The organism is Levilactobacillus hammesii DSM 16381 (assembly GCF_001434395.1).
In the GTDB taxonomy this organism is placed as follows: domain Bacteria; phylum Bacillota; class Bacilli; order Lactobacillales; family Lactobacillaceae; genus Levilactobacillus; species Levilactobacillus hammesii.
The window spans coordinates 1-57,671 of the sequence record NZ_AZFS01000006.1 but is presented as its reverse complement, the minus strand read 5'-3'; the positions used below and the strand labels follow the sequence as shown (position 1 = coordinate 57,671).

The window sequence follows — 57,671 nt, the reverse complement described above, 5'->3', positions numbered from 1 at the left end:
CGAGCTTCCTAGAGGCACGTTCCCAGAGTCTAGGATCTACTGGGAAATCGAACCACACTCGCGATTCACTGCATTGATAACGGTTGCTACCGGTATAGACTTACTTTAATTTCAGCAAACAGCTCCGAAGGGATGTTCGCGCTGGCGACCTTGACCCGCTTGCACTAAACCGGGTTCGCTAACAAGGGATAGCCTGCGCTACTGGACTTCATCATCACTTTTTAATTTTCTAATCAATTGTTAATAATTGCTAGTTTAGCACGGAAAATAGGAAAGTCAACGCGAAATTTTAAAAAGTGGCGAACGGGTGGCCGACTGGGGGATGCGGGAATCGCAGGATTCTCGTGCGTTCCGTGGCCATTGGTGTCCCGGAAAATAAAAAAATTACCACCCGCAAAAAAGCGAGTGGTGACGAGGTGTTTCGTTTAAGAATTGGCGATGACGAGTTTCTTATTGGCGGTAATGTAGTGGCCGTTGGCGTCACGGGGGAGGTGCCGGCGACCTTGGTATTCACCTTTGACAGGTCGACGCTGACACTGTAGGTCATTGGTGCACCATCTGCACGAGCAGTTGTTGAATTTGTTGAAATCATTCTCTTATACATCATCTAAGGACCTTCTCGGGTCGCTAAAACAGCGGTCACGGATGTTTCACATGAAACATTTAGTCTGCTGGGAAACACTTCGAAGCGTTTCTTCAATACGGGACGCTTCACGGATAAATGCGGCAGGTCGTGGATACTGTCCGTGAGGTTATGATGCCAAAATAAAAATGGTCGCCATTGAAAAACGGCAACCATTTTAAGTCTTACCACACGAACAGGCCGACGATACCGGCTGATAGCAGGGATACCAGAATCCCCGACAGCAGCATGTAGCCCACGTTTTTGGCAATTAGATCATTCTTTTCTTTATCGACGAGGCCCTTGAAGGCCCCAATAATCATCCCCGTCGTCCCGAAATTGGCAAACGACGTCAGGAAGACCGTCAGTACGGCCCGCAAGTGGGGGGTGTAGCCGTTAATCACGCTACCGGCCACCTTACCCATAACCACGAATTCATTGGTGACCAGCTTGAGTCCCATGTCTTGGGACAGGAGCCAGGCTTGGTGAACCGGGAATCCCAGCAACCAGGCAAACGGAAACATGATAACGCCTAGGATACTTTCGAGTGAGAGGGGCTTCCAGATCAGGGCCAGCAGCTTGTCGGCCAGTGCGGCGAGGGCCACGAAGGCGATGACGTTGGCAACGATAATTAACGTCAACCGTCCGGCCGTGAGAATCGAGTCTCCCAGAAATGAGAAGAACGGTTCGCGTTTGCCGTCGCTGTCCTGGCCCTCGGCGCCAACCTTGGCGATCGTGTCCTCTGCGGGGGCGACCTGAACGGGGTTCAACAGGTTGGTCACAATGATGGCGTTAATCACGTTGATGGGCACGGCGGTCAGGACAAACTGGCCGGGGACCATCTGCGTGTAAGCGCCCAGGATGGAGGCGGTGACGCAGCTCATGGACATCATGGCTAACGTCAGGTTGCGCTCGGCCCGCATTTGTCGTAGCTGGATTCCAGAAATTGCCAGAACTTCGGTATTCCCCAGAAACATCATTTCAACGGCAAAGAAGGACTCGAACCGGGGTTGGCCCGTGATGAAAGACAGGCCGCGGCCGATCCATTTGATAATCCAGGGCAAGACGCCAATGTAGGTCAGAATATCAAAGAGGGGCACGATCATCAAAACGGGGAGCAGCGCACTGGTAATGAAGTTCATGGAGCCGGCAGTCCCGCCAAATGCCGGGGTGACCCAGTTCGGCAGGGCGAAGACAATCCCTTGGTAGGAGACCTCCACCAGCCAGTTAAACCCATCAGCTGCGGCCTTCACGGCGTCTTGGCCGACACTAAAGCTCGTGAAGAACCAGGCGAGGACCAGGTTCAAGACCAGCATGATCCCGATGGAGCGCCAGTGAATATGGTGCTTATTTTTAGAGAACAGGAAGCCAATGGCCAGAAAGACCACCACCCCCACGGCATTAATCGCTAAGTACATGGGACATAACCTCTTTATCTTTCGTAATATTGGCACGCGTTAATGGTGGTCGTTACAGCTTGCGTCCGGCCATGATTAAAGTAGTGGCGCGCAGTTGGGGACAAAAGGGCAGTCTACCTCGAGTGGCACACTGTCCTGGCGTCTATATGATTAGTAGGTGCGGATACACTGTTCAACGAGGTCGAAGAATCCAGCTACGTCGATGCCCTTACCAACCTTGGCGTTGGCGGGTTTGCCCAAGACGGCGTTCTCGTCGCAGACCGTCCGGCCGTACGAAGGGCCGCGGTTGATGTCGACTTCCACAAACATGTCCTGCATGTCGAAGAGGTCGGGGTTAATCAGGTAACCAATCGTGGTGGCATCGTGGATGGGACCAGCGGCCAGGCCAAACTCTTCAAATTGGGTCTTCAGCGTGAAGCGTAAGAGGTCGCCGAAGAGTTTACCCGCCTTGTTGCCCACGGCCTCCATCCGTTCGATGATGTCGGGCGTGCAAATGGTTTGGTTGGTCAGATCCAACCCCATCATGACGATTGGGGCGCCGGATTTGAAGACCACGTGAGCGGCTTCGGGATCGGCAAAGATGTTAAATTCGGCGGAAGGCGTGAAGTTCCCGGTACCGTATGCCCCACCCATTAAGACAATTTCCTTAATCTTCGGAATAATCAGGGGTTCCATACGCATGGCCGTAGCAATGTTGGTCAGCGGACCAGTGGGCACCAGGGTGATGTCGCCGTCACTGGCCATGAGCGTGTCGATAATGAAACGCACGCCATTTTCCTTTTCGGCCGTCCGGTGCAGTTCTGGAAAGACGGGGCCGTCCAAGCCGGTCTTGCCGTGGACGTTACCCGCAACGACTTGTTCGCGAACCAGGGGTTGAGGCATTCCCGGGTAGATCTTGGCGTCGATGTCTAGCAGTTGGGCCACGTTGAGGCCGTTATGGACCGTCTTCTTCAAGGTCTGATTTCCGGCGACAATGGTGATGCCGAGTAGGTCGATGTCGGGATGGGCGTTCGCCATCAGCATGGCAATCGCGTCATCATGTCCTGGGTCACAGTCGAGAATAATTTTACGTTTCGTCATTTTTGTGAAACCTCCTAAGTTAGATGTAAGCCCTTACTTACTGATTGCATTATAGCGAGCCCACTGCTAAGGTAAGTATGAGATTTCTCATACTGGGAGTGACTTAATGTGCGATTGATTCAAAATGATGACTTAAAACGGCAGTTCATCGCCGAGTGGGGCTATGACCATCAGTTTTCCTTTGATGTGGTGCAGGCCGCCCAACTCTACTTGTTTCCGGCGAAAAGCATCATCGTGCGGGCACCGGATCGGCCGCGTGACCTGCTTTACCTGGTGAAGGGCAAGACCAAACTTTACGACACGCTGGCCAATGGCAAGGTGGCGTTGATCGACTTCTTTACGCCGCCCTGTTTTATTGGGGAGATGGAGCTACTTGACCCGGAGAGCCCCTCGTTCACGGTGCAGGCGATTGAGGATTGCTGGTGCCTGGCCTTGCCGATGGCGACCTATCGTGAGCAGTTGTTGCGAGACACCACCTTCTTGCGGCGGGTGTGCCAGTACCTGGGACGGAAGAACACCCGAAATATCAAGACGTTCTCGCAGAATCAAGCGTTTACCTTGTCACAGCGACTAGCTGGTTTTATCTTATTAACGGCCAATAACGATGTGTATGAAGAAAAACACACCCAGGTCGCGCAGTACCTGGGTGTGTCATATCGACATCTGTTGTATGTGTTGGCGGATTTTGTTAAACAGGGCGTTCTGGAAAAGGTCGGCCACCACTATCTGGTGCAACGCCCGGATGTGCTGGCACGATTGGCCCGTGAAGTGGATTGGGCGCCGACGACGGCTGAGCGTGAATAGGAAAAGCCCTGGGCGGTGTGCTCGGGGCTTTTAGGCGTAATGTCATATAGTTTTTAAGGATGAATATAAATGATAATTGATGGCGCTTATGCTATCATGGCTGAAAACCTCTAAGTAGGAAGGATGATCGGTAATGACCCTGAAGCGTGTAGATGATTATATCCAAGGAAGACAAGCAGCGAGTCCAGAGTTTGCCCAGGCCTATGATCAGGCGGAGATTGATTTAGAAATTGCCGTGGCTGTCAGACAATTGCGCACGAACTTAGGCCTGTCTCAACGCGCATTTGCGGAATTGGTGGGGAAGCCACAGTCGACCATTGCCCGAATTGAGGCAGGTGCAGTGACGGCTAGCAACAAGACTTTGGCAGATATTGCGCAGAAGACGCACAAGCAATTACGGATACAATTTGTGTGAGCCGAGAACGAAGTGAGATAGAAAAAGCCCTGGGCGTGTGCTCAGGGATTTTAGGCGTTCAGTTTGTCGTGGAGTGCCTCGGTTAGAACTTCGGAAAAATTGAGGCCCTGCTTTTTCCCTAGCACGTTCAGGTACTCGGGGATCGAGACATTTTTTCTAACGATGTGGGTATGATTCTGACGAAAGACGCGCATATCCACCTCGACTAAACTTTTGATAGCGGGCGCGGTGACCGTCAAGTCTTCGAAGGGCGTGGCCACTGGAAAAGTCGTTTCATCAACCAATAGGGTGCCAATTAAATCGCGGGCCATGTCCAAGGCCTCAATGGGGTTATCACCTTGTGTCCAGGAATCGGCAAGGTCTGGGATTTCAACGCTGTAGCCACCAGTGTCTTCGGGATGAAGAATAATGGGATAAATAACCTGTGAATTTTGCGTCATGAGAAAGTCCTCCTTAGGGCGGGTGTCTATTTTAAACCAGCTTGTTTGAGAATCCCTTGTTCGGTTCCCTTTTTAAGCTCATGTGGGTGAATGGGAACCGGGATGGTGACATTAGTTTTGGGGTTCCACATTTTAAGATGACTCGTGCCATTGTGCTGGTTGGGTTTAACAATGAATCCGTTTTGCTTGAGGAGTTTCAATAATTCCTTAGGCGTCATTGGCATTCGTAGGGAACCTCTTTTTGAAAACTATTATACACAATCATTGTGTATATAGCGATAAAAAGGCTCGGGCTTTTGCGCGCTTGTTTTTGAAACCGCTAAGTCTTTGACAGGAAGCCTGTGAACCGGTTTGTTCCCCCAATAGCTAGAGTTAGCTTTCTTTCCTGGGTTAACGGTGAACCTAGCCAAAATGAGTGTTTCATTTTGTGGGGGAGAGGCATAAACTAGCGACAGGAGGGGATTACATGAAAACTGTACATAAGTTAGGCCTTGCTTTGGCCGTGGTACTCATGGCGCTGGGCGGCGTAACCACGGCCCAGGCGGCAACGAAGTCCAAGGATCTACCGCTCTACACGACCTACGTCCGCACCAAGCGGGCCATGACGATTGGGGCCAAGGAGAAGACCAAGACGGGCTACCAGACGATTCACATTAAGAAGAATAAACTGCTGGCGGTCAGTTCAATTGATACGCGGGGGAAGGCGCCGAACTTTAAAGAGTACGCCACGTTTACCCTCGGGGATGTTCATTACGCGCAGACTCAAAAGGTAAAATACAGTCAAAAATACATTCGGTTTAATACCACTAACTTTAAATACATCAAGACGTTGCGGGCGCCGATTCGGACACAAGTTCTGCGTCAGGGGAAGGGCTTTGTCATGTCACCGGGGTGGACCAATCAGCCGACTTACTCCGGGGCTCTGGTGGTGACTTTGGACAATTACATTCAGACCTACAGTAAGGCCCGGATGACCCAGATTGACGATCACTGGATGAACGCGACCGCCGATGACGCCTTTGCCAAATTAAAGCCCACGGATACGGTCAAGATTTCTAAGCTGACCAAGAGTGGGTCAACCTATAAGATTGACTACAAGACACCGTTGAAGGGCTTTGCGGACTGGAAGTTGGGGAAACACCACTACCGCTTGACGATTAAAACGTTGGGGCAGCAGAACCAAAACTATACGCCCGTCGATGATACTTACGATACCGCGGCCTCGTGGACGAACTTCACGCTCAACGCCAAGCCGTACTTTGCGGGTTCAGCTGAGTGGGGATTGGATTAAGCAGACTGTTAAGAAGGGACCTGTCAGAAATGGCAGGTCCCTTTTGTGGGTGAGCGGCCCCTGTTTCGCCACCATAATGGTAAAAATAAAACCCGGCTCTTTCAGAACGTTTGAGATTCTGAAAGAGTCGGGCTTTGAGTGATGCCTAATCTCTAAACGGCGCTAGTGGGCATAGTGCTGAATCACCGCGGCCAGGGTCGTTGCCGCATTTGCCACGCCAACCCGATCGTTGTAGTAGTTGGCGAAGCGGGCGTCATCGCGGTAAAGTTGGGCCAGCCCCCGGTGGGCCTCGGTCGAGTAATTGTTCCACGTGAAACACAACCACTGGCGGTGCAACGCGTAGACGGCTTGGGCTGCCTTACTCGTGAGATCCTGGGTTGTCGCGACCGTTTTGAGCTGGGTGAAAAGGTCTTGTTCCGTCGCCTGCATGGCCTGATAATCGGCTGCACTCAGGTTGGCGAATTGTTGCTGACTCGCGTCGACGGTTTCCTGACCATAACGGTGGCGGGCCTCCGTGCCAAATTGGCGGTCGTTATCGGTGAGTTGTTGTTGCTTGAAAGCGGCAAATTTTTCGGTATCTGTCATGTGGGGACCTCCATTGCGGGCCGCAAGCGTGCGGTCCAGGGTATTCAACAAGGCCGTGAGGTGGTCACGACGTTCCTGCAGGTGGGCGCGCTGCTGTGCCAGGGCGGCGGTTTGGGCCGTGCTGGACTGCGTCAGTAAGTCCTGAATCTGTGTCAGGCTGAAGTCAAATTCCTGGAAGTAGCGAATCAGTTGCAGGCGATCGACGGCTGCGGGTGAATATTCACGGTAGCCGTTGTGGCCGCGCTCGGCGGGAAGCAGGCCAATCTGATCGTAATAACGGAGCGTACGGGAACTCACACCAGCGAGTTGGGCCAGCTCTTGAACGCTGTAGGTCATGGTGACCACCTCATTTCTTGTCTAGAACTTACTATAAGGGTTACCGCAACGTCAAGGTCAAGACCTTTTATGAAAATGATAGCGTTTTATATTTGGGCGACTAAATCCAATGAGGTCAGTCTAAAAATAGGGAACAACCCCGCCATGCCGGCGTTTTATGCAGGACCCCCATTTTGTGATTGGCCGGTAGTGTGATAAAATATAGGTATTATTTGTAACTTTTTGATTCCCCCGCGGCAAGCCCGTGAAGTGGGGGTCAAAACGAATTTTTCCAGATGAATCAGATGAGGAGCAAAATGAAAAAAATATTTTCGCGAGCCAACATACCCGAGTTCTTACAGAACCGGCGTCTGCGCGGCATCGCTATCATGACGGCTGCTCTGGCCATTCTCGGGATTGTTCTGTCGTTTCTGTTGAACTGGGTCTTTGGTATTATCGCCCTTGTCCTAGTAGGGATCGCCACGCTCATGATTTTCAATACCATGGCGGAGATCGGTGACGACACCACGCAGTACATTTCCGATCTGTCCTTTCGAATCCAGCAGGGGGAGCAAGAAGCCCTGTTGCGGATGCCACCCGGTGTCATGATTCTGGGGGACAGCGACCAGGTGGAATGGGTGAATCCCTACCTGCAGCACTACTTTGGCGACACCGATGTTTTAAGTCGGTCGATCAACGATGTGGATGCTGAGCTGGCCAAGTTGATCAACGATGCTGAGCCTAAGACGATGACGACTGTGAAATGGCGCGACAACCGTTTTACGTTGTTTGTGGAGCCGGATTTTCATGCCGTTTACCTCTACGACATCACGCATTACCAGTTGATTCAAGAACAGTACGATAACGAGAAGATTGCCATTGGACAGGTCTTCTTGGATAACTATGATGAGGTTACCCAGTCGATGACCGATCAGGATATTTCTAACCTGAGAAATTACGTGACCAACGAGTTATCCGCGTGGGTACAGCAGTTTGATATGTACTTAAAACAGTTGGATGACGATCACTACTTCGTGTTGGCCTACGCCCAGTCGCTGGCCGAGATTGAAGCCGATAAATTTAAAATTTTGGATACCATTCGGGAGACCACGTCGAAGCAAAACTTCCCGCTGACCCTGAGTATTGGGATTGCTTATGGCGATCCTAATTTGAACAAACTGGCCGACCAAGCACAGAGTAATCTGGACTTGGCGCTCGGCCGGGGTGGGGACCAGGTCGTGGTGAAAGCCGCCGACCAGGAAGCCCGCTATTACGGTGGTAAGACCAACCCAATGGAGAAACGGACGCGGGTACGAGCGCGGATGATTTCACAGGCGCTACAAGAGCTGATGAACGAGTCCGACCAGATCTTCGTTCAGGGTCATACGCAACCGGATATGGATTCGCTGGGCGCTTGCCTGGGGATTCGCCGAATTGCCAAAATGAACCACAAGACCTGTTGGATTGTGTTGGATAAGGAAACGGTTCACTCCGATGTTCAGCGGTTGCTGGATAATCTGAAGGCCTATCCCGATCTGGATGCCGCCATTATTTCGCCCCAAGAAGCGTTGGAAAAGGCCACGGCGCAGAGTATGTTGCTGATGGTGGACCATTCGAAGCCGTCCATTTCGATTTCCGCGGACCTGTACCACCGCTTGGAGAACCGGGTCATGATTATTGATCATCACCGGCGGGGCGAAGAATTCCCCGAAAATCCATTGTTGGTCTACATCGAACCCTATGCCAGCTCGACGTGTGAGTTGATTACCGAAATGTTTGAGTACCAGTCCCAAGAGGGTGAACCCATCAACAAGCTGGAAGCAACGGCGATGTTGACCGGGATCTTCGTGGATACCAAGCACTTCTCGTTGCGGACCGGGACGCGGACGTTTGATGCCGCCAGTTACTTACGGTCTGCCGGGGCGGATTCGATCGAAATGCAACAGTATATGAAGGAAAACGTCGACAGTTACCTGCAACGTAACCACCTGATTGAGATGGTTGAGTTCGTTAATGAAGACATGGCCTTAATTGCCGGCGAAGAGGATCAGACCTATGATCCCGTCACGGCAGCCCAGGCCGCCGATGACCTGCTGAATATGTCCGGCGTGGATGCGTCGTTTGTCATTACGCGGCGGGCCGATGGTCGGGTGGGAATTTCCGCTCGGTCGTTGGGTGAGATCAACGTTCAGCTGACCATGGAAGCCATGGGCGGTGGGGGCCATCTCTCCAACGCTGCCACGCAGATTAGCGATAAATCCGTGGCCGAGGTCAAGCAGCAGTTGCTGGATATCTTGAACCCCAGTGAGGAACCCGCCAACGCGGCCAAATAGTTAATTGCTTCTGGTTGCGTTTCGGCGTAGGATTAAAAGTAGAATTGAATTATAAGTGAGGAGTGACCGACGTGAAAGTCATTTTTATGAAGGATGTCCGCGGCAAGGGTAAGCGCGGTGAAATCAAGAATGTTCCTGATGGCTACGCCCAAAACTTCCTGATCAAGCGGGGATTGGCCAAAGAAGCCAACCAATCCGCGATGAGCCAGTTGAAGGGTGAACGCAAAGCAGAAGAACGGCGTGAGGCTGAGAACTTAGCCGAAGCCAAGGAACTGCAAAAGCACTTGGAAAACGACAAAACGGTCGTTGAAATTGTGGCTAAGGCTGGTGAAGATGGTCGGCTGTTCGGGTCCATTCCTAGCAAGCAGATCGTTCAGGCTTTGCAAAAGCAATTCGATTTGAAGATCGACAAGCGTAAGGTTGAACTCCCAGAACCTATCCGGTCATTGGGTTACACCAACGTTCCGGTTAAGCTCCACACTGAAGTGACCGCGAAGATTCGCGTGCACGTGGCAGCTAAGCAAAAATAATCTGATAAATGGAGACCGTCACGATGGGGTGGCGGTCTTTTCTTATGGCGTTCGGCGAGGCGTTTAGATACCGCTTGTCGCGCAAAGTAGTGTATGATTCAGGTTAGAGAAATTTGGGGTCAACGGGCGGTTGGACCGGTTGGTACCGCCGTCCATTGGCAGAGTTGGGGGAAGTCGTCATCGAGTTTACCTCCCCCTGGTTACATGGTAAAATAGGTGTCTTAATACTTGCCGGATGCGGATAAGATCCGTGTATCCGGCAAGTCACAGCATTGTCGTTTGTTCAAAAGCCAGTGAAGAGGTAATCAGTTAAGCATGGATAATAACGTACTAACAGACCACACACCACCACAGAACCTCGATGCCGAAAAGGCCGTCCTCGGGGCGATCTTTTTGAGTACCGATGCGTTGGTGGATGCGTTGGAATACCTGGCACCGGAGGACTTCTACCGCCGGGAACATCAAATCATTTTTCAAGCCATGATCGACCTCAACGATCGTGATGAGGCCATTGATGTCGTGACCATCACGGATCGATTGACGGCTAAAAATGAACTGGACGATGTCGGTGGCATTACCTACATCGCCGATCTGGCGGGAGCGGTCCCGACGGCTGCCAACGCGACCTACTATGCCAAAATCGTGCAGGAAAAGGCGATTTTACGGCGGTTAATCCAAACGGCCACTAACATTGCCACGCAGGGGTATCAGCAGGATGAGGACGTCTCAGACCTGTTAGACAATGCCGAACGCGACATCATGAGCGTGGCGGAGACGCGGAGCCAATCCGGGTTTAAGCCGATCCGCGACGTGCTGAACACGTCCTTTGAGGAGATCAACAAGCTCTCCGAACAGGGTGACGTGATTACGGGGCTGTCGACGGGGTATGCGGAACTGGATAAGATGACTACCGGCCTCCATGATGACGAGCTGATGATTCTGGCGGCGCGGCCTGCCGTGGGGAAGACCGCGTTTGCGCTGAACATTGCCCAAAACGTGGGAACCAAGACGGATAAGACCGTGGCGATCTTTAGTCTGGAAATGAGTGCCGAGTCGCTGGTTAACCGGATGCTGTGTGCGGAAGGTTCCATCGATGCCAACCACTTGCGGACGGGGCAATTGTCCGAGGATGAGTGGCAGAACCTGATCGTGGCGATGGGTAGCCTGGCCAAGGCCAGTATCTACATCGATGATACGGCCGGTAACAAGATTACCGAAATTCGGGCGAAGTGTCGGCGGTTGGCGAAGGAAAAGGGTAACTTGGGGTTAATCGTGATCGATTACCTGCAGCTGATTGAAGGGTCCAACCACGAAAGTCGGCAACAAGAAGTTTCCGATATTTCCCGGCAGTTAAAGAAGCTCGCTAAGGAATTGCACGTGCCCGTAATTGCGCTGTCCCAGCTCTCACGGGGCGTGGAACAGCGGCAGGATAAGCGGCCCGTGCTGTCCGATATTCGGGAATCCGGTTCAATCGAACAAGATGCCGATATCGTTTCCTTCCTGTACCGTGACGATTATTACGAGCGTGACGGTGATGAGGATGGCGGTGGTGACAACGACAGTGATCCCCGTGATGACGGTGATCAAGACGTCGGTGAAGTTGAAGTCATCATTGAAAAGAACCGTTCGGGTCCACGGGGAACCGTGAAGCTGTTGTTCGTCAAATCATTCAATAAATTCTCGTCGGTCGCGTATACGCCCGACTAAATAGGCACGCCAAGCGGTTGATCGGGGAGACTCGGTTAACCGCTTTATGGTTTGGTGTACGGGGGGCGCGCTGGTTTGGCAAAAAGCGATAGAAATTCGTCCGAATAAATTGATATCAATCAAGTTGTGTCCCCAAATAATTGTTTAAATGGGAAAAATAAGTGGATAAATGGTGTTTAGGTGTAAAATTCATACGGTTGTGCGAGAAAGTTCACATTTTCGTCATATTTTCCGATTACTATATGTAGCATAGAAGTTAACCAATAGGTTGCTTCTACCAAAGATTAACAATCTTTTTTCATGTACTCCTCCTCCCCTGGAATAATGAAAAAATAGTTAACGTCATTGTTATAATGACGTTACCCCTACTCCGATGACCATCGCTTTCCCCGAGCGGTGGTTTTTTCATTGTCTAAAATTAGTGATCAACAGGCGGACCTGCGGCTTTTGGCTCAGGTCCGCCTGTTTGGCATCTAAATGTTTCACATGAAACATTATTTAGAAGCGGCGAGAAGTTTTTGCCGAAGATCGCGACAACTGGCGGGGAGCGTGACTAGGGACGCCACGTCCGTGGGACCATCGGCGGTGACGATTCCGGTCCCCTGGAAGGCCATGTGCAGCCAGTCGCAGGAATACTGAACGGCCGAAGCGATGCCGGTAGCCTTGATGTCCGGCTGATCCGCGCCCACAAGCAGCAGGTAGAGGCGTTTACCGGCAAAGGGGAAGTCGTGACTAAAACTATCAAACCAGCGGTCCATGAAGACCTTCATCTGGCCGGTCATGCCGTACCAGTAGACGGGGGTGCCCAGCACAATATCGGTGGCCGTGGCAAAGTCGGCTTGCATCAGGGCTTCATAATCATCGCTGAGATCGAGTTGCGGGTGAGTGGTGTCCCGGAAGTCTTGAACAAAGTTTAGCTGATAGTCGGCTAGGTGCCGGGTGGCCACGGGCAGATCGGCAAGTAGGCGTGCGCCCAGGGTTGCGGTATTGCCGTGGTGCCGGGGACTGCCATTGATAAACAGGATGGTCATGGGGCATCGCTCCTTTAAGGTAGGGAATAAATTTCATAACGGTTGAGAACTTTGAATTGGTAACGGTTTCGCGAAATTCGCGGGTGGTTATTTTCCGAAGGCTAGTGCTAGAATGTAGCTTAACGACTTTTGGGAAAGGAGGAGCACTATGCAACAAGAAATTCGACTTCGTTGGTTGCTGCTGGGCGCACTGTTTAGCAGTATCGGCATGAGTTTCATCTGGCCGTTAACCACCATTTACATGCACAATCGCCTGGGAACGTCATTGACGGAGGTGGGGATTGTGTTACTGTTTTACTCGCTGGCCAACGTGGTTGGGAGCGTGCTAGGCGGTCGGTTATTTGATCGTCTGAATCCGTATTATCTGACGATTGGGGGCGTCAGCGTGTCGCTCCTGACGCTGGGTAGCCTGATCTTCAACCACGGGTGGCCCGCATTTCCAATCTCGCTCCTCTTCTTGGGGCTGGCTTCCGGTTGGACGCTGACCATGGTCAACTCGCTGGGAACCACGATTCATAGCCGAGATGGCCGGTACATATTTAACATGTTGTATTTTGCGCAGAACTTGGGAGTCGTCTTAGGGACGGCGATGGTGGGTTATGTGTATAATACCAGCGTGACGTTGCTGTTTGGCATTGCGGCGAGCCTGTTTGTTCTGTTTCTGATCGTGGCGGTGTTCTGCTACCACGCCCCGGCGGTGATGCACCGGCAGATTGTAAAACGGGAAAATCAGCAGGTACACATCGCCTTGCCCAATCGCCGAATCATGGCGGGGTTCTTCATCTCGTTAGTGATCGTCTGGATCATGTATGAACAGTGGGTCTCGAACCTGTCCGTTTACATGACGGGCATGGGGATTCCCATGAAGGATTACAGCCTGTTGTGGACGCTGAATGCCGGGTTGATTGTGGTCTTCCAGGCGTTAATTAACTGGTTCTCACACTACTTCAGTAATCTCTACTTGCAGGTCTACGCGGGGATCTTCTTCGTCGCTATTTCCTTTGTGACGCTGATCTTTGCCAAGGACTATCTGCATTTCGTGATTGCGATGGTGATCTTAACCATGGGGGAAGCCACGGCTTTTCCCGCCATTCCGGCGATCGTCAACAATCTGACTCCCACGGCCGTGAAGGGCAAGTATCAAGGCATGGCCAATGCTTGGGCCTCGGTTGGAAAAGCGGTAGGGCCGCTGTTCGGGGGGATCGTCATCGACCATTCTTCCTATACGCTGCTCTTTATTATTGCGGCGGTCGCGAACCTGGCGATTCTGGCGCTGAATGGTGTAATTATTACGGGGAACCAACACCGTGTGGAAACTTTTAAATGAGTTCTGTGGCGTTTGGTGTATAATGACACTAGGTAACTATCTGGATGATTAGGGAAATCAGGGGAAAGCACATGAAAAAAAGGATAAGGGGAATCTGCGGTCTGCTGATCGGTGTCGTGGTTGGGCTATTGCTATTTGTCCAACCCCCACAAAATCAGTCGACCATTACGGACTCCGTCGTGAAACCCACATCGGGCCAAACGGCGGTGCAGGTGACGAATACGACGGGGAGCGGTCACGTTGAGATCAAGACGCAGACCACGACCAGTCAAGAGGGGAAGATGGTGAGTCGCCAAACGACCACCACCTCGCCAGTTCGGCAACAACAAAATCAGACTCATCACTAAAATGAATATCTAAACGAATTTTCGGGTATTTTTGAGTGTTTAAACGTCAATATGCATTAGAGCTAGCCTATAGGGATAAGGGTTAGCTCTTTTTTTACCCAATTATTCATAAAATATGCACTAAAATGAATCTTTATAAAAGTATTGACAGCAATAATGAATGATGATAAATTAAATATCAATATATGAGACCAAGCGAAGAAGAGTAACCTTAAACAAGTTGGCAAGCGAGTTCGGGACGATGGGAGCCGAATCAATCAGTTAAGGTGAAGCGCATCGGAGCGTCGCGGTAATGAAACTAGTAGTTACCCCTGGGTCGTGCCCATTACCGCACGGGGAGCTGGCAATTGTCAGCGCCATGAGAGAAAAAACAAGGTGGTACCGCGAGTCATTCGCCCTTGTTGGTTTGAGAAAACCAACGGGGACGGATGACTTTTTCTATTTAAACGAAATGAGGGATTGGATTATGAAAAAATTAGTGGGATTGAGTTTTGGATTATTAGCGATTGCGGCTTTGGCCGGCTGTGGTACCACGCAAGCCAAGAGTAGTGCGGATAAGGCATTGGATGTGACGATGATTGGCAATCCGGCAACGGCTGATCCTGCCATTTCGGGGGACTCCAATAGTTCTAGCATGATTGCCCAGACGCAAGAGGGACTCTATACGCTGGACCAGAATGGTAAAGTCGTGGCCGGCGTTGCCGAAAAGATGGTTAAACCCACCCATAACGGTACGGTTTACACCTTTAAGATTAAGAAAGCGGCCAAATGGGCCAACGGTGATCCCGTGACGGCGCAGGACTTTGTGACGTCCTTCCAGTGGCAGATCAATCCGCAATCCAAGTCACAGGTTGCCAACAAGCTGAAATTTCTGAAGAACTATGACGCCGTGCAGGCCGGAAAGAAGTCCGTTTCCGCTTTGGGGGTCAAGGCACTCGATAAGTCGACCTTACAGTTGACCTTGTCCAAGCCGCAACCTTGGTTGCCCGATATTCTCGCCACGTCCGAATATCCCATGAAGACGGACTTGTTTAAGAAATACGGCAGCAAGTACGGGACTTCCTCAACGAAGACCATGTCCGAAGGTGCCTACAAGTTAGTGGGCTGGAGCGGGACAACGGATAGCTGGTCTTACGTGAAGAATACGCACTACTGGAACGCCAAGAACGTTAAGATCGGCAAGGTAAACGTCCAAGTCGTCAAGGATCCAGGGACTTCAGCCAGCCTCTTCAAGTCCGGCAAGGTCCAAGAGACCAGTTTGACGGGCCAATACATTAAGCAAAATGCCAATAATCAGGAAATGAAGACGACCTTAAATAGCTCGATGCGGTTCTTGGAATTCAACGATAAGAAGACGGTTACGCACAATACCAAGGTTCGGCAAGCTTTCTCTTACGTGGTGGACCGGACGGCGCTGACGAAGAACGTGCTCCAAGACGGTTCGGCCGCTGCGAAGAGCTTGATTCCCTATGGTGATGGGAACGATCCAACTACCGGCAAGGACTTCTCCGAGGATGTTGGCAACTTACTGAGCTACAACCCAAAGAAGGCGACCCAACTTTGGAATGAAGCGAAGAAGGAACTGGGTATCAAGAAGGCCAGCCTGGAATTATTGACGGCCGATACTGATGAACAGAAACATGCCGCCCAATACCTGCAACAACAGGCACAAAAGTACATGCCAGGTTTAACTCTGACGATTAAATCAATGCCATTGGCGCAACAAATTGCGAAGGGATCCGCGGGTAACTACGATATCGACCTGGATGGCTGGAATACCGGTTGGCGGGATCCTTCCGACTTCTTGCAAATGGCCGATGAAACCAGTTCCGTGAACTTTACGAAATGGAACAACGCCCACTTTACCAATTTGATGAAGCAGATTGATGACACGGCGACCCATACCACGCAGCAACGGTGGGATCTGATGAAAGAAGCTGACAAGTATGTGACCCAACAGGCCGGATTAGTTCCGCTCTATCAACAAGCCAAGGCTCACCTGGTCTCTAGTCAAGTTGGTGGTTTGAAGTACACGATGATGACCGACGCGCAATACAAGTATGCTTATTGGAAGTAACGTTTAGCGATGTCATCGTTGCTAGAAAGCCATTCCCCTTTTTCCGAAAATACCGTGAGTGTCCGCCCCGAGAGACCCCACTCACCGCATCAACCAACCCCAATTCTTAAGTCGTTCTGCAGAGATGCAGAGCGGCTTTTTTTAGGCCTTCTATAGGGGGATAATAGTTGTATCAGAAAACTAATCAGTAGGCGATTAGTTTATGTTACTATAAGGCTAAGGTGGATCTCGGGGAACCGTTTCAGCTGATTATTTGGGGGAACGTCGGCAATTGTTGATGGCAAATAGCAGGTGAATGGGGCAGGTCTGTCCTGGAGGAGGCTGCGCAGTGAGTTTTCAAAAAATATTGCGAGATCAAGTTGTGCAAACGGTTGACTTATTGGAGATATTTTTGTGTTTGATGGTCCCCGTCATTTTGGCGAAGGGGACGATCGATTATCTGTTGCAAGGGCAATTATTCTGGTTAAGTTACGTGATCCTATTATTGAAGAGCGTCGGTGGGTTTGTTGGTTTATTCGCACTGATCGATCTATTTGAAGCGGTGCGCCGTTACCGGTCGCGCTGAACAGACGGCAGCGGTCCCCGCGTGGGATGGCTGTTTTTGGTTTAGGCCGGAAAATCCAAGCCAATCTTACGTTGGACGGGCTTACTGGTCTTCTTGTGTGGCTGTTTGGCCGTCATGGTGATGGTTTCTTGGCGAAAGGCTTGGTCCGAGATTCGTGTTCTAACGGGGATCTTGAGAGTAACTTTGGTCTGCTGGTCCTTGCTGACAGCGTGGTAGAGTTTACCGCGGAATTTTAGCGTGACCGTGCTGTGTACGGGGACCTTAAGCGTTGGCTCCCAGAGCCGCTGGTTGGCAGGGGTCTTGGCCGCCTGGAGAACCGGCTTATTGGTGGCATAGCGCTTGGCCGCGACCTTTTTAGTCAGATGGCCGTTGGTGACTTTAAACGTCCCGTAGCCACGAAATTTGACGTTAAAGCGGTGGTGTTTGAGGGCACGGGTAGATTCGGTCAAGGTCTTTCCTTTATAGATAACCTTGAGAGCCTGTGGCTTGGCGGATTTTGTCTTGAGTAGTAGCTTGTGCGTGCGACCGTTGTACTGTACTTTGGTCACGGTGAAGGGAATCCGTGCGGTGAAGTGGCGAATAGCGAGGCCGGTTCCGGTACCACCGAGGGCCAACGCAACGATGGTGCCGACAATTAATTTATTCATGATTGCCCTCCTTTGTTAGCCTCCAGACTACGGAAATTTACCCGCCAAGTCAACGTTTAACGGCTTTATACATTGAACTGAATAGAAAAAGGCTTATAAAAAGCGGCTTGAACGCTGGTGCGTCAGTGGTTTAGCTGCTAGGCGGCAGCGCAGGAGTTGGTCGAATGGGTGACTGATGGTGAATAACCCCAACCGGATCTGAGACCTAACTAAAAATCAACCGTTCAGAAGTAGGTAGTCTTCTGAACGGTTGATTATTTTTGCCATCGGGTGCCGAAACGGGGACCACCAGGCAGCTTGCGCCCCAATTCGGTTAGGCAAGGGTTAAGGTTCGCGTGAAGCGGTCTTCCTGAATGAGCGCGGTCGCCAGTTCGCCCGCCATCTGCTGAGCGGCAGCATCGGTAAGGGGTTTAATGACTTGAAGGTGCTGCGCTAAATCGGTGACGTGGGTGCGCCGTTGCTGGTGGGTGTTATCGATGAGCTGTTTTTCAAGAGCCACCACCTCGTCACTTGAGAAATCGTGATCCAAAAAGATCAGGGCGCTGGGCCGGATTTGCAGGCGGTCACAGATGGCATCCAGAACTTCCAGGGTTAGCATATTGGTTGAAAAGGGTTGATCATTCATGATAAGCTCCTCCTACTAAACGGATAATGGTTTGCCTCATAAGTATAACAGAGGGGGGATGCCTAAATTGAATAAACATAAACAAAACGGATATTTATAACTTGAAGACACAAAAAAATCAGCAACCACGAAGACGTCTTCGTGAAAGCTGATTAGTAGTTATGGGCAGTCAGGGGATCGAACCCTGGACCCACGGATTAAGAGTCCGTTGCTCTGCCAGCTGAGCTAACTGCCCATGTGATTAAGTTGTTGCTGTTGTATGTCTTCCATATCAACGAGAACTATCATATCATGAGGATTAGGGGTGCGCAACCCCTTTTTGAAAAAAAGTTGATTTTTATTCAAAAAATTGGTTATTATGCGGCTGTGATTCCTAATTTAACGGGAATTTCGCGTCGTGACGAAAAATAAATTTTTTTTTGGATTTTAGCGATTTTTCGAGTAAATGGCGTCAATTCGGCATACGGGAAAAGTAAAATAATTTAAAATCGGACAAAATTCGCTAATTTGTTCATTACAATTTGCTATTTCCCGGGAAATGTTTGTTTAACTCCAGCTTAACCCTTACAGCGGTCTGAACTGAAAGAAACTTCACGATGTGTTATAATTCAGATAGCGTTGTTTTCCCGTCACTGGAACCTTATCAGGACGGTCAACGCACCTGAAGACACATCATGGTCGGCGATTAGTGCCGACCCTTTATACCTTGACTTTAAACGATCAATAAAACCGTACAATAAATCGTAGTGGCCCCGTTGACGATGGTATCTTGACATCCGATGGCTGGCCTGCCGGTAATCCTGCAATTACCGGATCGGACTGTATTTCCCTTTAAGGAGGAAATTTTTAATTATGCCTAAAAAAATTCTAGTTGTCGATGACGAAAAGCCTATTACTGATATTATGAAGTTTAATTTGGAAAAAGAGGGTTACGAAGTGGACGTCGCCTATGACGGTGAAGCCGCCATTCAACAGGTTGAAGACGGTGATCCCGACCTCGTGATCCTTGATTTAATGTTGCCTAAGGTCGATGGCCTTGAAGTGGCCCGTGAGATCCGTAAGAAGCACGATATGCCCATCATTATGGTGACGGCGAAGGACTCTGAACTCGACAAGGTGTTGGGTCTGGAGCTTGGTGCGGATGATTACGTGACGAAACCCTTCTCCAACCGAGAATTGGTGGCCCGGGTCAAAGCTAACTTACGGCGTCAGAACACGGCAGCGCACGCGCAGCCCGAAGAACCCGAGAATCAAGACATTGAAATTGGTGATTTAACGATTCATCCGGAGGCTTATTCCGTTTCCAAGCGGGGATCTAACATTGAATTGACCCACCGTGAGTTTGAACTGCTCCATTATTTGGCGCAACACATTGGGCAAGTCATGACCCGGGAACACTTGTTACAGACGGTGTGGGGGTATGACTACTTTGGTGACGTGCGTACCGTGGATGTCACGGTACGGCGTCTCAGAGAAAAGATTGAAGACAGTCCTAGCCACCCAACTTGGTTGGTGACACGACGGGGTGTGGGTTACTACCTGCGCAATCCCGATTCTGATCAGGCTTAGCTAGCGGTCGACCGCTAAATCTCGCATTGGAGGAGCATGTGACTTCGTGAATAGCAAAATTAAATTTTTCCAGTCGATTCACTTCAAAATCGCGCTGGTCTTCGCGCTACTCCTATTGCTAACGCTGGAGATCGTGGGTGCCGTCTTTGTCCGGCAACTGGAACGGCAAAACTTAAACACGTTTAAATCGCAACAAGTGGTGCAAACGTACATCGTGAATCGCTTGTCGGATGAGTTGTCGACGACGAGTACCATTAAAGCGGATAAACAGATTAAATCGACCTTATCGGAGATCAATAACACCAACAATGCCCAGATTCGGGTGATTGACAACAAGGGAACCATTCGGGGGACCAATGAAGTCGATAACCAGGGGATTGTTGGCCAAAAAACGACCGATAATAATATTAAGAATTCTATCTATAATAACCGAGATGTGGTCCGAACGACCTATAACTCGCAGAATAATAGTCGGTACTACACGACGATTACGCGATTGATTCGCACTCAGGGAAATAACAGCGAATTAGTCGGGGTTATTTACATGCGGTCGAGCCTGGACTCGGTCTATCAAAATATTAATCAAATCACGCTGATCTACGTCTCCGCAACGTTTGTGGCGATTATTTTGGGTCTCGTGATGGCGATCATTATTTCCCGGGCAATTACCCGGCCGATCGATGAAATGAAGAAACAAACGCTACGAATCGCCCGTGGGGATTACTCTGGCCATGTGCGGGTCTACGGAACCGACGAACTGGGCCAATTGGCCAGTGCCGTCAATAACCTCTCTGTGCGCGTTGAGGAGGCTCAGGAATCCACTGAGTCCGAACGGCGGCGGCTAGATTCCGTGATGTCCCACATGACCGACGGGGTGATTGCTACCGATCGTCGCGGAAATGTCACCATTATTAACGAAACGGCGGCGAGTTTCCTAGATACGGAAACGGACAGTGCCGTGGGTAAATCGATTCTGGACCTCTTGGCTATTCGTGACGACTATACGTTACGCGAGTTGCTGGAGGACCCGGATGATTTAGTCTTGGACTTTTCTACAAAGGAACACGACCTGATCTTACAAGCCTACTTCTCCCTGATTCAGCGGGAGTCTGGCTTCATTTCTGGATTGGTCTGTGTGCTCCATGACGTTACCGAACAACAGAAGATCGATCAGGACCGGAAGCAATTCGTGTCAAACGTGTCTCACGAGTTGCGGACGCCGTTAACCAGTGTGCGGGCCTACATCGAATCCCTGTCTGAAGGGGCTTGGAAGGACCCCGAGGTGGCGCCTCAATTTCTGAAGGTAACGCAAGAGGAAACGGACCGGATGATTCGGATGATCAATGACCTCTTGACCTTGTCACGGATGGATTCCGGGACGCAGAAGGTCGATATGGAAATGGTTAACCTGAATGAGCTCTTTAACTATGTTTTGGATCGCTTTGACATGATGCTCAAGCAGGATGATCGGCCTGAAAAGACCTACACCATCAAGCGCGACTTTACGAAGCGCGACCTTTGGGTTGAAATTGATACCGATCGGTTTACACAAGTGTTAGATAACTTAATGAATAACGCGATCAAATACTCGCCAGATGGTGGGGTAGTGACGTGTCGGCTCCTTGAGACACACAACAACGTCATTCTCAGCGTGTCTGACCAAGGTTTAGGGATTCCGCGGGCAGATATTCCACGGATCTTTGATCGTTTCTACCGGGTTGATAAGGCCCGTTCACGGGCACAAGGTGGGACTGGTCTGGGATTAGCTATTTCCAGAGAAGTCGTACAGTTGCTCGGTGGCCGAATCTGGGTCGACAGTCGCGAGGGCAGGGGGTCAACGTTCTACATTTCCCTGCCTTACAAGCCGTACGAAGAGGAGGATCTTTGGGATGAAGATAACTAAAGCCTTCTTACCACTCGGATTGGCCGCAGCCGTGGCCGTCAGTGTAGTGCTGTCCGCCATGATTTGGACCAACCCGGCCCAGTATGAGCGGAATCGTCAGCGTAGTTCAAATACCCCGACCACTGAGTTGAGTACGCGCCCTCAAAAGGACGTGTACCTGCCAACGCAGGTGGTTTATAGTGATGCCAACGGGAATCAGGAACTCCTGAACAACCGGAAGGTCAACCTGACCACGGAGTTGCGTGAGGCGTTGAGTAAGTGGCAATTCAGTCGGGTCAACCGGGTGCGGGTGGCCTCAAAGAATGCTTACATGAAGTACCTGACGCGTAAGAGTAGCTTGCTGTTGTCGTATGCGAGCCCGATCAACGTGAAGATGTTTAATACGGTCTTCGGGGGAAAGCTGAACAGTCAAGCCACGCAATTTTCACGGATCTTGGTGCCCCTGGACGATCAGGACCACATCTACTTGCTAGACGATAAGAAACAAGATGTCTATCAGGTGACGGTCAAGTCAGCGGACGCAACTGCCATTCGCAAGATTATGAAGGAAAACCTTTTCCGGATTAACGTGACCATGAAGTGGCTGAGTGAATCGGCCACGGCCTACGTGAAGAATGGGGTGACCGTGCCCTCGTATAGTTACCTGGTCAACCAACAGTCGACCGATTACTTTACGACACGCTTGCTGAACAAAGGGGAATCAACCAACGTTTCCGCTAAGAAGAACAAGGACAATACCATCTATAGTGATGGCGCGTCCCGGCAGTTGACGGTCTACAACAAGCAAGGAACGGCATTATACGAGGACTACAGTGCCTTGCAGTCGTCACTGAGCTTTAGTCAGGCGTTGAAGGCCAGCTATACGGTGGTGAAAACCATTGGGATTCCGATGGAAAACTTGCGGTATTACGGCTACAGTTCCAGCAACTCGACCGTGACCTACCGGAGCTTTGTTGAAGGGTTCCCGATCTTCAATCAGAGTAACTACGGTGCCGCACGGATTCAGATGCTGTCGCAGGGCGTTCGGCGGTACAATTTCTCCCTGTACAGTCTACAGGTTCCTGTGCCGACCGATAAAAAGTCCGTCACGCTACCGGGGACACAGACGGTCATTGACCAGCTGGTCGCGGCCGGTTATAGTAAATCTAAAATCAATAGTCTCCAAGTGGGGTATCAGTGGTTGACGTCGTCGTCATCCGATAAGGTCGTCAACCTGACGCCAACTTGGTATGTGCATTACAACGGCAGCTGGAAGACCTATACGCAACTGTTGAAGCAACAACAGTAATCCGGTGAAAAGGAGGGCGGTCCGGCATGGATTTTCGGCGCATCGAGTGGCTATTCTTAGTCGCGTTTATTGCAATTGATATTTTCTTGTTTGCAGCATTTCAACACGATACGACGGGGCAGACGGACGCTACCTCCAGCCGTTCGGCGGATAGTGACACGACGATCATTAAGGAAATGCGGACGGATGACATTAAGTTTGGAACGCCATCCAAGCAGAGCGGCGAGGGTTACTACGTGTCCACGAGTAATGATGATAGCGTGAAGAGTAGTCTGACGTCGCTGACGGATCAGACCGTGCGGTATCAGACGGATGGCACGATTGCCTCGACCTTCAAGACGGCGATTACCGGCGTGAATGCGGCTCATCCAGACAAGACGTTGGATACCGTGGTCAGCAATCCGGCACTGATTCTGAACGGGAGTCAATATAAATACAATCAACAATTGTCCAGCCGTAACACGGTGGTTTACACGCAACGCGTCACGGACGGACAGATTTATTCGAAATTCGGTGAGATTCGGTTTAGCCTAACCAATACGGGGACGGTGACCGGCTACACGCAGGGGTACTTGACGGACGTCACGACCTTGCGGGAAAAGACGGAAACAATCTCCGAGCGAAAGGCCCTGATTTGGTTGTACCAATACAATCAGATCTCCAACAACACCAAGATCGTGTGGACCAAGTTGGCCTATACCCGCTACTTTAACTTGAAGAACAGTAGCGTCTACATTCCAACCTGGGTCATTGCGGTGAAGGCAAACAGTGGGAGTAACGCGGGCGTCTTGCAGCTGAAACACGTCAATGCCTTTACGGGGGCGATCCTGACGTCGGACAGTAACGTTAAGACGGTCAGTGGTACGGCCACAACCAGCGACTAGAAAAAGGCGGCCCGCGCGGCCGCTTTTTTTACGGACTACATGATAGGGAGAAAACCGGCCACCCTTGCTAAGTTCGTGGATGCCAGCAACTCGGCCATGCTGGTCAGTGACCCAAGTGTGGGCCGGGCGAGTTTGCTGCTGACATCGGGAGAATTGTGGTACCATTGTCGCTGTTGGCTTAAGAAAGTCATGGGGGTATTCAGCGGAACCCGTCCTGAGGTGACCGAGTTCCCCCAATGGTGGTTCTTAGCGATCAGACGCAGGCATTCCCCAAGGGTGTGCCAAAACAAAAGGAAACTAATAATAAGTTACAAGCCCGCCAAAATGCGGTATTATAACGGTATTGAATTTAAGGAGAGGTCGAATGGATTTGCGGACGGAAACAGCAACAGCGGATGACCTGCGTATCAGTGTGTTATCCAGTGGCAGCACGGGTAACGTGTGCTACGTGGAGAGCCCCAACGAACGCATCATGATTGATGCCGGGTTGAGTGGTAAAAAGATTGAAAAGTTAATGGGCAATATCGACCGGAATATGAAGGACGTTAACGCCTTGCTGGTCACGCATGAGCACTCGGATCACCGGCAGGCCGTGGGAATTTTGGCGCGGCGCTACGAGCAACTTAACGTGTACGCCAACCAGGGGACTTGGGATGCCATGAGCCCTAAGATTGGGAAGGTTGATTTGGCACAGAAGCACCTGTTTGCCCCGGATACCGTCCAAACGTTTGGCGACATTGACGTGGAGAGCTTCTCCGTGTCCCACGATGCGGCGGAGCCTCAGTTCTACGCGATTCATTACCACGGCAAGACCTTCGTGATCTTGACGGATACCGGCTATGTTTCGGAGCACGTGGAAGGCGTGATCGCGGACGCAGATGCCTACCTGTTGGAATGCAACCACGATGTGGAAATGCTGCGGATGGGCGAGTACTCTTGGCCACTGAAGCAACGGATCTTGGGCGACAAGGGTCACTTGTCTAACGAAGAAGGGGCCGATGCCCTGATGGACGTGTTGGGCAACCGCACTAAGAAGATCTACCTGGGTCACCGAAGTCTGCACAACAACATGCAGTCGCTGTGTCACCTGACCGTGGCCTCCATGATGGAGAACCGAGATTTTGGTGTGGGCCACGACTTCCAGTTGATCGATACCAACCCGGAAGAAGCGACGCCGCTGGTGGCTTTATAAAGAAAACGTAAACTTTAGGACTTCAGCAAGTATTTGTCAAAAAAAATTCACATAAACCAGCTATGATAAGAGTTATTAAAATTTACGGTTGGCGGCCCCAAAAGCCCCGACCAACGAATGAGGAGGGTTAGCGCGTTTCCGCGCAATGCTATGGATAACAATAATAATCAAAACAATCAAGCTAATGATAATAACCAGGCAACACCAACGCCGGAACCCCAACCACGTAAGCGGCGGGGCGGCATTACCTTAACAAAGGTGGCTGTGACGGCAGCCGTCGCCGGACTCCTCGGTGGTGGGGTCGCCTACGGTGGTATTAGTTATATTAATAATAGTGGTATTAATGATACTGCGGTACCAAGTGGTAGTAACTCTACGGGAAACACCAAGACTTCCAACGTCACGGTTAACGTTTCCAGTCAATCCACGAAGGCCTTTAACCAGGTGAAGGGGGCCATGGTTTCCGTGGTCAACCTGCAAAAGCAGAATAGTAGTAGCAACACGCTCGGACAGTTGTTTGGCGACAACTCGTCCTCGAGTGCTAAGTCGAAATCCGAACTAGAAGAAGCCTCGGAAGGTTCCGGGGTGGTCTACAAGAAGGATGGGAGCACCGCCTACATCGTGACCAACAATCACGTGGTCTCCGGTTCATCCGCACTCCGGGTCGTCACCAGCTCGGGTAAGCAGTTGCAGGCAAAGCTGGTTGGGAAGGATTCCGTGACCGACTTGGCCGTGCTGAAGGTTAACGGGGCAGACTTGAAGACGGTCGCTTCGTTTGGTGATTCCGATAAGATCAAGGTCGGTGAAACGGCCTTGGCTATTGGGTCGCCGCTGGGTAGCCAGTACGCTACGTCACTGACGGAAGGGATCATTTCCGCCAAGAAACGGACGATTGAAACCACGAACTCCGCTGGAACGCAGACGGGAAATGCCACGGTTATTCAAACGGATGCCGCCATTAACCCCGGGAACTCTGGTGGGGCGCTGATTAACGTCGGTGGCCAAGTCGTCGGGATTACCTCGTCGAAGATTGCCAGTGATGCTGAAGGAACTAGCGTCGAGGGGATGGGCTTTGCCATTCCATCAAACGAAGTGGTCAACATCATCAATCAACTGGTCAAGAAGGGCAAGGTTGTCCGGCCAGCGTTGGGGATTACCTACGTGGATCTCGCCAACGTTTCCAGTTCACAGCAGAAGTCAGTGTTGAAGCTGCCAACGAGCGTGGACGCTGGGGTCGTGGTCATGAGCGCTTCGTCAGGTTCACCGGCCAAGAAGGCGGGCCTGTCCAAGTACGACGTCATCACGGAGTTGGGTGGTCACAAGATTTCCGATCAGGCGACGCTGCGGGACATTCTCTACAAGTATAAATTAAACGATACGGTCTCCATGACGTACTACCACAACGGTAAGAAGCAAACGACGAAGGTCAAGCTGACCGAGAGTAGTTCGCAATTGAAGAGCACCACGAATACGACAGCCAACTCAGAAAGTTAGGCCAAATGAAAGCGGTCGTTGGATTTTTCCAGCGGCCGCTTTTTTCGTATGATAAACTATTCAGTGAAAAGCCGAAGTTTAGAGAGATCTAATTCGGAATGAAAACGTAACCGGTGGTTGGCCGACCGAACGAACTAACCCAAATTCCCCACGTAATTCAGCTCGTAAAATAACGGAAATTATAATTGTGGATAACTTTGGGGATAAGGTCGGCACTGGACCGGTGGAAAAGTTATGAACAGGGTCAGAGCGGCAATGATAGCGGTGTAAAAGTTATCCACAGGCACTGGGGATAACTGTGGATAGAAAAAGTTTGTCGCCGTTTTAGAGCCAACAAACGCTGATGTACCGCAGATTGTAAGCGGAAGCGCCGAACACCCGTTTCGCTAATAACCGGTGGATAACTAAAAGAGGATTGACATTTTCGCAAAAAATAGATGTTGTAGGTGGGACACCATTTCGCCCCAATATCTAGGAAACCAGCTTGTCCACCTGTGGATAACTTTGTGGATAAGCTGTGTACAGGAGGATAATTATGAACATCAAATTCGTCGTCGTGGGAAAATTGAAGGAAAAGTACTTTAAACAGGGGATTGCGGAGTACGCCAAGCGGCTCTCGCGTTTCTGTAAATTCACTATCGTGGAGGTGCCGGATGAAAAGGCACCGGAAAGCATGTCGCAGGCGGAAATGGACCAGGTCATGGCCGCGGAGGGCGAACGCATCCTGAGCAAGATCAAGGACCGCGAATACGTCTACGCATTGGCCATCCTGGGCAAGGAACGCTCGTCAGAAGAGTTTGCCAAGGAAATCAAGGACTTGACCACCTACGGCCACTCAGACATCACCTTCGTCATCGGAGGCTCGCTGGGACTAACGCCGGCGGTCCTGAAGCGCGCGAACACCCAGATCTCGTTTGGCAGGTTCACGCTGCCCCACCAGCTGATGCGGCTGGTGCTGACGGAGCAGGTTTATCGGGCGTTTATGATTAATGAGGGGTCTCCGTATCATAAGTGATGCGGTCTTCCATGGTATTAACCGCCGTGAAGTGTGTTACGGATGTGATGTGGTTAAATGACTTATGTTTCCTACAAGTGTTGATAGTGAGTGATATGGAGAAACGCTAACGGATACTTTTAACGGTTTAAGAATTAATGTGGGAATTTGACAATTAATGGGTTACGGTTGGAGGTGCGAAAAATGATAAAATATAATCAAGAAGACGGATTGAGGCCTAATCAGCAGGAGATACTGTTCTTAACGCTTGCGTTTAATCGATTTTACGATTTGTACGATGAAATAGTGATAAATGATAAGTTCTGGAAGGAGTCTCCGTATATTCGTTTTTCAAAAATTAAGGATGCATTTAACGTTTATGGTGAAGTCTTGCACTACGAACCAATCAGATGGGCAATTGAGGACATGCGCGTGTCGAGACCACCCAAAGAGGCCGAAATTGCAGAAGGGTTATTTAGATCTCTTCGAAATTTGTTCGCTCATTTTCCAGTTTTTACAAGCTGGGATGATGTATGGTTTAATCAGGATTTACTGAATTGGAATAAAACAAATCAGAGTATTTATAAATTTTTTCATAGGCATATAAACGATTCTGAAGTTAAGTATCGGTTTTGGGACGGTAACAGAAAGAAAATGACTTACCTCTCGATTAGGTTTCCGAAACAGTTGCATGAGAAAATAATGCTTGTAGATGTGTTAACAGAAAAAGAGGGGGTAGAATTCTCACTGATACTAATGAAAAAGGTAATGGATTATTGCGTGGTGCCAGAATGAACGAGTCGGCCTGACTGTATTGTATATATAAAGAGTGAAATAGGAATCACTGTTGTTGTGTATTGCGATGGCTGTTAAAGGGTTTCTCGCAGCCATGATTATTAAACAAGACCGTGTTCCTATTAATTCGGTATGACTCGTGGTTAGAGGTTCGAAACAGATAGAGCTCAGTATACCCGTATCTCGAGTATCACCACAAATGGTTAAGAATCGATGCCCATCGCATACAAAACCTGTTTTGTATGCGATGGGCGCAAAATTATTAGAGTAGGTAATGACAGTTACTTTTACTATGCGAGGAGGTATTATTATGGGGTTAAATACAACTGGAATTGATCCCGTTATTATTGATCTTGGCGCTAGACTAATGGAGGCAACCGTAAAAAACACATGGTCAAAAGTGTCCGATTCACTACGTCAAATCAAAGCAAACAAAGACAAAAATTCTCAAGCGTTAGAATATGAACAACTGATACGAAATCTAGTTAGTGAAAAATCTGAATTAGAAGACATTGCAAATGAGTACAAGCAAGAATTGGAAAAAATTAGTATTAGCAATGATGACATTGAAAGCTTACATCAAACGGTTGAAACAACATTCAAGATTATTATGGGGGCAGGAATTATCAAGTATGACTCTGATGAGGAGCAGGCCACCACAACGCAGAGTCTAAATGCACTGCTTGCACTTCTCAATTCAGACACACTCAGAACACTGCAATTGTTGGGATATAACTATAAGGAAGCGATTGGGGCACCTCTTACCGAGGTAACTTCAAGGTTCATCTTAAATAAGCTATCGTCCGAGACAACCAAGGTTAAGCGGCAACGAAAATAGGAAAGACAATTTTCCTGAGTCCAACGGTTTTTTAATGCAATATAAAAGAGTTAAATTAACCGCAGGTGTTATTGTTACGCAAGTCCGTCTCGTAAGCGACGCGGTTTAAAAAAACCATATAAAGCGAGGACTATCCAGAAAAAAGGATGGTCCTCGCTTTAATTATGGATTAGTGACTGTGGCCCTGTTCCTGCTCACCATCGTGAGGATTCATATGGTCAGGTGTTTAGTTGGCATATAAAGCGGATTGGCGGAACTTCTGGCCCAATTAGATGAATACCTCTTGAGAAAGGCAAGCAAGTTTCAATGCTCTCTATTATGTGTGATATATTTTGGATATTTCGTGTGTACGGTATTTTTCAGCACTAGACTACACAATAAAAATCAAAAAATTAGAATTCTACTCAAAAAAACCTCGCTGATAAACTAAGCGAGGTTTTAAAAACGATGAAATTAATAGATCTAGTTCTTACTTGTCTGAGAGAAAATCAATCCACTTATTTAGTTTCACTATTGTGTGGATAGGTCATTTCAGTCCAGCCACCAAAGCCTTGGTGGAGCGGTTGAATATTTTCAGCACCCGGCAGTGGAATTGCGGTGTTTGACGCAGAGAAGGTATCAATCATTCCTGGCGTCATATGGTTCTTCTTAGTCTGTTCAATGGATAATGAAGTGACGATTTGGTCTTCTTGATGATTTAAAATCTTTTCGGCAAACTGCGGATCAATAATATTTTCCCGACCAACCGCGACTAAATCAGCCAAAGATAACGCTGCTTCGGCCTTATCTTTGCTATCAATTCCGCCAACAATAATCTCTTTACTACCGTTTAAGTAAGGTTTGAAGAGGGTTGCGAATGGCTTGTCAGAGTCCTTAAATTTCTTGTCTGCTTCGCCATCGGTATCGAGTAATAAACTATCACCGGGTTTTGAATCAAAGCTCAGCATTGAAAGATGAATGTAGTCTAAGTCGAATTGCTTCGTGATTTCATTGATTAATTGTGTGGATTCATGCCAAGTGTAACCCACATTTTTACCGTGAATTTCTTCTGGTGAAATGCGGTAGCCAACAATGAAGTCCTTGGGTGCATACTTTTTGACGGTCTCCATCACGGTTTTTACCACCGCTAATGGGAAATTCATGCGTTTCTCAAGAGAACCGCCCCAGTGATCGGTACGATGATTGGAGTAAGCGGATACAAATTGCTGAATCAGATAATGATTAGCACCATGGATTTCAACACCATCGAATCCGGCGTCAATGGCCCGTTTAGCAGCTTTACCAAAACCGGCGATTATTTCTTTAATTTGGTCATCAGATAGTGAATGGACCTTGTAATCAAGAAATGAGAAATCACTGCCGTCTTCTAAGCCCGTTGGTGCATAAACTTTTTCTCCTTGCATCGCCCGGTAGTTCGCTTCCCGGCCAGTATGGGCAATTTGCATAATGGCTTTACTACCGGAATGCTTCATCGCCTGAGCAAGCTGTTTGAGCTGTGGTAGAAATTTATCATCATAGGCCGCCAATTGTTCCCGGCCGCGTTTCCAAGTCATCGCAGGGCCACCGGTTTCGGTGACGTACATGTACTCAGTCATGACCAGGCCGCCAGATTTAGAACGGGCATGATAATAATCAAGCGTATCTGGAGTAATATAGCCGTCTTTACCACTGTTAGTCAGCATAGGCGGAAGGACGAATCGGTTATCAACAGTTGCGCCATGACGAAAAGTTAACGGATCATTTAAGCTACTCATAGTTGAAAACTCCTTTTTGTTTATTACTTCACGGGTTAAGTATAAATCAGAATTTTACTTACGAATAGTAGGCACTTCTTTGTAAGCTGCTTACTTAAAAGTAAGTATCCTCGCGCAGAGCGAGTAACTGATTTCAAAACGGGAGGGGGATCTACTAATCGGCTAAGTTTTCTTTTAAATTCAAATCGACTAAGCCCAACATTGCCTTGGAACTATACTTGAAGTGGACGGAATCATCCTGAATAGATTCCGCAAATTGCGTCATCTGAATTAATAGCTTTTTTAAAGCTTTGCCGTCGTCTGTTAAGGAATAAATCACTTTCATGGGCATGACGTCATAACTCGTTCGTTTAACAATTTTGTGATCAATCAGCTGATGAAGTTGTTCACTCAAAACCTTTTCAGCCGGGGCAACGCCATAAAGACGCATAAAGTACTGACGAAGCTCACCAAATCGCTTGTCACCCAAGCCGAGCGAGCAAATAATGGACGGCTTCCATTTGCCATCGACTAAATCGATAATATAATTACAGCCTAAAAAATAATTTTGCGTCTGCATGTCAAATACGCTCCTTTTGGTTAACTACCTTAAAGCTAAATTGCAAATTCAAAAATAAAATAATGGTGATTTGCCCCCAACTGATCATGGATTCTTGTCGTCAGGCGGGTTCAAGTTAGATTAAGCACTATTATCATGAAGTGATTTTAGTATGACGAATTGTTAATTGAAGTTCAACCGTGTTCAGAGAATATCAAAGAATTCTGAATGGTCAATACGACTGCAGCAACGATTTTGTCCCGATCTATTTTTTGACGAGAGGCTTTCTAGCTATCATCACCTGAACATCTTCTTATAGGCTGACGTTAGAAATAGGAGATGTTTCATGTGAAACATTTCATCACTCAATTCCTACAGAGAAGTAGGCCACGATAAGATCAAAAATCCAATGACCCCGTAGCAAGGGGACCGCGACCCAGATGTTCTAGCAACTGTCAGCCTGTATTCAGGGATATTTTCTATGGAGTTAAGTGTAACTAGTCAACCCACCGGCAAAGTGCTAAGCTTACCTCATAGTTAGGAGGAAACTACATATGAAAAGATTCATTCAGGGGACGCTGGCTTTAAGTCTGGGGTTAGGCTTATGGTTAGCCACGACTACGACCGCATCAGCGAGTCAATACTCGGCCAAACGCAGTAACTCGGTTCGTTTGATTTGGCGGAAGCCGATGAAGCAGCACCAATTTACGGCCAATCAGGGGTACCGTTATTCGAAACACTTAGCGGTTCGCTATGACCGCAACGCTTCAATTAGTTCCACGACCTGGTTTACCGATGCCCATGAAAAGTTTTACCAGAAGAATCGCCATAACTACGCCATCTACTACCATGTGCGCAACGGTGACGGTTCGATGCAGGGCTGGATTTGGCGCGGCTATCTCAAGCCGGTTCCCAAACCGGTCGCACCTAAGGTCACACCAGCTTACGTCAAAACGGAAGCGGCTCAGGCCAAGGAAATCACCAAATTTTTCCCGGGTGTTAAGACCGATAAGCGGTTGATGAAATTGGCCCAGGACTTTGTGCTCGCTAATAACGATACTGAAACCTACAACCAAAGCTGGGAGTTCTGCGTCGAAAGTGATGGCTTCTCGCCTAAGGAAGCGCGACAAATCCGCCTGATCAGTTCGCCGGACGGTTCTGTTGAGGGCGATGCCCTGACCAATGCCTATAAGTCAGGTAAGTTAAACCTTAAGGACTACTTCTCAAAGATCGCGATGAGTAAAGGCGCGCCAATTCCTTACAAGGAAGGCGACTATCCAACACAACCAGCGCCGGTGAATTACAACCAGTTCAAGGGCTGGCACATCGGCGTTGCCACGGTAACGTCGAATGATACCCGAGACCTAGAGATTGGTTATCCGACGATTTACGTGGCTTTAATGCCTGGAAAATAAGTTCATTACAGAACAGATAAAAGGAGACTTAGTTTTTCGACTAAGCCTCTTTTTATACGTAACAGTAATAAATCAATTCAGCGAAATTAGTGAGTGGTTTTGGGGCTTCTAGGTGATAGGGCGCGTGTATTTTAGGTAGACCAGCAACTAACAGAAGGTCGTTTACCTAAAGAGGGAGGTTTTGAATACCTTCAATGGCCTGAATTCAGACTCTCGCTTCAAGTTGCTGAACAGGCAATCATCAAATCAACTGATACTCAATTGAGATGCGGTTCGAAGTCGCTTTGTTGGTTAGTTGTTCAGATTCGTTGAATTGCCAAAAGTTATTGGTGATCTCAAGGTGATTTCGGGCGATGAACCCCTTGATAGCGTCCAGGCTGTTTTCAATACTTTCCTGATTGTTTTGTGCGCCGACGACCACGTAATTTCCCTGAGGCCGGGTAATCGTGGGGACTGAAACGATGCCGGGATCACTGACGGCCTTAATAATGCGAAAATTTGCCTCCGGATAGGTGCGAGAATCACTCGCTGCTAAGTCAGTCAAAAAGCCAGATTCTTTCTTGTTCACGAGTTTCAGCGGGCCAATCAGCGCGTAGAATTGTTGATAAAGGTTACTGATGGCATCCTCTGTACAACCGACGGACTCCAACGACGTCCAGAATTTCTGAACGGGACGATGCACAATACAAGGTGTGTCATTTGGTAAGTCTCCCGAGGGAGCTGGTTGGTTGTAGCGGTCGAGTAAGGTCGTTTTCAAGAGCGTCATGTCCTGAATTTTTTGTTCAATATCAGTGAGTACTTGATCTAATTGGCCGTCTAGAGAGGCGGAATCTTGGCTGGACATCAATTTTTTAATGTTCGCGATGGAGAGTCCCAACTTGCGTAGCTGCAGAATGAATTTCAGTGAATAAAGCTGATTGTAGTCGTAGTAACGATAGCCGTTTTTCCCAACCGAGGCGGGTTTGAATAAATCTTGCTCATCGTAAAAGAGCAGCGTCCGCCTAGTGGTATCAGCTAAAGTCGCGAATTTGTTGATAGATAGCATTTGTCGGAATCCTCCCTTGACCTGTACGTTACGTCACAGTTTACACTAGTGACATTGATAAGTCATATAAGAAAATGGAGGAAATTATTTATGAAAGCTGTTGTTATTAATCAACCCGGAAACTCAGACGTTTTAGAATTAGTAGACCGGCCAATCCCGGTGGCGGATGCCCAGAATTCTGTGCTGAAGATTCATGCTTTCGGGGTCCATCGCTATGAAGTGTTGACCCGCGAAGGCGGTTCGCCTAGGGTACATTTTCCCCGGGTGATCGGGGTCGAGGCCGTTGGCGAAATTTACGAAACGGATGCCGATTCAGGCCTGACCGTTGGGCAACGGGTGATCACGTTAAATGGTGGGTTTGGTCGCGCGTTTGATGGCAGTTATGAGGAGTATGCGTTGGTGCCGAACAAGCAATTATTTACCGTGGATTTTGATGGCGACTGGGTCTCCCTGGCGCAATATCCAGAGACCTTCGTCACGGCCTGGGGGTCGATCAAGAGCTTGCGGTTGACGGCAGGGCAATCGATGCTCGTTCGCGGTGGGACCAGTGCCGTTGGGTTGGCGATGATCAAACTCGCTAAAGCTGTCGGCTTAAAGATTACGGCGACCACCAGAAAGTCGGATCGTTTCGAGCTATTGAAAGCTGCTGGGGCAGACGCGGTGGTTTTAGATAAAGATGGACAGCTTCAAACAGATACCAACTTTGATGGGATTGTCGATCTCGTTGGGACGGCCACGGTAAGCGATTCACTAGGCCACGTGGTGGTTGGTGGCACCTGTTGTGTGGTTGGTTTACTCGCAGGTGAATGGACGATGAAGGACTTTTCACCCTTTGAGTTACAGAATCGCTATTTGACGGATTACGACTCCGGATTCGTCAACCAAGCCATGATTGATGAATTGTTCAAAATCATCAATGCAAACGATATTAAGATTCCAATTTCTAAGGTTTTCCCATTAGCTGAAATTGCCGCCGCTCATGACTTTGTGATGTCTAATCCGACCATTGGTGAAGTTATCGTGACGAATGACTAAGGTTCGCTCATCCGGTCAATTTGGTAGCTGAACCTAAAAGCTTAAGCAATAGCCCCATGCTAGTTACTATTAAGAATCGTGGGACTTCTCAGCGACAGCCGATCTACTGATAGAGACGATGGGCTTTGATGTGTTAAGGGTGATCTTATCCGCTTGGGTGGCAAGATGGACCTGAAGTTTAAGAATAAGAAAAGGACCATCCAAGAAAAATTGGATGGTTCTTTTCTTATTGAGGGTTAGTTAAAAATGAGGGCTATTTTCCGCCATCGCTACCTGCTAGAATAAACTCAGAAGTAGCAACTGTTTCATGTGGAACATTTAAGCACATCGCGCGGTGTATCTTGGAAAAGACGCTTTAGTATGGTGTGCAAGAGTAGATCGCGCTATTAAGCGATTAAAGGAGAAACTACGATGACCGTTATCACGACGCAACGCCTGATTTTGCGACCGTTTACTGCAGCTGACCTGCCCGAGTTTGCGGCGTTACAGCAGGATCCAGACGTCAACCACTTTTTACCGTGGTTTGCGCCGCAGACGACTGCGAATGCGATGCAGCTGTTACGTACCCAATATTTGGATTCACCAGCGGCCTATCAGCTGGCCGTGTGCCTGCGTACAACGAACAAAGCCATCGGTTATATCAATGTTGCGGCCGATGACGACCACGATTTAGGCTACGGTATGGCCCGCGCTTTTTGGGGGCAGGGGTATATGACGGAAGCCGCGCAGGCATTGCTCGCGCACTTACCGGTGACCGCGTATCCCTTTCTAACAGCGACCCATGACGTGTTAAATCCCAAGAGTGGTGCGGTCATGCAGCGACTGGGGATGACTTATCAATATACGTATCTAGAGCAATGGCAGCCCAAAAACATTCCGGTATACTTCCGGCTATATTTATTGAACCGTGACGGGAACAACACGCGGCGCTTCGACAAGTATTGGCGAATGCACCCAACCCATGTTGTTGAAAAACCACCGCTGCGAGTTGACAGCGAAATTGGGCAACTGGACGACTGATGATAACCAAAAAAGGTACCACCGAATTTCGCCAGCAGTACCCATCAAATCTTCATTCAATTAAACTTGTCCGTGTAAATACAACTCCGGTAAATCAGCCAAAAATTGTTTCCGCACGGCGTCGGTCGTCGTATTAGCTTCTCCTAAATGAATCCAGTGAGCGGTCTGTGGGGCAATACCAATGCCAGGAAAGGTTTGGCCAATCAAATTGCTTTGAATTGGATCGCCGGCGTCGTTGATCAATTCTGCCTTGGTCATCGTAGCCGTCGTGATGACCGTTGCGCGCCGAATGTTGTGGAGCAGGCCCCGTAAGTCAGGATCTTCCGCGTAGGCAAAGCCCTTGAGCATCACCTTATCAAAGAACCCTTTGAGTTCAGCGGGCAGATGGTACCACCAGATGGGGCTAATGAAGATGAGTTCATCCGACTGGGCAATCACCTGTTGGTAGTCCTTGACCAGCTGGTATGGCGTTTCACCGCGGCTAAACAGGCGCAACTCTTCTTTAGAATAGCGGGGATCGAAACCGTCTTGATAGAGATCGATAACGTGGTACGGTTGATCAGTTTTATCAAAGTAAGCTGTTAGCCGGGTTAAGATTGCGTGGTTGAGGCTGCCTTCGTAAGGGTGTGCATAAACGATTGTTTTCATAGTAAGTAGGTCCTCCTCGAATTGAATGAGTAAAGTTTATGTTATAATCAACCGGTAAACAAGTACGCAATTTAAAGTGCGGTACATACCCAAAGGAGAGTGTCATGGCCGAAATTGATTATATCAAGGAAACCCGCTTGGAAAACACGGGCTTTGCCTATACCCTGCAACTAATTGGTGGCAAATACAAAATGCAGACGCTTTACGCGCTATCCATGAACCACGGCCCGTTGCGCTACAATGCCCTCAAACGCGTGCTAGCGCCGATTGCGTTTAAGACGCTCACGAACACCCTACGTGAGTTAGAAGCGGATGATCTCATTCATCGAGAAGAGTACCCGCAGATTCCGCCGAAGGTTGAGTACAGCCTGACGAAGCGGGGACAGTCGTTGATTCCCGTGATGGACAGCATTTGCCTCTGGGGTGAAGAGCAGGCACGGGCCGATCAAGTGGTTCCGAGCCATCAACACGAATAAGCCTAAATGATGAGACCGGCGCGCAACTTGCCGGTCTTTTTTTGCGCGACTAACGCGACTAAATAGATAAATTTTACAGTTACGCGTCAAAGGAGATCATCATTTTCCCATGAGCGTGTTCTGCCCGAACTGCCCCAATTAGATGAATACCGCTTGAGAAAAGCAAGTGAATTGAACCTCGAAAAGCCCCCTCATCAACACCCGTTGGCAAATAGCCGAAATTTGGAACATGACTGGTGATACCAGCCATCATCGGTCATGTAAGTCGTGTATGACCATACCGTGAATTAAGCAATCTAGTTGGCGAGGCTCACAGTTTAGTCTACCGATGCGGGTACTCGGAGCGTTGGCGCGAGATAATCTGTAAGAAGTTAGGGCATAATTCAGGGAAAGTGGCAGTACGTTTGTAAGGACATTCAGCCATTACGAAAAGATTTAGAATCAACTAAAATAGCAGCTGAGAGGGGTAGTGAATGGTCGAGGATGCTGAAATTGAACGCTGACACTAGCACTATCAAAGTTCAAGCATGACCAATACTTACTAATCTTGGAGGCAAAATGATGGGTAAATTCAGTAAGATAGCAGTAACTGCAATGACGGTATTATTGGTGGGGAGCGCAGTGCCGACAACAGCCAGTGCCGCATCTTGGCATAAGGGAACACCCAAGGCATTAAGGGGCTCGTGGAAACGAAGCTACAGCCAAAATGGCACGAAAGGTACAATACGATTCAAGGTGACAGCCAAATCAATCTCACAATCTCAAACCGGGTGGGCCAATACAAGTCTGACTAATATCAAGTACCGGAAAGTTGGGGCTGGCACATATAAATTAAAGGGAACGTATCACAATGGAAATTTGACTCAGAAGAATTCTCATATGAAGGTCAAGAAGAGCCATGGTAAAGTGACGTATAAGTTTTCTTGGTCGGGTAGCTATGCCTATCTTGGGTGGTATCATAAGTAAAAGAGTCATTAAAGTCTTAGGGCCAACCACACGCAGAGTGTCGGTTGGCTCTTTTTTTAGGTACCGAATCAAAGTGAAAATAAGTCAGTAAACGCTAACAAGTGTTTCATGTGAAACATTCAGGCTACTAAAAATGATAACAGCGGTCAGCCCTTCAATACCACTGCCGGGCGAGGGGAACGCATTGTAAGGACTTGCGGTCTTCCGCGACTTGACATAGCAATAGATGTGGTTACAATTCGTGCTTTTTATTATAATCAAAAGCGAGTTGAGAAAAATCCGAAGATCTTTCTCAACTCGCTTTTATGGTGGAGACTGGATGTTACAGTCTCATTTGTTTTCAAATGATGATCATACGGTTGACTATTCCTGGTGCCGGCGACGACGCATAATGGCGAAGAATCCAGCAAAGGCTGCGGCGATTAATAAGACGGCACTGGCAATCGTGGTGACTTGCTTACTGTTGTCCTGCTTGCTAGACGATTGGTTGGTCTTGGGTGAAGCCGATTGTTTGCTAGTACTGGTTGGTGTATTCGTCGAAGCCTTTTCCTTCTTGCCAGGCTTGGTGGCAGTCGTGTCGTTCTTATTCGCGGCATTTTTTCCAGTTGTTGACTTAGCAGCGTCGGTGTCTGGTTTAGTCGCTGCGTGGGCCACTGCTTCACCAGTTAATTGGTTAGCGGTTCGGGTAACAGCTGGAATAATCACATTTAGGGCGCGCCCACTGGCATTCCCAGTGAATGCTAAGACAGAGGTTCCGCCGTTCGAAGCGGAGTGCGATGTCGTCAGCGTAGCCTTCTTACCGGTGTAACCACTAAGACCGGATGGCCGCGGGCTAGTCGTCCCGGCCTTTTTAGTGCTGGTTTTTACGGTAGTCTTAGCCGCGGTTTTCTTAGTAGCCTTCTTAGCTGGCTTGACCGTTTTCTTGGAAGTCGACTTAGGCGTGGATGTTATTTTATCAGTCGCTGTCGGAGTCGCTGGTGTGGCGATTCCGTCCGTTTGACCAGGAGTGACTGGCTGAACTGGCGTGGTTGGTGTCGTTGGCCCAGTTTGACCACCGCTGTTTTGGCCAGTAGCAATTAACTTGTCTAAAACAGCTTGACGGACAGCCACGAGGTTATCCTCAGCTTTCTGTTGGTTGTCCTTAGCTTCTGCCAAAGTAGTCTCGGCAATTGGCAATTTAGCCTGCGTTGCAGATAACGCCGTTTGAGCGTCTGTAAGATCTTGTTTTTTTTCAGTAACAGTATTTTTAGCAATTTCGAGAGTGTGTTCGGCATCGGCCACTTTAGCTTGAGCCTCTTTAACGACCTGGTTAGCAGCATCCAAGATAGGCTGATCTTTGGTCAATTGTGCCTTCGCATCAGCTAAGATCTGTGTCAGTGGTGCTTGAGCCTTATTTGCTTTATCTAGGTCCTGTTGAGCAGGTGCAACAGCAGCATTTGCTTGGGTTGCAGCTTTTTGGGCAGCATCAACGATTGCTGCTGCCGCCTTGTAATCCTTCAAGGTTGAATTGAGGGCATCCAGGTTAGCTTGGTCTTGCTTAATTGTCTCAGTTTGGTTAACTAAATCTTGTTGTAAGCCCGCTAAATTTCCCTGCTCAGTTTTTTCGGTGTTTTGGGCTTCAAGCAACGCATCGGCTGACGTTTTGGCATTAGTTTGTGCGGTTAGCAAGTTGCTGTTAGCAGTTGTTAATTCTTTCTGTTTATCACCTAAATTAATAGCTGCAATGTTCTTATTTGTATCATTGATCAGCTGCTGCGTATCGCTAATTTTTTGAGTTGCATCACTTATAGCTTTATTGGCATCAGATACAGCTTGTTGTTGTGTGGCAACTTCGGCATTGGCCGTTTTCACGGCATCTTCATAACTAGCAGCAGCTGCAACAGCAGTCGCTACGTTGGCTTGTGCATCTGCTGTTGCCTTTGTAGCGTTGGCTAATTCTGCTTGTTGTTTATTGAGTGTAACCCGCATAGCCTCAGACTGGGTCGTTCTAACACTCGTATCTGGATTAGCAATAACTGAATTGGCTGAGTTGTCAAACTTAGTTGCATCAGTAATGTAAGAAGGACTATCCGTCACGGTTTCAAAGTGCACTTGTCCCATACCATCTAAGGCGATCCCAAAGTATTGGTTCGTGTACGTGTTCAGAGAATCATAGCCTGCTAATCCCATCAAGTGACCAAAACCAGAGCCTGCGTCATCAAACAACATATTAGTAATTGTACTGTAAATACCTCTTCTGACGTCGTCTAATGTTTTAGCGGTACTTAAGGTTGTGTTTGCGCCCATGTTTTCATAATAATTTCCGGTTGTCGCTAAACCATACTCTCCAGCAACTGCGGTAATGGCTGGCACATCATGGGCGTGCTTGTCATAAATATCCCAGTTATCTGTATCGTACTTCGCAGCGATTTCTTTAGCAAAGGCCATCATCGTCGTCGTGATTGTTACCTTTGGTTCACCAATTAATTCCCGAACCTGGTTGATTAATGTTGCCGTGTACTGTGCTAGATCTTGATATTGAGCATCTGTCAGCGAAGCCGCGTTGGTGTAAGCAACGGCAGCAGCACTATCGTTCGGCTGGTATTGATTGCTAGTAATGCCACTCCCAGCGCTAGCAATTGCATTCAGGGTAGCCGCCGCTGAATTAGCGGCTTCGCTCGTTGCATTACTCGTAGCTGCAACATAATTTTTAAGAGTGTCCAACGTTAACCCAGCTGGTAACGTAATGGCATTACCAGTCATGCCAGTTAGTGAGACTGCCGTTTGATTAACTGTGGCTTTAACCTGTGCCTGATAATCTGTCGCCTTATCCACGGCTGCATTTGCAGCTTCAATCGCGGCTTCTTTATCAGCCGCAGCGGCGACAGCTGCAGCGGCTGCATTTGTGGCTAATGTCAAAGCATCGGTAGCTGTTGCCGAATTACTGTTGGCAGTCTTAAGCGCTGCATTAGCAGCAGCTAAACTGGTGTTGTAGTCACTCAATTTTGCCTGTGCATCTGTCACTGATTTTTTAGCGGAAGACGCTGCAGAAGATGCATCAGTTTGAGCTTTCTGCATAGCAAGAACCGTAGCTGCGTCACTAGCGGCGGTTGCACTTGCAGCAGCAGTACTTGTAGCGGCGGCATCAACTTTACCCTGCTGATTTGGTATAGCAACATCAGACGTATTCTTAGCAGTTTTTGTATCAGTGTCTAACTTAGTTTCTTGATCTGAAATTTTTCCCTCTAAGTCTGCGATACTGTCTGGTGTTGCATTTCCAGCCGTCGTTTTCGCATCAGCTAAGGCCTGATTTGCTTTGGCAGCTGCTGACGTTGCTTGATCAACGGCGTTTTGAGCGGTATCAACGTTCTTTTGCCCAGCTTGGCTGTTTTGAGTTGCGGTTTCAACAGCCTGTTGATCTGAATTAACCTGTTTCTGTGGATCGGTAACGCCTGCATTAGCAGTCTCAACAGCGCCATTCGCTGCTGTGTGAGCTTCGGTTGCTTGATTAACCTTAGCATTCGCATCAGCAACAGCTTGTTTGGCCTGATCGACGGCATTTGAGTCAACCGCAATTTGTCCGTTAGTAGCGTCAACCGTTGCTTGTGCGCCACTAGTTGCATTTTTAGCTGTCGTGACGGCTTTATTCGCGGTCTGCACCTCTTGTGAAGACTCGACTTGTTGATTCAGTTCATCTGAAACCGATTGTGGTTGTGTAGCGCCATTACTGACGGGTGTTGTTGAATCAGCATGAACCACTAACCCGCTAGTTAAAGTAGTTCCTGCTAAAATGGCAGCTGTTCCAGCAGCGATTTGAATGCTTTTTTTCATCTAAATTATCCCCTTACACTATAGAAATATTTATTCCTCAACGATTGATGAGTTGTCTGTCGAACTGATCGAAAATTCACAGTCGGGTCATAGCCATTTTAATGGTTGCACGAATTGGCCAAAGTGCTAGGTATTTCCAATCTAATTTTTCTCTTTATGTACATATACCCGAAAAAAGTTAGCCACAGATCAAAATAAGTAAGCGCTTTACTTTGTGGCCGCTTTGTAACGAATTGTGCTTTGAATTGCCGGCACTACCAGCTTGTTAGGCAATTAATTCACTTTAAAAGTATGTCGTTGTAAATCACCACCTGCTTTTTAAATCAAAATATTTTCATTATTTATTTATTTGTATCAAAATCAGTTATTGCCACTCTAGTTTACACCATTAATTCGCAGCTATAAATAGTATTTTTCAATTTTATTGGGTGGAAATTGTCAAATCAAGTTTTCTCGGGTAATTGCTACGTCGATCAGCTTTTTTCTTAGCTTCGGACATAGCCGGTGATTTTTGCGTAGCAACAGATTCGGACTGAGTAGTGTTTCAGGCAGCTGTGAGCGTAGTTTTCTGGATGTCAACAACGCTTACACTGGCTGATTCAGCCATATTGCCGCAAGCCTGGACAGTTGAATTAGCCTCAATTTGAAGATTTAAATACTTGATTGTTCAGGGTTGTTCCGATATTGTCTGGTTTCCATTCATTTTCTCTCACATGTCAGTCCTGATTTGACCGAATCTATTACCTCGTAAACAGGAACCCCCAGAACCAATCAGTTGACTCAACTATTAATCGGGATTATGCTTTTCGAGAGTTATCAAGGTGGTTTTGATCAGGTTTCTTTCCAAGCTGAGACACCTGATAGGTTGCCCTTTTTAAATTTATGAACTGGAGTGATTACCATGACAAGTCTACAGTACGATGTCTATAACAACCGACGTAACAGCGTCACTCGTGGCGTTCCCGATGACACCAAAGATTTACAATGGGTGTCGAACACAGCAACTTTGATTTATGGTGAACAGGAGGCCATTTTAGTTGATACTTATACGACTAAATCCGCTAACCAAGAGTTAATTGACTGGACCTATGAACATCACGTCACCCTTAAATATATCTATTTGACACATGCCCACGCCGACCATTTCTTTGGCGCCGGGATGATTAAAAACGCCTTTCCTGGGGCAACGATCATTGCGACGCAAGCCACAGCAGATGGGATTCCGGCCGTTATGACGCCCGCAAACTTAGCGGGCACCTGGGAAAAACTCTTTCCGGGCAAACTACCAACGCCCATTGTTGGGGCTGATCAAGTCGTTAAGGACCACTTCACTTTGGAAGATCACCCAATCACCGTTATTTCAGATGGTTTCACGGATACGCATGACACGACTAGCTTATGGGTGCCGGACTTGCAATTGATTGTGGCTGGTGATGCCACCTATAATGGCATTCATGCCTATATGCAAGAAACAACTTTAGCTGCCTGTCAGAACTGGATTAAAGCCAATGAGCACTTGAAGACCTTCAAGCCACAACACGTTGTTGCCGGACACAAGATTCCAGAAAACGCAGATGATCCTGCCATTCTAGATAGCACAATCGCGTATATCACCACGTTTAACAAGCTCGCCCAGGAGGCAACTTCGGCGTTAGAGCTGTATCGTCAAATGCTGGCCCTTTACCCGACTTACGCCAATCCCGGTTCGCTCTGGAGCAGTGCGCACGCGGTTATTCGGTAAGGGTAATTTAACCATGAGACTTTGAAGAGGCCCCCTCGAATTGGCATCAAACCAATTCGAGGGGGCCTTTTCAGTGTTAGGAGTTAGGGTATTAGTGACCCTGCAACTGGGGATCCCGACTATACAATTTTAATATTATGATTGGTGTTTTATTGAAATGGTTGAATTTGAAAAGACTACTCTAAAGTTGTAATTATTACCACCTCTTTTGCCGTATTACATGAAGGGAATGCTATAATTAATTGTAAGCGGTTTTTTAATAGAATCGGAAGGTGCTGAAATTGTATGATGGTGTGGAAGCGGTTAGCAGTGGTGTTAGCGGGGATAGCAATTGGAATCAGTGTGCCCATTGGAGTAACTGAGATTTCGGTCGCTAGTCGTCCAATTACAGCGCAGGCTGATAGTGTAGAACATAGTGGAACGATTGGTACGTGTAGTTGGAAACTGTCGGCTGATGGGAAAACATTGACCATTGACGGAGGTAATGGTGGAACCTTGCCTGAAGGGGATTCTGTGGATACGTTCAGTGGTTATGGTGTAGTGGATCAGGTGATTGAAAAGCAGCTGAAAAATGTTATGCCAAATGAGCCAATTCCGTTGCGAAATCTAGAGGATATTAATTTAGTTGGTCATCTTAAAACAGGGAAGAACGCCACGTATTTGTTTGCTGGATTACGCTCCCACAATGATTCAACGCAAAATCTTAATGGACTTAGTAATCTGAACACTGATGACGCTACTGACATGGAGGGAATGTTTTCTAATACGAACTTTTCATCGTTAGATTTATCGAAGTTTAATACAGATAATGTGACCAATATGTCAAAAATGTTTTTGGAAGATAGTAGCTTACATAATCTCGATCTTTCCAGTTTTAATACAAGCAAAGTTACAGATATGTCAAGAATGTTTGCTGACCTTATGGGATTGGATCAGCAAAATAGTTTAGTCTTGGGAAACCATTTTGATACGCATAATGTCACTAGTATGCGCCAAATGTTTTTGGCAGTAGCACTACCAACGCTGGACCTGTCGAATTTCGATACAGCAAACGTGACGGACATGTCTAGTATGTTTAACCACATGGATAATCTAACCAAACTAGATGTTTCTCCAATGGATACGTCGAAGGTTACCAATATGGACAGTACATTTGCAAATACTGCTAGCTTAGAGAATATAAAGTTTGGTGGAAAGTTTAATACTAGTAACGTGCAATACATGTCTAGTATGTTTTATGGGACAAAAAAGTTGGATGATGTAGACTTTAGCCATATTGATACCAGCAAAGTAACAAGTATGTATGCTATGTTCGCCAATGCACCAGGGCTTGTTAAGTTAGACCTTACGCACTTTGATACCAGTAAGGTCACTGATATGAGCTTTATGTTTAATGGAACCAGAAATTTGAAAAATGTAAATGTTTCTTCGTTTCAGACAAAGAATGTCAAAGATTTTAACCAGATGTTTCAGAGTTGTGAGAGTTTAATACGATTAGACTTATCGAACTTCGATACAAGAAGTGCTATGACTAAGATTGGCTCAACTGAAGATGTGACTCAGGGCTTTTATTCGATGTTCAATGATGATCCCAGTCTAACCAGCTTGGATATCTCTAATTTTTCAATGACGTATGATAAAACGGGTGGGTTATATACCTACACGGACTATATGTTTAGTGGGGACAATCAACTTTCTCGGTTAGTGTTAGGACCCGGCGTCCGTTTTATAAAGGATGAGGATTTGTCTTCGTCATCCGAGGGACCAGCGTTAGCGGATGTGCCTTTAAATGAAACCTACACTGGAAAGTGGGAAGCTGTGGGAACTGGCACGGAGACTAATCCTCGTGGTCAAACCTATTCGACTAGTGATGATTTGGTGAATGCTTATATGGGAGACAAGCGACCGACTGGCAGACAAACCTACGTCTGGGAACCCGTTAAACGGCCAGTAACACCGCCAGTATTTCCAGTAACGCCACCTAATGTTGATGAGCCAGCAACAGAAGGGGATGGCGAAGTCTTCACGGGGAGTAGCATTGATGCGGTCAAAAAGATTGGTCTTTACCGGCAGCCAACGTTCACGAAGAAAAATCGGATCACGTGGTATGCAAAACAGCCACAAACTCGGCAGCCACAGTTTGTCGTCACGGGCAAGGCTACCTCAAAGAATGGTGTGGCGCGATACCAAGTACGAGACGTTAATCACCATTCAAAGACCTATCGATTAACCGGTTACGTGACAACGCGAGCCGCGTATGTCGTCCCCACTTACATGTCGAAGCGCTCGCGGGATAAGGTGATTACAGTCATCAATCCACGAGGGATTAATGGGTATGGTCACGCAAATTTAACACAGAAGCAAAAACACTATCGGCAAGGTCAACAGTTGAAGGTTAAACGTCTCGTGACGCATAACCTAACGACGCGTTTCCAACTTGAAAATGGTCAATATGTGACGGCTAACCGGCAATGGGTTCAGAATGGGCGGAAGAATTATCCCCGAAAAATCACCACGACGCACACCATTTGGCGCTATCGGGATGTCAATTTTAAGCAGGCCGTCCATCATTATCGGCGGCATCAGCAATTGGTTGTCACGGGCTGGGACTATTCTGACCACGGAACCTTGCGTTATCGCGTAGCTGGCGGATATGTGACGGCTAATGCCCGCTTCGTTAAGTAAAACAGGGTTATTTCAATGATAGCTAGCGATTATTTTTACCAGTGTGTGGTATTTTCTCAAAAGGATCAGACAGACGATCGTCACTTCTCGTTTGTCTGATCCTTTTGGGTTACGCTAATTTCCGACACGCTAGCGTGGCAGAAAGGGTTAAAATTAGCTAGTTTTTATAGAAATAAATATCAGCCGATTACCTCTAAAAGTGTTAAACTATGTAAGCGCTTAACTATATGTACAAACTTTCCATAAACGTATTAAGGGGGATAAATGATGACAATTCCACAGTTAACTTTAAATGATGGTTGGCAGATGCCAGCCATTGCCTTAGGAACGGCTCGGGTTCGCGGTGGCGCCGCTGTTAATCAATTTCAGGCGGCGATTCACGATGGTTACCGGAGCATTGATACGGCGACCAGCTATGACAATGAGGGGGCCGTTGGCGAAGCCATTCGACGTTCGGGAGTCCCGCGGGCCGATCTCTTTGTCTCGTCGAAGTTGCCCGGTAAATATCACCGGTATGCTGACGCAACGACTGCTATTCAGGAGTCCTTGTATCGACTAGGATTGGATTATTTTGATGCGCTTTTAATCCACTGGCCCCTTCCGAAACGAGATCATTACGTGGAAGCTTGGCAGGCAATGATTGATGCGCAACAACGGGGATTGATTCGCTCAATCGGGGTTTCTAATTTTGAACCGGAACACCTAGATCGGCTCATCCAGGAGACGGGGGTTACCCCGGCCATCAACCAAATTGAAATGCATCCCTATTGGAACCAGGAGCGCATGTTACAGGTCGACCGGGAGCGCGGTATCCTAACGCAGGCCTGGAGTCCACTGGGCCGGGGGAGTGACGTGGTTAAAGAACCCGTCATCACCCAGCTCACCGCGAAGTATCACAAGAATCCGGTGCAAATCATTTTACGCTGGCACCATCAAAGAGGTGTGGTCCCGCTACCCCGTACCCACAACCTAGCGCATCAGCGGACGAATCTAGAAATTTTTGACTTTGAATTAACAACTGCCGAAATGGCACAGATTAACGCGTTGACCAAGGTCGAGGGCCGGGTCGTTGCCGGTCAAGATCCCAACGTCTATGAAGAGTTTGAGTAGAAGACTTAGCTGGGACGGGTAAGTCGAGCCTGATTACATCAAACATGACTGGCTGTAGTTGGCCAGACAAAAACGTCTCCCAATCATTGGACCCTGTGTCTATGATTAGGAGATGTTTTAAGTACCAGAATAACGGCAACGAAGTTTAAGAACGCGAAGGTGGTGCCTGCCACCTGGCCATTCATTCGGTCAATGGACATGGATTTTGGCCAGGAAGAAAATACTGTTTTAGCGGGTGCTTCAGTCTGAGGAGGACCAGGGTCGAGTTTAAGCCAGCCCATAAAATTCTGGAAAAGTTGCCTCAACATTCCGGCTCACCAGTTGCACGGTAAAATCAACACTAGCCGGATCGCCACGATCAATCAGCGTGGGATTAACCAGCAGTGAGATCATGCCATTTAGTAAAAAGGTTAATTTGAGATCGTTTTGGCGGTTGGCTGGCAGCTTGCCCACGGCGTAGATGGCTTGTTTGAAGATATTCAGTAAGACCTTAGGAAAATCAGGCGCGAAACGCAGATTCTCTGGTTTCAACAGGGCGAGTTGCTCTGGCTGAAGTGCGGGGCTCTCAGCAAACAAGAACTCGCGGACAAAGTCTTGACTGTCTTGAAAGAGTAGCGGGTAGGCCGTTGAGCCTTGAACCGCCTTATTGGCTGCGGTTGCCAGTAACTCATCGTACAAAGCGTAGATGTCGGCGTAATGTAGGTAGAAAGTCCCCTTGTTGATCAGAGCCATTTGTGCGAGTTCCGTAATCGTTATTTTATTGAGGGGCTTTTTAAGCAGCAGTGCCAGACCTGCCTGCTGGATGGCGCGCTTGGTTTTGGTGACGCGTAAGTCAGTTTTGGACATCGTCAAGTTCCTTTCGAGATAAACGACAATTGAGATGGATCGTTCATTATTCATCGATTGTTAAAGACTGATGATTGTTTGTGAACCATTGTATTCGTAAACTTAGGTTATGGTTGATAACGGAAAAAATGAAAAGGAGCATGATTAATGTTAACACAATATAAAATTGGTGATTTAGTTTGGGCTAAGCTTGGGACCGCGCCATTAGTGGGCGTTGTTGTCTATAAGGACGTCAAGCACGAACGTTATTTGATTCGCTTTAGTGGGGTACAACAGGATTACTATTCGGCGGATGCGTTGACACCTTATGTTCCAAATGAAGATGCTTAAGTTAATCTAAGGCCATAGGATTGTGAACAGGCACAGTCAGTGGCCTTATCGTTATATAGAATATTCAATCTTTATGATTGCTATTTGGTGATTTATAGAAATTTATGTTTTTAAAGGGATATAGTTAACCCTTTAGACTTTACTCTGAAAAAGCTCAATAAATAAAGTTATATTTATTGAGCTGTCATATACTATGTTATATAATAATCACGTAGAAATATTCCTCACATAATTGTAAGGGTAATCCTATAGTTTATGATAGAGTTTATTTTTATCATAAAATGTTCCCCACGTAAGTAGGGCCGATTTAAAAGTAAGCTTATAACGTTTAACTTTTAAGACAAATTAGAATGAAGGGATTGAATGAATAAGCGAGAGCGAAAACTAGTAAAAAGGCTGAGGTCCTCGAAAACAAACAATACAACAATTGAAGAACTTGGCTTACCAAGTGAGGTGCCACTGTTTATTAAGTTTGTCGAACGTAAGTATTTGTCAGGCTTTTTACGTAAAGGTGAGTTGCATTTCGGTAGACTTTCAGATTATCGTGGAATGGCTTTACCAGGTGTATACAGTAATATAAATACCACTATTGGTGACTTGGATGAGGACGTACTACGCAGAGAATTTGGTGAAAACTCAGAATTAGAGATAGATAAATTAAAGACAAAACTCACCCATGGTGAATATGGTACTTTTCGTGCGGTATTGCATCCTAACGCGGCTGCATTTTGTTTTACAGCTATTCCACGTAGATTCCTGTATAGCATAGGCAATAATACCTTTAAAATTGATACTGGGTTGATAAATAGGCTACTGCAGAGTTTTCCACCAGATAAAACTGTCCCCGTGGTTTTAACAGGTATTGGATATATATGGGAAATGGTCAAAATTAAATCTCGTGGTGTAGGTAGTGCTAGAGGACCAGTACTATATATTGACGATCAGAATGAAGCATTTGATATCGTGCAAAATAGGATGAGAAAAAATATCGATTTAAAGGATATTGTTCCATTTACTAAGAGACGTAGATATGAGGAACAATATGAATATCGATTCCTTGTGGAAGAAAGTAAAGTATTAGATAGTAACGGAAATTTATATATTGGTTCTTTAAAGAAGCATGCGCATAGGGTGCAAAGTCTGAATAATATTTATGTGCAAGTAAATGTTGAGATTACAAAGAAGAGTCAATTAGACATTTATAAAATGCTAAAATATCATTTTCTGTATGATATGGCTTTAATAGAATTTAAGACGCAGTGTGAGCGAGGTAGCTATACTATTAAAATAGATGTTGAAGAATAGATACAGATAAATATTTTCCATATGCGATTTAGGTGATATTAATGGTTATTCGACAGATGTAATGATTTTGATAAATGCTAGGCTTATTTTAATAGACTTTAACCTAAGATATAATCTCCAGAGGAAAATAGAATACAATATAAAACTCTCCCAAGATTGATGCCAATCTCGGGAGAGTTATTTGTAATTGGTTTTGGATACAACTGTTCTTATTTTACCGGTGCCAAGAAGATCGCCGCATCCCCCTGGTTCACGCCTTCACCGTAACCGTCATCGGTCTGGGCCCGCACGCCAATGTGCCAGCCGCGGTATTGGCTACGTTTAGCCGCTGGGTAACCCGCCTTAGCCAACAGGTTGGCGTAGTTCTGGGTATCCATCACGTTAGAGGCGTTGGATAAGTGAATGTAGACTTGTCCGGGCTTAACGGTTGGGGATTCTTCACCATCATCGGTGTAAACCACGCTCCCAGCCTGAGCCTCTAAGGCCTTGTCCGTAATCGTGCCGGGGAACAGGCTTAAAATCTCCTGATCCAGCAACTGCTCGTTAGCGATAGGGAAACTCATGCCAGTCGCGGGGTCAGACTTCGTGGTAACCGCCGCGTTGGCTGCCTTTTTGGTCGTGACCGGCTTCAAATAGCCTCGCCAGATCCAACCCTGCATTTTGCCATCGGCACTCTTCACGTGGTAGTAAATGGTCGAGTGTCCCTGGTACTTCTTATACAGCTTTTGGTGAGCATCCGTGTACCACGTCACCTTTGAGGTAGCGCGGTTATAGCTATAACGAATGGTTAAATGCTTGGAATAACGCGCCCCAGCAGTCGCCGTGTAGGCGTGCTGCTTCATACTCTTACGCCAAACTAGGCGAACCGAGTGTGCCCGTTTCGTTGAATACTGACTGCTAGCCGATGCAGTAACGCCGCCGATACTGAGCATTCCGGCACCGACGCCTAGGATCATGAGCCCCTGAAACAATTTTGCTTTTTTCATGATTGAATCCTCCCGTCTGCTTATAGATTAGCACAATTCAGGACGGCTGACGACGGCTAATGGGGGAGAGCGTTGATTTGGGAATGACTTTCTCAGTTGGCCGCCGACATTCCGGATTTCTGCGATTTTCGTGAGAAAACCCAGCCAACTGACCAGAAGCGGCCACCAGACACCTATTTATAGTAGAAAGTCACACCTGTAACCATGTAACTAGTTTAGATTCAGTTACAATCTATTGATGATGTAACACAATAACCATGTTAATATTATAATAAAATGCATATGGTGTTCATAATATTTTCATATTTCACTGCTATTCTGAGCCTAGAAATTAAAAAACAGCTCGCAACCCGCTTCGATATGGAGGTATCCCCCATGAAAAACTGGCTACGAATTTTTTTACTACTAGGTTGTCTCATTGGGTTAACCCCTTTGTTGCACATTAATGCTCAGAAACGAGCAAGCGTTATTCAAACGGCGGTCCTCCATGATCAAGCTGGTCAGGCGGTTTCCAGCCTCACTAGCCACCAACCGGGGGATCTCCAACTGGTCCTGACCGCTGCATTACCGGCCGGTGAGACCGTGATGAAGCTGGCTTCTCAGGACAACGCTAGCATGGTTTCCGGCGAGATCACGGATTTAAAACCAACACAGGCCATCACGGCCAAAGTCGACCAACAAGGACAACTGGTCTTCGAGAATGACCAAGACCAGCCACAAACGGTAGAGGTGGTCGTCCCCATCAAGGTGACCGATCCACTCCTCGTTGCCAAGCTCCAACTGGAACTCCAGGTGGTCGACACGACGGAAACGTTTGAACTTCCCGAGATTACGGTTACGGCCGAGGAGACCGACGAGTCCACGACAGACAATAGTGGTGGTAATAGCAATAGTAATAGCAGTAACAATAGTAATAGCAGTAACAATAGTAACAGTCAGTCCAGCACCAATTCGCAGTCCAACTCACAAACGACCGTCAGTCAACGCACCCCATCAACGAAGCAGCGGTCCCGGTCAAGTAGCTCAGCGGCCACGACCGCTTCTAGCAAATCGATCACGACCAACGCTGATGAAGACGCTGACGCCAAGGCGGCGCCCAAGATGAAGGTGAGTCGCGCTACGCCGGTTGCTAATCCCCGGGCGCAGCTGACGGGGGAATCCATCCGGGTTCACCGCGGTCAGATTCAGATTGGTAGCTGGTCTCCAGAACTTGAAGTCGGCGGGTCACTTATCAACGACAAGAAGGCCAAAGTAGTGGGACCCAAGCAGACAAATTCCAACGGGAACACGTACTGGGACAACACCTATGACGATCAGTACTACTACTCTTACCAACAGGCGAAAGACGCCAAAGCCTACGCGGTGGTCTTCAACGAACAACCGGATAAGGCCGACACCATCGACGTCTTCTACCAAAACGTGGGGGCCTACACGACATCCGCGACGCTTGAAAAGCCGGACCAACAGATGGGCGCACTCGTGACGATTTCCAATATCGTCTACAACACGAATACGCCGGCCGGCTCGGATCACTACATTGACTTCTCCAACAACTTCTATTCCGGCGTGGTGTACAACGGGATCGCGAGCTTTGATATCGATATCACGTTTACGGACGCTAACGGCGAGAAGGCCCTTGATTTTCCAGAGCCCGAAGAAGGGAAAGATTACACATCATACTTTACCTTCGGCTCACTGAACGGGAACGCCCCCGGCGAACATGAATGGGCCGGGTCCCGGTTGGAATTGGAAGGCAAACGCGCCGTCAACTCCCTGGTTGACAAACGGGATAACGGCTGGTACGAAGGTGTCGGCATCGGTGTTTGGGAAGCCGGGCAACCCTACACCGGCGAGAATCAGTGGGGGGATTTCCTGGGATCGACCAACTACGAACGGGGCGCCGTTTCCTTCCCCCTGGTCGGCACGACGCAGAAGTTCATGCTGAAGAGTGAGTCCGGCTTTACTTGGCAGTCGTTCTCCAGCGGCTACGTGGTTCCCCTGGCGCCCCTAGCGCCGGAGAAGACGGTCCACCGCACTGATGACTTCGGGGTTACCCACAACGACCTGGATCAGGTGACGGTCGACCGTGATCGTGAAGATATGAGCAGCTTCTACTACACGATCTATCAACCGACTTACAGTATTCCGGACGAATCCATTGCGAAGCCGGATAAAATCATTCTGACGGACCAGTTGCCTGAGGGGATGACGGTTTCGGCCCAGGACATCACGCTACGTAACACGGATGGTCAGCCCATTTCAGTTCAGGATAAAGGAAAGATAACCGTTACGGCGGACGGACACGTCACGTATGAGCTGTCGGATAAGGAAATCGAGGCCCTGACGTTTGATGGCCGGCCCTTTGCCTTTCAGATGAAGGTTACCTTCGACGCCGAGTTCGTGGGTACCTTCAAGAACCAAGCGGCGGTCAAATTCGATTCCGGGAAAGACTATACCTGGGAAAACCAGACGAATGAAGTGGTGACACATTTCAAACGAAACCCGATTGACTTAACGCTAAAGAAAATGGGGGACCTCCCTTGGGACCCCGCGGCTAACGTGCCTCTCAGCAAGGTGGTCTTCACGATAACCAGTGTTGGCGGGCTCGCAACCGACCTGACCACCAACCAGGATGGCGAACTTGTCCTGAGTGATCTGGACCGGAGCCAGACGTACACGGTCACCGAAAAAGTTCCCGCGGGATATGCTGCCCGCGAGGCCTTTACCTTAGCGTATGATGCGACGGCCAAACGCTGGAAAGTCACGGGAAATGCGGCTCAGGTTAGTATTTCAGATGATGCCAAGCACCAGGTCATCACCGTAACGAATCAGATTAAGCGCGGGGAGTACCGCTTCCAGAAGGTGGATGGGGCGACTCATCAGGCTCTCGCCGGTGCTGAATTCATCATTCGAAATGCGGATCAGCAGTACCTGACGTTTGACGCTAAAGGCCGCCTGACTGGTGCGGTCGATCACCGTGATCAGGCCACGCGCCTGACCGGGGATGCGGCCGGTGCCTTCCAGGTGACGGGTCTTCCCCATGGTCAGTACCAGTTGATCGAAACTCAGGCACCGGACGGCTATACGCTGGGTGCCGCTCACGACTTTACCATTTCGGACCAGGCACAACAGACCCCCGACCAGATTAAAAATGACCCGTACAGTCTGCCCGTAACCGGGGGACAGGGCATCATCTGGTTCATCGTTTTAGGGCTGATGCTCACCCTATCGTCTCTCGCCATTTGGCGCACACACCCTAGAGGAGGATAACCCCCATGAAATTCACAAAATTACGCCAATTCACACTGGCCGCCTTCGCGGTCTGCGGCTTGGCCCTAGGTGGTCACGCGACCGCCCACGCTGCCGACGCAACGCCGGACACGGTAACCATGAAGTTACACAAGATGGAGAATGAACACGACAAGACGATCCAAAACACGGGGGATGAGATCACGACCCTCCCCGAGGGGATCACCCCGTACGATGCCAGTAAGCTTGGCAACGTGACGTACAGCGTCTATGATCTGACGGCTGTGATGAAGGATCAGGGCGTGGTCAGTGGCCAGACGGATGCCAAGACGTTTGAAGAAAAACGGGACCAGTTGATTGCGACCATCACGGCCGGTAAGACGGATCCCGCCGAACTTCTCGAGGCGCAGGCGGCCTTCGTTTCGGCCCACAATCTGACACCGGTCGCAACGGAAGAGTTGACGGACAACAGCGGATTGCTGACTTTTTCAAAACTACCGAACAGCGGATTCTACTTGATCATGGAAACCCAGGCGCCCACGACTCATCTGGCGGCACTGTCGGCACCGATGATTATCGGTTTGCCTCTAAACGACAAGGATACCATCCACCTGTACCCTAAGAACGTGATTGCCCGGAACATTGACCCGGAGATTCACAAGGTCGGGATCGATCCAAAGGCACCCACGAGTGACCAGTACGTGGCGTTGGGCGGCGTTAAGTTTGAGCTGAAACGGGCGGATAATCAGGGCGACCCGGTGACACTGACGACCGATGATCGGGGGGACATCGCTTTTGGTAACCTCGTGGCCGGAACGGAATATATCCTGACGGAGTCTTCAATCGCCGAGCACCCGTGGTACAACCAGGATGACGTAGCAGCTGGTAAGATCGAGTTGAGATTCACGGTGGATAAGACGGGCACGGTGACGCCCATCAGCATGAAACCCGACAAATCCTATTTCAAGATTGATGGCACCCGGATTGGCATCCTGAACCACCTGATTCTTGGCGGCGCAGCCTTCCAGAAGGTAGACGCGCAGGACACCACTAAGGGCTTAGCCGGCGCCAAATTCAAGGTACAAAAGGTCGACACGGACGGCAAGATTTCCTGGGCCGTTTTCCAGGGACAGACGTTTGTGAAATGGGTGGCCAGCCAGAACGACGCGACGACGCTAGTCTCTGGAAAGGATGGCAAGTTTGACTTCACGGGCGTCCCTTACGTCTATGACCAACGGGATGGCGAAGTGACGTACAACCTGATTGAAACGCAAGCGCCAGCGGGATATGCGCTGTTGAAGGACGCCACATCATTTAAGATCAACACGCAGACCGGCTTGGTGACGATTAAGAACGAACGGTATGCCCTGCCAATCACCGGGGGTATGGGTATCTGGCTGTTTATCCTCATCGGAGGTCTCCTGATGGGTGGCGCGGGTTACCTGTACTACCGGCAACGGCGGCAAGAAGGTTAACCACAACTTAGGCAATTAGCGAAGGGAGGACTCCCACATGCGTAAATGGCTCATCATCTTACTCTTTTGCTTAGGCCTCGGCCTGATTGGCTACCCGGCTGCAAGTAATCTAGTGACGGGATGGCGCCAGCAGGGGGTCCTCACCGCGTATAAACGGCAATTGCGAACGGCGAGCCAGACACAACGCCAGGCGCTGAAACGGGCCCTCCAGCAAGAGGACACGGGACAGCGGACCACGGTTCAAGATCCATTCAAGGCGGGAAGCAAGGGCTTTGTGGACACACCGCCCCTGGCGCTGGTGGCCATTCCGAAGATTAACGTGGAACTACCGGTATTTGGCAGCACTAGCGAATCGATTTTACAGAAATACGCGGGGCTGGTTCGCGGGACGGACAGCCCCCAAGGAAAGCAGAATCAGCACAGTCTCATCACGGCTCACCGCGGGCTCCCCGGCGCACAACTCTTTACCGATCTGCCACGACTCCAGCGGGGCGATCGGTTTTATCTGAAGAATGCGTACGGGCTGATGACCTATGAGGTGACGGGCCTGCAGACCGTGAAAGCCAATACCCGACAACCGGTGCGACGCAGTTCCTCGCAGAATCAGGTGACCCTGATGACCTGTACGCCGTATATGATCAATACGCATCGGCTGCTGGTGACGGGCCGCCGGATTCCAAATGAAACCACGACGATTCCCCGGGGAAGAATCGTGTGGGACTGGTATAAGATTGGGCTGTTGATATTGTTAGGAATACTCATCGTTGGCGGCGCATGGGCAGGTTACCGGCGCTACCGCCGGGCAAGGGAGGGAAGTTAAATGGCAACGCGTAAACGACGATTTCGGAAGACTTCCCTCTGGTTGCTGGTGATGTTTCTACTGGGAAGTGGTCTGATGCTAGTGGCCCTGACGCAAAACGTTGCGGTCACGCGATTAGGCAAGACAGCAACGCGGGAAATGACGACAGAGAGCGTCCAGCGTGCGAACCAGGCGGCCCAGGGCAAAACGGCCCCGTTCAACTACGCCAAAACGTCGCAGCTGAATCCGTTGACGGTTGCCGGTTACGGGCTACAGGAGTTGACGGGAAACAGCCAATACGGTGCGGTCGGTCAGTTGCGGGTTCCCGCGGTCGGCCTGGATTTGCCCATCGGCGTTGGGGTCAGTAACGCGGTGCTGGTCCGGGGAGCAGGGACGCTCAAGGCGGACCAGCGGATGGGGCAAGGCAATTACGCGTTGGCGGGGCACTATATGACGGCGCAACGGCTCCTATTTTCCCCTTTGAAGGGTGTGCGGCAAGGGAACAGCGTGTATCTGACGGATAAGCGCCAAGTTTACTGCTATCGGGTCACGCGGGTGCGGGTGGTCGACCGCCACCGGGTCGATGTCATCGATGAGGTGCCCGGGAAACGGCTCGTGACATTGGTCACCTGTGCCTCGGCTAAACGGGGCGAACCGAAGCGACTGGTGGTGCAGGGAGAACTTCAGTCTGTTACGCGGGAGCGGGTGTGATTGTGAAATAAACAGGCGACCCCCTCAACTTGAGGTGGGGTTGCCTGTTTTTTATTGTGGCGGTAACTCTAGAAGGGGATGTTAAGACAGTAGCTAATGACTTGCCTTGGCTCTTGAAGGAAGTTCTAAACGAACACGAAGGGCGACCTGTACTTTATAAGACTTTATAGATGTAAGCTGTTTTGTACTTAGTCGCCACTGAGTTTTAAGTTGATAAGTTTTAAGAGCTCTTGGAGATCGTCGTTCGTTGCTTTCTTTCTAATGAAGCTACGGGCAGTGGATCGTGCACTAATATAATTTACACGTTCACGATTGGCATTATCCCATTTTTTGTTAGCGGCACGCTTTGCATCTGTATATGGTTGAATTGACATTAATTTACTCCTTCTTTTGCGACATTATAAGATCTTTATTTTAATGCCGTATCATTGCACCAAGGGTTAATTGTGGAAGCACATATTCTCGCTTCATGTATATAATTTAATAATAGGGTCACGTTACCTATTCATGATGTTTATTTGATATGATTTTTAAATATATCCAATAATATAAAAATCCTCGATTTAAAATTGAAGTGCAACACCTGCTCTACTAGACCAGTTCTTTATTCA

51 protein-coding genes, 1 tRNA gene and 1 other annotated feature (1 of these 53 running past the window's edge) are annotated in these 57,671 nt (G+C 48.5%); of the genes, 34 read left to right on the top strand and 18 right to left on the bottom strand.

Annotation, left to right across the window (positions count from 1 at the left end; all coding sequences use genetic code 11):
* Positions 1-224 (bottom strand) — a binding site (T-box leader) (it extends 69 nt beyond the left edge of the window).
* A gap of 129 nt (positions 225-353) precedes the next feature.
* On the top strand, positions 354-542 hold the full coding sequence (locus FD28_RS13295) for a hypothetical protein (RefSeq protein ID WP_057731417.1): 189 nt from the start codon (positions 354-356) through the stop codon (positions 540-542).
* 265 nt (positions 543-807) lie between these two features.
* Here the strand turns inward: FD28_RS13295 and FD28_RS00455 are convergent, their stop codons facing one another.
* On the bottom strand, positions 808-2,040 hold the full coding sequence (locus FD28_RS00455; RefSeq protein WP_057731414.1) for a NupC/NupG family nucleoside CNT transporter: 1,233 nt from the start codon (positions 2,038-2,040) through the stop codon (positions 808-810).
* Positions 2,041-2,190: 150 nt separating this feature from the next.
* Complete coding sequence (gene rihB / locus FD28_RS00450) at positions 2,191-3,120, bottom strand: ribosylpyrimidine nucleosidase (RefSeq protein WP_057731412.1); 930 nt, start codon at positions 3,118-3,120, stop codon at positions 2,191-2,193.
* Between the two features lie 108 nt (positions 3,121-3,228).
* Between rihB and yeiL the strand changes: the two genes are divergently transcribed.
* Entirely contained in the window at positions 3,229-3,924 is a 696-nt protein-coding gene (gene yeiL / locus FD28_RS00445; RefSeq protein WP_057731409.1) for a transcriptional regulator YeiL, read from the top strand.
* A gap of 139 nt (positions 3,925-4,063) precedes the next feature.
* Positions 4,064-4,339, top strand: coding sequence for a helix-turn-helix domain-containing protein (locus tag FD28_RS00440; RefSeq protein ID WP_057731605.1), 276 nt, complete (start codon positions 4,064-4,066; stop codon positions 4,337-4,339).
* 50 nt (positions 4,340-4,389) lie between these two features.
* Here the strand turns inward: FD28_RS00440 and FD28_RS00435 are convergent, their stop codons facing one another.
* Both FD28_RS00435 and FD28_RS00430 read right to left on the bottom strand, forming a co-directional pair.
* Positions 4,390-4,779, bottom strand: a complete 390-nt coding sequence (locus FD28_RS00435) for a type II toxin-antitoxin system HicB family antitoxin (RefSeq protein ID WP_057731406.1) — start codon at positions 4,777-4,779, stop codon at positions 4,390-4,392.
* 26 nt (positions 4,780-4,805) lie between these two features.
* Positions 4,806-5,003 (bottom strand): type II toxin-antitoxin system HicA family toxin, encoded by a 198-nt coding sequence (locus FD28_RS00430; RefSeq protein ID WP_057731404.1) that lies wholly within the window; start codon positions 5,001-5,003, stop codon positions 4,806-4,808.
* Positions 5,004-5,245: 242 nt separating this feature from the next.
* On the opposite strand from FD28_RS00430, the gene FD28_RS00425 reads away from it, so the two are divergent.
* Positions 5,246-6,070 (top strand): hypothetical protein, encoded by an 825-nt coding sequence (locus tag FD28_RS00425; RefSeq protein WP_235806813.1) that lies wholly within the window; start codon positions 5,246-5,248, stop codon positions 6,068-6,070.
* Between the two features lie 162 nt (positions 6,071-6,232).
* Here the strand turns inward: FD28_RS00425 and FD28_RS00420 are convergent, their stop codons facing one another.
* The gene (locus FD28_RS00420; protein ID WP_057731401.1) at positions 6,233-6,991 is read right to left on the bottom strand and encodes a MerR family transcriptional regulator; all 759 of its coding nucleotides are present in this window, start codon (positions 6,989-6,991) and stop codon (positions 6,233-6,235) included.
* Between the two features lie 296 nt (positions 6,992-7,287).
* Here FD28_RS00420 and FD28_RS00415 point away from each other — a divergent pair, with 296 nt between their 5' ends.
* From FD28_RS00415 to dnaB, 3 genes are all read left to right on the top strand, one after another.
* Positions 7,288-9,303 (top strand): DHH family phosphoesterase, encoded by a 2,016-nt coding sequence (locus FD28_RS00415; protein ID WP_083478072.1) that lies wholly within the window; start codon positions 7,288-7,290, stop codon positions 9,301-9,303.
* A 71-nt stretch (positions 9,304-9,374) separates the two neighbouring features.
* Positions 9,375-9,833, top strand: a complete 459-nt coding sequence (rplI, locus tag FD28_RS00410) for a 50S ribosomal protein L9 (protein WP_057731398.1) — start codon at positions 9,375-9,377, stop codon at positions 9,831-9,833.
* A 315-nt stretch (positions 9,834-10,148) separates the two neighbouring features.
* On the top strand, positions 10,149-11,540 hold the full coding sequence (gene dnaB / locus FD28_RS00405; RefSeq protein ID WP_057731395.1) for a replicative DNA helicase: 1,392 nt from the start codon (positions 10,149-10,151) through the stop codon (positions 11,538-11,540).
* Positions 11,541-12,034: 494 nt separating this feature from the next.
* On the opposite strand, the gene FD28_RS00400 is transcribed toward dnaB, so the two are convergent.
* Positions 12,035-12,571: a flavodoxin family protein gene (locus tag FD28_RS00400; protein ID WP_057731393.1), complete on the bottom strand. Its 537-nt coding sequence runs from the start codon at positions 12,569-12,571 to the stop codon at positions 12,035-12,037.
* A 148-nt stretch (positions 12,572-12,719) separates the two neighbouring features.
* On the opposite strand from FD28_RS00400, the gene FD28_RS00395 reads away from it, so the two are divergent.
* The 4 genes from FD28_RS00395 (at position 12,720) to FD28_RS00380 (ending at position 16,887) form a co-directional block, all read left to right on the top strand.
* Positions 12,720-13,898, top strand: coding sequence for an MDR family MFS transporter (locus FD28_RS00395; protein WP_057731389.1), 1,179 nt, complete (start codon positions 12,720-12,722; stop codon positions 13,896-13,898).
* Between the two features lie 71 nt (positions 13,899-13,969).
* Entirely contained in the window at positions 13,970-14,245 is a 276-nt protein-coding gene (locus FD28_RS00390) for a hypothetical protein (RefSeq protein ID WP_057731386.1), read from the top strand.
* Positions 14,246-14,711: 466 nt separating this feature from the next.
* Positions 14,712-16,322: a peptide ABC transporter substrate-binding protein gene (locus FD28_RS00385; RefSeq protein ID WP_057731384.1), complete on the top strand. Its 1,611-nt coding sequence runs from the start codon at positions 14,712-14,714 to the stop codon at positions 16,320-16,322.
* 328 nt (positions 16,323-16,650) lie between these two features.
* Complete coding sequence (locus FD28_RS00380; RefSeq protein WP_057731381.1) at positions 16,651-16,887, top strand: hypothetical protein; 237 nt, start codon at positions 16,651-16,653, stop codon at positions 16,885-16,887.
* Positions 16,888-16,928: 41 nt separating this feature from the next.
* On the opposite strand, the gene FD28_RS00375 is transcribed toward FD28_RS00380, so the two are convergent.
* From FD28_RS00375 to FD28_RS00365, 3 genes are all read right to left on the bottom strand, one after another.
* A complete protein-coding gene (locus tag FD28_RS00375) occupies positions 16,929-17,534 on the bottom strand; it encodes a hypothetical protein (RefSeq protein WP_057731377.1) in 606 nt (201 codons plus the stop codon).
* A 313-nt stretch (positions 17,535-17,847) separates the two neighbouring features.
* The gene (locus FD28_RS00370; protein WP_057731374.1) at positions 17,848-18,159 is read right to left on the bottom strand and encodes a hypothetical protein; all 312 of its coding nucleotides are present in this window, start codon (positions 18,157-18,159) and stop codon (positions 17,848-17,850) included.
* Between the two features lie 162 nt (positions 18,160-18,321).
* Positions 18,322-18,394: transfer RNA gene (locus FD28_RS00365), tRNA-Lys, on the bottom strand.
* 617 nt (positions 18,395-19,011) lie between these two features.
* Between FD28_RS00365 and yycF the strand changes: the two genes are divergently transcribed.
* From yycF to FD28_RS00345, 4 genes are read left to right on the top strand one after another with little or no spacing between them, the layout of a single operon-like run.
* Complete coding sequence (yycF, locus tag FD28_RS00360; RefSeq protein WP_020090072.1) at positions 19,012-19,728, top strand: response regulator YycF; 717 nt, start codon at positions 19,012-19,014, stop codon at positions 19,726-19,728.
* A 46-nt stretch (positions 19,729-19,774) separates the two neighbouring features.
* On the top strand, positions 19,775-21,631 hold the full coding sequence (walK, locus tag FD28_RS00355) for a cell wall metabolism sensor histidine kinase WalK (RefSeq protein ID WP_057731370.1): 1,857 nt from the start codon (positions 19,775-19,777) through the stop codon (positions 21,629-21,631).
* On the top strand, positions 21,618-22,919 hold the full coding sequence (locus FD28_RS00350) for a YycH family regulatory protein (protein ID WP_057731368.1): 1,302 nt from the start codon (positions 21,618-21,620) through the stop codon (positions 22,917-22,919). Before walK ends, FD28_RS00350 begins: the two co-directional genes overlap by 14 nt.
* A 26-nt stretch (positions 22,920-22,945) precedes the next feature.
* Positions 22,946-23,803, top strand: coding sequence for a two-component system regulatory protein YycI (locus FD28_RS00345; protein WP_057731366.1), 858 nt, complete (start codon positions 22,946-22,948; stop codon positions 23,801-23,803).
* A 35-nt stretch (positions 23,804-23,838) separates the two neighbouring features.
* Here FD28_RS00345 and FD28_RS13130 read toward each other — a convergent pair whose 3' ends face one another.
* Positions 23,839-24,093, bottom strand: coding sequence for a hypothetical protein (locus FD28_RS13130; protein WP_157059793.1), 255 nt, complete (start codon positions 24,091-24,093; stop codon positions 23,839-23,841).
* A gap of 74 nt (positions 24,094-24,167) precedes the next feature.
* On the opposite strand from FD28_RS13130, the gene FD28_RS00340 reads away from it, so the two are divergent.
* The 5 genes from FD28_RS00340 to FD28_RS00320 all read left to right on the top strand — a co-directional run bounded on the left by FD28_RS00340 (position 24,168) and on the right by FD28_RS00320 (position 29,116).
* A complete protein-coding gene (locus FD28_RS00340) occupies positions 24,168-24,995 on the top strand; it encodes an MBL fold metallo-hydrolase (RefSeq protein ID WP_057731363.1) in 828 nt (275 codons plus the stop codon).
* Positions 24,996-25,145: 150 nt separating this feature from the next.
* Positions 25,146-26,489: a S1C family serine protease gene (locus tag FD28_RS00335; protein WP_083478071.1), complete on the top strand. Its 1,344-nt coding sequence runs from the start codon at positions 25,146-25,148 to the stop codon at positions 26,487-26,489.
* Between the two features lie 535 nt (positions 26,490-27,024).
* Positions 27,025-27,504, top strand: a complete 480-nt coding sequence (gene rlmH, locus FD28_RS00330; protein ID WP_057731360.1) for a 23S rRNA (pseudouridine(1915)-N(3))-methyltransferase RlmH — start codon at positions 27,025-27,027, stop codon at positions 27,502-27,504.
* Positions 27,505-27,687: 183 nt separating this feature from the next.
* Positions 27,688-28,278, top strand: coding sequence for a hypothetical protein (locus FD28_RS00325; RefSeq protein ID WP_057731358.1), 591 nt, complete (start codon positions 27,688-27,690; stop codon positions 28,276-28,278).
* A 310-nt stretch (positions 28,279-28,588) separates the two neighbouring features.
* On the top strand, positions 28,589-29,116 hold the full coding sequence (locus tag FD28_RS00320) for a hypothetical protein (RefSeq protein ID WP_057731355.1): 528 nt from the start codon (positions 28,589-28,591) through the stop codon (positions 29,114-29,116).
* Between the two features lie 497 nt (positions 29,117-29,613).
* On the opposite strand, the gene FD28_RS00315 is transcribed toward FD28_RS00320, so the two are convergent.
* Both FD28_RS00315 and FD28_RS00310 read right to left on the bottom strand, forming a co-directional pair.
* Entirely contained in the window at positions 29,614-30,870 is a 1,257-nt protein-coding gene (locus FD28_RS00315) for an oxidoreductase (RefSeq protein ID WP_057731353.1), read from the bottom strand.
* 154 nt (positions 30,871-31,024) lie between these two features.
* Entirely contained in the window at positions 31,025-31,429 is a 405-nt protein-coding gene (locus FD28_RS00310) for a winged helix-turn-helix transcriptional regulator (protein WP_057731350.1), read from the bottom strand.
* Positions 31,430-31,962: 533 nt separating this feature from the next.
* Here FD28_RS00310 and FD28_RS00305 point away from each other — a divergent pair.
* Entirely contained in the window at positions 31,963-32,823 is an 861-nt protein-coding gene (locus FD28_RS00305; protein ID WP_057731349.1) for a hypothetical protein, read from the top strand.
* Positions 32,824-33,064: 241 nt separating this feature from the next.
* Here FD28_RS00305 and FD28_RS00300 read toward each other — a convergent pair whose 3' ends face one another.
* Complete coding sequence (locus FD28_RS00300) at positions 33,065-33,868, bottom strand: MerR family transcriptional regulator (RefSeq protein ID WP_057731347.1); 804 nt, start codon at positions 33,866-33,868, stop codon at positions 33,065-33,067.
* Between the two features lie 90 nt (positions 33,869-33,958).
* Between FD28_RS00300 and FD28_RS00295 the strand changes: the two genes are divergently transcribed.
* Positions 33,959-34,903: a zinc-binding dehydrogenase gene (locus FD28_RS00295; protein ID WP_057731343.1), complete on the top strand. Its 945-nt coding sequence runs from the start codon at positions 33,959-33,961 to the stop codon at positions 34,901-34,903.
* Between the two features lie 411 nt (positions 34,904-35,314).
* Positions 35,315-35,923 carry a GNAT family N-acetyltransferase gene (locus FD28_RS00290; RefSeq protein ID WP_057731340.1) on the top strand — a complete coding sequence of 203 codons (609 nt, stop codon included), beginning with the start codon at positions 35,315-35,317 and terminating at the stop codon, positions 35,921-35,923.
* A 60-nt stretch (positions 35,924-35,983) separates the two neighbouring features.
* Here FD28_RS00290 and FD28_RS00285 read toward each other — a convergent pair whose 3' ends face one another.
* Entirely contained in the window at positions 35,984-36,571 is a 588-nt protein-coding gene (locus FD28_RS00285) for an NAD(P)H-dependent oxidoreductase (protein WP_057731337.1), read from the bottom strand.
* A 104-nt stretch (positions 36,572-36,675) separates the two neighbouring features.
* Between FD28_RS00285 and FD28_RS00280 the strand changes: the two genes are divergently transcribed.
* Positions 36,676-37,047, top strand: a complete 372-nt coding sequence (locus tag FD28_RS00280; protein ID WP_057731334.1) for a winged helix-turn-helix transcriptional regulator — start codon at positions 36,676-36,678, stop codon at positions 37,045-37,047.
* 561 nt (positions 37,048-37,608) lie between these two features.
* Positions 37,609-38,013, top strand: coding sequence for a hypothetical protein (locus tag FD28_RS00275; protein WP_057731332.1), 405 nt, complete (start codon positions 37,609-37,611; stop codon positions 38,011-38,013).
* A 363-nt stretch (positions 38,014-38,376) separates the two neighbouring features.
* Here the strand turns inward: FD28_RS00275 and FD28_RS00270 are convergent, their stop codons facing one another.
* A complete protein-coding gene (locus FD28_RS00270; protein WP_057731330.1) occupies positions 38,377-41,823 on the bottom strand; it encodes an SEC10/PgrA surface exclusion domain-containing protein in 3,447 nt (1,148 codons plus the stop codon).
* 901 nt (positions 41,824-42,724) lie between these two features.
* Between FD28_RS00270 and FD28_RS00265 the strand changes: the two genes are divergently transcribed.
* The 3 genes from FD28_RS00265 to FD28_RS00255 all read left to right on the top strand — a co-directional run bounded on the left by FD28_RS00265 (position 42,725) and on the right by FD28_RS00255 (position 47,359).
* Complete coding sequence (locus tag FD28_RS00265) at positions 42,725-43,564, top strand: MBL fold metallo-hydrolase (protein WP_057731327.1); 840 nt, start codon at positions 42,725-42,727, stop codon at positions 43,562-43,564.
* A gap of 285 nt (positions 43,565-43,849) precedes the next feature.
* On the top strand, positions 43,850-46,249 hold the full coding sequence (locus FD28_RS00260) for a BspA family leucine-rich repeat surface protein (RefSeq protein ID WP_057731326.1): 2,400 nt from the start codon (positions 43,850-43,852) through the stop codon (positions 46,247-46,249).
* Positions 46,250-46,516: 267 nt separating this feature from the next.
* The gene (locus FD28_RS00255; RefSeq protein WP_420806185.1) at positions 46,517-47,359 is read left to right on the top strand and encodes an aldo/keto reductase; all 843 of its coding nucleotides are present in this window, start codon (positions 46,517-46,519) and stop codon (positions 47,357-47,359) included.
* Between the two features lie 267 nt (positions 47,360-47,626).
* Here FD28_RS00255 and FD28_RS00250 read toward each other — a convergent pair whose 3' ends face one another.
* On the bottom strand, positions 47,627-48,259 hold the full coding sequence (locus FD28_RS00250) for a TetR/AcrR family transcriptional regulator (RefSeq protein WP_157059792.1): 633 nt from the start codon (positions 48,257-48,259) through the stop codon (positions 47,627-47,629).
* Between the two features lie 93 nt (positions 48,260-48,352).
* On the opposite strand from FD28_RS00250, the gene FD28_RS00245 reads away from it, so the two are divergent.
* Together FD28_RS00245 and FD28_RS00240 are read left to right on the top strand one after the other, a co-directional pair.
* Positions 48,353-48,535: a hypothetical protein gene (locus FD28_RS00245; RefSeq protein WP_057731318.1), complete on the top strand. Its 183-nt coding sequence runs from the start codon at positions 48,353-48,355 to the stop codon at positions 48,533-48,535.
* Between the two features lie 363 nt (positions 48,536-48,898).
* A complete protein-coding gene (locus FD28_RS00240) occupies positions 48,899-49,840 on the top strand; it encodes a hypothetical protein (RefSeq protein ID WP_057731316.1) in 942 nt (313 codons plus the stop codon).
* 209 nt (positions 49,841-50,049) lie between these two features.
* On the opposite strand, the gene FD28_RS00235 is transcribed toward FD28_RS00240, so the two are convergent.
* A complete protein-coding gene (locus FD28_RS00235; RefSeq protein ID WP_057731314.1) occupies positions 50,050-50,826 on the bottom strand; it encodes a hypothetical protein in 777 nt (258 codons plus the stop codon).
* Positions 50,827-51,261: 435 nt separating this feature from the next.
* Between FD28_RS00235 and FD28_RS00230 the strand changes: the two genes are divergently transcribed.
* Genes FD28_RS00230 through FD28_RS00215 form a run of 4 tightly spaced genes read left to right on the top strand, consistent with a single transcriptional unit; the run spans position 51,262 to position 57,060 of the window.
* A complete protein-coding gene (locus FD28_RS00230) occupies positions 51,262-54,096 on the top strand; it encodes an isopeptide-forming domain-containing fimbrial protein (protein WP_157059791.1) in 2,835 nt (944 codons plus the stop codon).
* A 5-nt stretch (positions 54,097-54,101) separates the two neighbouring features.
* Positions 54,102-55,550, top strand: coding sequence for a pilin N-terminal domain-containing protein (locus tag FD28_RS00225; RefSeq protein WP_057731308.1), 1,449 nt, complete (start codon positions 54,102-54,104; stop codon positions 55,548-55,550).
* A gap of 37 nt (positions 55,551-55,587) precedes the next feature.
* Positions 55,588-56,370, top strand: coding sequence for a class C sortase (locus FD28_RS00220; RefSeq protein WP_057731306.1), 783 nt, complete (start codon positions 55,588-55,590; stop codon positions 56,368-56,370).
* Positions 56,371-57,060 (top strand): class A sortase, encoded by a 690-nt coding sequence (locus FD28_RS00215; RefSeq protein ID WP_057731303.1) that lies wholly within the window; start codon positions 56,371-56,373, stop codon positions 57,058-57,060.
* Positions 57,061-57,248: 188 nt separating this feature from the next.
* Here the strand turns inward: FD28_RS00215 and FD28_RS00210 are convergent, their stop codons facing one another.
* Positions 57,249-57,434 carry a hypothetical protein gene (locus FD28_RS00210; protein WP_057731301.1) on the bottom strand — a complete coding sequence of 62 codons (186 nt, stop codon included), beginning with the start codon at positions 57,432-57,434 and terminating at the stop codon, positions 57,249-57,251.
* Positions 57,435-57,671 lie beyond the last annotated feature (237 nt).

Excerpts from the sequence above, each read along its gene's own strand:
- FD28_RS00455 (WP_057731414.1), bottom strand. The coding sequence starts at position 2,040 with ATGTACTTAGCGATTAATGCCGTGGGGGTGGTGGTCTTTCTGGCCATT.
- rihB (WP_057731412.1), bottom strand. The coding sequence starts at position 3,120 with ATGACGAAACGTAAAATTATTCTCGACTGTGACCCAGGACATGATGAC.
- FD28_RS00435 (WP_057731406.1), bottom strand. The coding sequence starts at position 4,779 with ATGACGCAAAATTCACAGGTTATTTATCCCATTATTCTTCATCCCGAA.
- FD28_RS00430 (WP_057731404.1), bottom strand. The coding sequence starts at position 5,003 with ATGCCAATGACGCCTAAGGAATTATTGAAACTCCTCAAGCAAAACGGA.
- FD28_RS00425 (WP_235806813.1), top strand. The coding sequence starts at position 5,246 with ATGAAAACTGTACATAAGTTAGGCCTTGCTTTGGCCGTGGTACTCATG.
- FD28_RS00420 (WP_057731401.1), bottom strand. The coding sequence starts at position 6,991 with ATGACCTACAGCGTTCAAGAGCTGGCCCAACTCGCTGGTGTGAGTTCC.
- FD28_RS00415 (WP_083478072.1), top strand. The coding sequence starts at position 7,288 with ATGAAAAAAATATTTTCGCGAGCCAACATACCCGAGTTCTTACAGAAC.
- dnaB (WP_057731395.1), top strand. The coding sequence starts at position 10,149 with ATGGATAATAACGTACTAACAGACCACACACCACCACAGAACCTCGAT.
- FD28_RS00400 (WP_057731393.1), bottom strand. The coding sequence starts at position 12,571 with ATGACCATCCTGTTTATCAATGGCAGTCCCCGGCACCACGGCAATACC.
- FD28_RS00395 (WP_057731389.1), top strand. The coding sequence starts at position 12,720 with ATGCAACAAGAAATTCGACTTCGTTGGTTGCTGCTGGGCGCACTGTTT.
- FD28_RS00390 (WP_057731386.1), top strand. The coding sequence starts at position 13,970 with ATGAAAAAAAGGATAAGGGGAATCTGCGGTCTGCTGATCGGTGTCGTG.
- FD28_RS00385 (WP_057731384.1), top strand. The coding sequence starts at position 14,712 with ATGAAAAAATTAGTGGGATTGAGTTTTGGATTATTAGCGATTGCGGCT.
- FD28_RS00375 (WP_057731377.1), bottom strand. The coding sequence starts at position 17,534 with ATGAATAAATTAATTGTCGGCACCATCGTTGCGTTGGCCCTCGGTGGT.
- FD28_RS00370 (WP_057731374.1), bottom strand. The coding sequence starts at position 18,159 with ATGAATGATCAACCCTTTTCAACCAATATGCTAACCCTGGAAGTTCTG.
- yycF (WP_020090072.1), top strand. The coding sequence starts at position 19,012 with ATGCCTAAAAAAATTCTAGTTGTCGATGACGAAAAGCCTATTACTGAT.
- FD28_RS00350 (WP_057731368.1), top strand. The coding sequence starts at position 21,618 with ATGAAGATAACTAAAGCCTTCTTACCACTCGGATTGGCCGCAGCCGTG.
- FD28_RS00345 (WP_057731366.1), top strand. The coding sequence starts at position 22,946 with ATGGATTTTCGGCGCATCGAGTGGCTATTCTTAGTCGCGTTTATTGCA.
- FD28_RS00340 (WP_057731363.1), top strand. The coding sequence starts at position 24,168 with ATGGATTTGCGGACGGAAACAGCAACAGCGGATGACCTGCGTATCAGT.
- FD28_RS00335 (WP_083478071.1), top strand. The coding sequence starts at position 25,146 with ATGGATAACAATAATAATCAAAACAATCAAGCTAATGATAATAACCAG.
- rlmH (WP_057731360.1), top strand. The coding sequence starts at position 27,025 with ATGAACATCAAATTCGTCGTCGTGGGAAAATTGAAGGAAAAGTACTTT.
- FD28_RS00325 (WP_057731358.1), top strand. The coding sequence starts at position 27,688 with ATGATAAAATATAATCAAGAAGACGGATTGAGGCCTAATCAGCAGGAG.
- FD28_RS00320 (WP_057731355.1), top strand. The coding sequence starts at position 28,589 with ATGGGGTTAAATACAACTGGAATTGATCCCGTTATTATTGATCTTGGC.
- FD28_RS00315 (WP_057731353.1), bottom strand. The coding sequence starts at position 30,870 with ATGAGTAGCTTAAATGATCCGTTAACTTTTCGTCATGGCGCAACTGTT.
- FD28_RS00310 (WP_057731350.1), bottom strand. The coding sequence starts at position 31,429 with ATGCAGACGCAAAATTATTTTTTAGGCTGTAATTATATTATCGATTTA.
- FD28_RS00305 (WP_057731349.1), top strand. The coding sequence starts at position 31,963 with ATGAAAAGATTCATTCAGGGGACGCTGGCTTTAAGTCTGGGGTTAGGC.
- FD28_RS00300 (WP_057731347.1), bottom strand. The coding sequence starts at position 33,868 with ATGCTATCTATCAACAAATTCGCGACTTTAGCTGATACCACTAGGCGG.
- FD28_RS00295 (WP_057731343.1), top strand. The coding sequence starts at position 33,959 with ATGAAAGCTGTTGTTATTAATCAACCCGGAAACTCAGACGTTTTAGAA.
- FD28_RS00290 (WP_057731340.1), top strand. The coding sequence starts at position 35,315 with ATGACCGTTATCACGACGCAACGCCTGATTTTGCGACCGTTTACTGCA.
- FD28_RS00285 (WP_057731337.1), bottom strand. The coding sequence starts at position 36,571 with ATGAAAACAATCGTTTATGCACACCCTTACGAAGGCAGCCTCAACCAC.
- FD28_RS00280 (WP_057731334.1), top strand. The coding sequence starts at position 36,676 with ATGGCCGAAATTGATTATATCAAGGAAACCCGCTTGGAAAACACGGGC.
- FD28_RS00275 (WP_057731332.1), top strand. The coding sequence starts at position 37,609 with ATGGGTAAATTCAGTAAGATAGCAGTAACTGCAATGACGGTATTATTG.
- FD28_RS00270 (WP_057731330.1), bottom strand. The coding sequence starts at position 41,823 with ATGAAAAAAAGCATTCAAATCGCTGCTGGAACAGCTGCCATTTTAGCA.
- FD28_RS00265 (WP_057731327.1), top strand. The coding sequence starts at position 42,725 with ATGACAAGTCTACAGTACGATGTCTATAACAACCGACGTAACAGCGTC.
- FD28_RS00260 (WP_057731326.1), top strand. The coding sequence starts at position 43,850 with ATGATGGTGTGGAAGCGGTTAGCAGTGGTGTTAGCGGGGATAGCAATT.
- FD28_RS00255 (WP_420806185.1), top strand. The coding sequence starts at position 46,517 with ATGACAATTCCACAGTTAACTTTAAATGATGGTTGGCAGATGCCAGCC.
- FD28_RS00250 (WP_157059792.1), bottom strand. The coding sequence starts at position 48,259 with ATGAATAATGAACGATCCATCTCAATTGTCGTTTATCTCGAAAGGAAC.
- FD28_RS00245 (WP_057731318.1), top strand. The coding sequence starts at position 48,353 with ATGTTAACACAATATAAAATTGGTGATTTAGTTTGGGCTAAGCTTGGG.
- FD28_RS00240 (WP_057731316.1), top strand. The coding sequence starts at position 48,899 with ATGAATAAGCGAGAGCGAAAACTAGTAAAAAGGCTGAGGTCCTCGAAA.
- FD28_RS00235 (WP_057731314.1), bottom strand. The coding sequence starts at position 50,826 with ATGAAAAAAGCAAAATTGTTTCAGGGGCTCATGATCCTAGGCGTCGGT.
- FD28_RS00225 (WP_057731308.1), top strand. The coding sequence starts at position 54,102 with ATGAAATTCACAAAATTACGCCAATTCACACTGGCCGCCTTCGCGGTC.
- FD28_RS00220 (WP_057731306.1), top strand. The coding sequence starts at position 55,588 with ATGCGTAAATGGCTCATCATCTTACTCTTTTGCTTAGGCCTCGGCCTG.
- FD28_RS00215 (WP_057731303.1), top strand. The coding sequence starts at position 56,371 with ATGGCAACGCGTAAACGACGATTTCGGAAGACTTCCCTCTGGTTGCTG.
- FD28_RS00210 (WP_057731301.1), bottom strand. The coding sequence starts at position 57,434 with ATGTCAATTCAACCATATACAGATGCAAAGCGTGCCGCTAACAAAAAA.